General features: G+C 56.4%; 49 protein-coding genes, 1 other RNA gene, 1 pseudogene and 2 riboswitches. Of the genes and pseudogenes, 29 read left to right on the forward strand and 22 right to left on the reverse strand.

All coding sequences use genetic code 11. The features are described from left to right. The 20 genes and pseudogenes from VF639_RS25525 to VF639_RS23920 all read left to right on the forward strand — a co-directional run. A pseudogene (locus tag VF639_RS25525) lies at window positions 1-132 on the forward strand (IS701 family transposase); the annotation flags it as partial. Between the two features lie 29 nt (window positions 133-161). Beyond that, a complete protein-coding gene (locus VF639_RS23830; protein WP_331148465.1) occupies window positions 162-1,625 on the forward strand; it encodes a tail fiber domain-containing protein in 1,464 nt (487 codons plus the stop codon). 129 nt (window positions 1,626-1,754) lie between these two features. After that, window positions 1,755-2,375, forward strand: coding sequence for a pseudaminic acid biosynthesis-associated methylase (locus VF639_RS23835; RefSeq protein ID WP_331148466.1), 621 nt, complete (start codon window positions 1,755-1,757; stop codon window positions 2,373-2,375). A gap of 165 nt (window positions 2,376-2,540) precedes the next feature. Continuing rightward, window positions 2,541-4,136: a hypothetical protein gene (locus VF639_RS23840; RefSeq protein WP_331148467.1), complete on the forward strand. Its 1,596-nt coding sequence runs from the start codon at window positions 2,541-2,543 to the stop codon at window positions 4,134-4,136. 236 nt (window positions 4,137-4,372) lie between these two features. Then, entirely contained in the window at window positions 4,373-5,536 is a 1,164-nt protein-coding gene (pseC, locus tag VF639_RS23845) for a UDP-4-amino-4,6-dideoxy-N-acetyl-beta-L-altrosamine transaminase (protein WP_331148468.1), read from the forward strand. A 56-nt stretch (window positions 5,537-5,592) separates the two neighbouring features. Then, the gene (locus VF639_RS23850; RefSeq protein WP_331148469.1) at window positions 5,593-6,318 is read left to right on the forward strand and encodes a glycosyltransferase family protein; all 726 of its coding nucleotides are present in this window, start codon (window positions 5,593-5,595) and stop codon (window positions 6,316-6,318) included. A 1-nt stretch (window position 6,319) separates the two neighbouring features. Further along, window positions 6,320-7,804: a UDP-2,4-diacetamido-2,4,6-trideoxy-beta-L-altropyranose hydrolase gene (gene pseG / locus VF639_RS23855; protein WP_331148470.1), complete on the forward strand. Its 1,485-nt coding sequence runs from the start codon at window positions 6,320-6,322 to the stop codon at window positions 7,802-7,804. A 118-nt stretch (window positions 7,805-7,922) separates the two neighbouring features. Next, window positions 7,923-8,963 carry a pseudaminic acid synthase gene (gene pseI, locus VF639_RS23860; protein WP_331148471.1) on the forward strand — a complete coding sequence of 347 codons (1,041 nt, stop codon included), beginning with the start codon at window positions 7,923-7,925 and terminating at the stop codon, window positions 8,961-8,963. Between the two features lie 4 nt (window positions 8,964-8,967). Then, a complete protein-coding gene (locus tag VF639_RS23865; protein WP_331148472.1) occupies window positions 8,968-10,266 on the forward strand; it encodes a glycosyltransferase family protein in 1,299 nt (432 codons plus the stop codon). Window positions 10,267-10,320: 54 nt separating this feature from the next. Further along, window positions 10,321-11,700: a DUF7033 domain-containing protein gene (locus VF639_RS23870; RefSeq protein ID WP_331148473.1), complete on the forward strand. Its 1,380-nt coding sequence runs from the start codon at window positions 10,321-10,323 to the stop codon at window positions 11,698-11,700. A 93-nt stretch (window positions 11,701-11,793) separates the two neighbouring features. Next, window positions 11,794-13,263, forward strand: coding sequence for a lipopolysaccharide biosynthesis protein (locus VF639_RS23875; protein ID WP_331148474.1), 1,470 nt, complete (start codon window positions 11,794-11,796; stop codon window positions 13,261-13,263). Between the two features lie 199 nt (window positions 13,264-13,462). Then, a riboswitch (SAM riboswitch) is annotated at window positions 13,463-13,554 on the forward strand. Window positions 13,555-13,883: 329 nt separating this feature from the next. Continuing rightward, entirely contained in the window at window positions 13,884-14,675 is a 792-nt protein-coding gene (locus VF639_RS23880) for a phosphoadenylyl-sulfate reductase (RefSeq protein WP_331148475.1), read from the forward strand. 137 nt (window positions 14,676-14,812) lie between these two features. Beyond that, window positions 14,813-15,724: a sulfate adenylyltransferase subunit CysD gene (cysD, locus tag VF639_RS23885; protein WP_331148476.1), complete on the forward strand. Its 912-nt coding sequence runs from the start codon at window positions 14,813-14,815 to the stop codon at window positions 15,722-15,724. An 84-nt stretch (window positions 15,725-15,808) separates the two neighbouring features. Next, on the forward strand, window positions 15,809-17,098 hold the full coding sequence (locus VF639_RS23890) for a sulfate adenylyltransferase subunit 1 (protein WP_331148477.1): 1,290 nt from the start codon (window positions 15,809-15,811) through the stop codon (window positions 17,096-17,098). A gap of 211 nt (window positions 17,099-17,309) precedes the next feature. Further along, window positions 17,310-18,113 (forward strand): uroporphyrinogen-III C-methyltransferase, encoded by an 804-nt coding sequence (cobA, locus tag VF639_RS23895; protein ID WP_331148478.1) that lies wholly within the window; start codon window positions 17,310-17,312, stop codon window positions 18,111-18,113. Between the two features lie 113 nt (window positions 18,114-18,226). Then, entirely contained in the window at window positions 18,227-20,155 is a 1,929-nt protein-coding gene (locus VF639_RS23900; protein WP_331148479.1) for a diflavin oxidoreductase, read from the forward strand. Between the two features lie 188 nt (window positions 20,156-20,343). Beyond that, on the forward strand, window positions 20,344-23,256 hold the full coding sequence (locus VF639_RS23905) for a TonB-dependent receptor (protein WP_331148480.1): 2,913 nt from the start codon (window positions 20,344-20,346) through the stop codon (window positions 23,254-23,256). Between the two features lie 179 nt (window positions 23,257-23,435). Then, window positions 23,436-24,200, forward strand: coding sequence for a DUF2490 domain-containing protein (locus VF639_RS23910; RefSeq protein ID WP_331148481.1), 765 nt, complete (start codon window positions 23,436-23,438; stop codon window positions 24,198-24,200). Window positions 24,201-24,205: 5 nt separating this feature from the next. Then, complete coding sequence (locus tag VF639_RS23915; protein WP_331148482.1) at window positions 24,206-25,921, forward strand: NADPH-dependent assimilatory sulfite reductase hemoprotein subunit; 1,716 nt, start codon at window positions 24,206-24,208, stop codon at window positions 25,919-25,921. A gap of 171 nt (window positions 25,922-26,092) precedes the next feature. Then, a complete protein-coding gene (locus tag VF639_RS23920; RefSeq protein ID WP_331148483.1) occupies window positions 26,093-27,604 on the forward strand; it encodes a TSUP family transporter in 1,512 nt (503 codons plus the stop codon). A gap of 27 nt (window positions 27,605-27,631) precedes the next feature. Here VF639_RS23920 and VF639_RS23925 read toward each other — a convergent pair whose 3' ends face one another. Next, complete coding sequence (locus VF639_RS23925; RefSeq protein ID WP_331148484.1) at window positions 27,632-28,294, reverse strand: hypothetical protein; 663 nt, start codon at window positions 28,292-28,294, stop codon at window positions 27,632-27,634. A gap of 106 nt (window positions 28,295-28,400) precedes the next feature. Between VF639_RS23925 and VF639_RS23930 the strand changes: the two genes are divergently transcribed. Together VF639_RS23930 and VF639_RS23935 are read left to right on the forward strand one after the other, a co-directional pair. Further along, window positions 28,401-28,661 (forward strand): AbrB/MazE/SpoVT family DNA-binding domain-containing protein, encoded by a 261-nt coding sequence (locus VF639_RS23930; RefSeq protein ID WP_331148485.1) that lies wholly within the window; start codon window positions 28,401-28,403, stop codon window positions 28,659-28,661. After that, complete coding sequence (locus VF639_RS23935; protein WP_331148486.1) at window positions 28,649-28,981, forward strand: type II toxin-antitoxin system PemK/MazF family toxin; 333 nt, start codon at window positions 28,649-28,651, stop codon at window positions 28,979-28,981. The genes VF639_RS23930 and VF639_RS23935 overlap by 13 nt, the downstream gene beginning before the upstream one ends. 105 nt (window positions 28,982-29,086) lie before the next feature. Here the strand turns inward: VF639_RS23935 and VF639_RS23940 are convergent, their stop codons facing one another. Beyond that, window positions 29,087-30,541 carry an amino acid permease gene (locus tag VF639_RS23940; RefSeq protein WP_331148487.1) on the reverse strand — a complete coding sequence of 485 codons (1,455 nt, stop codon included), beginning with the start codon at window positions 30,539-30,541 and terminating at the stop codon, window positions 29,087-29,089. Between the two features lie 321 nt (window positions 30,542-30,862). Further along, a riboswitch (SAM riboswitch) is annotated at window positions 30,863-30,974 on the reverse strand. Between the two features lie 353 nt (window positions 30,975-31,327). Between VF639_RS23940 and VF639_RS23945 the strand changes: the two genes are divergently transcribed. From VF639_RS23945 to VF639_RS23955, 3 genes are all read left to right on the forward strand, one after another. Beyond that, a complete protein-coding gene (locus tag VF639_RS23945) occupies window positions 31,328-31,699 on the forward strand; it encodes a hypothetical protein (protein WP_331148488.1) in 372 nt (123 codons plus the stop codon). 10 nt (window positions 31,700-31,709) lie between these two features. Beyond that, complete coding sequence (locus tag VF639_RS23950) at window positions 31,710-32,285, forward strand: IS630 family transposase (RefSeq protein ID WP_331148489.1); 576 nt, start codon at window positions 31,710-31,712, stop codon at window positions 32,283-32,285. 163 nt (window positions 32,286-32,448) lie between these two features. Further along, window positions 32,449-32,865, forward strand: a complete 417-nt coding sequence (locus tag VF639_RS23955; protein ID WP_331148490.1) for a hypothetical protein — start codon at window positions 32,449-32,451, stop codon at window positions 32,863-32,865. A 239-nt stretch (window positions 32,866-33,104) separates the two neighbouring features. On the opposite strand, the gene VF639_RS23960 is transcribed toward VF639_RS23955, so the two are convergent. The 7 genes from VF639_RS23960 to VF639_RS23990 all read right to left on the reverse strand — a co-directional run bounded on the left by VF639_RS23960 (window position 33,105) and on the right by VF639_RS23990 (window position 39,214). Then, window positions 33,105-33,854, reverse strand: a complete 750-nt coding sequence (locus VF639_RS23960) for an EcsC family protein (protein ID WP_331148491.1) — start codon at window positions 33,852-33,854, stop codon at window positions 33,105-33,107. Window positions 33,855-33,922: 68 nt separating this feature from the next. Continuing rightward, window positions 33,923-34,336, reverse strand: coding sequence for a type II toxin-antitoxin system VapC family toxin (locus tag VF639_RS23965; RefSeq protein ID WP_331148492.1), 414 nt, complete (start codon window positions 34,334-34,336; stop codon window positions 33,923-33,925). Continuing rightward, window positions 34,329-34,535, reverse strand: coding sequence for a hypothetical protein (locus tag VF639_RS23970; RefSeq protein ID WP_331148493.1), 207 nt, complete (start codon window positions 34,533-34,535; stop codon window positions 34,329-34,331). Before VF639_RS23970 ends, VF639_RS23965 begins: the two co-directional genes overlap by 8 nt. A 230-nt stretch (window positions 34,536-34,765) precedes the next feature. Beyond that, window positions 34,766-35,590, reverse strand: coding sequence for a carboxylesterase family protein (locus VF639_RS23975; RefSeq protein ID WP_331148494.1), 825 nt, complete (start codon window positions 35,588-35,590; stop codon window positions 34,766-34,768). Between the two features lie 368 nt (window positions 35,591-35,958). After that, window positions 35,959-36,984: a Gfo/Idh/MocA family protein gene (locus VF639_RS23980; RefSeq protein ID WP_331148495.1), complete on the reverse strand. Its 1,026-nt coding sequence runs from the start codon at window positions 36,982-36,984 to the stop codon at window positions 35,959-35,961. Between the two features lie 153 nt (window positions 36,985-37,137). Next, window positions 37,138-37,944 (reverse strand): M48 family metalloprotease, encoded by an 807-nt coding sequence (locus VF639_RS23985; protein WP_331148496.1) that lies wholly within the window; start codon window positions 37,942-37,944, stop codon window positions 37,138-37,140. 97 nt (window positions 37,945-38,041) lie between these two features. Beyond that, the gene (locus VF639_RS23990; RefSeq protein WP_331148497.1) at window positions 38,042-39,214 is read right to left on the reverse strand and encodes a DegT/DnrJ/EryC1/StrS family aminotransferase; all 1,173 of its coding nucleotides are present in this window, start codon (window positions 39,212-39,214) and stop codon (window positions 38,042-38,044) included. 153 nt (window positions 39,215-39,367) lie between these two features. Between VF639_RS23990 and VF639_RS23995 the strand changes: the two genes are divergently transcribed. Beyond that, window positions 39,368-40,279 carry a hypothetical protein gene (locus VF639_RS23995; RefSeq protein WP_331148498.1) on the forward strand — a complete coding sequence of 304 codons (912 nt, stop codon included), beginning with the start codon at window positions 39,368-39,370 and terminating at the stop codon, window positions 40,277-40,279. A gap of 87 nt (window positions 40,280-40,366) precedes the next feature. Here the strand turns inward: VF639_RS23995 and VF639_RS24000 are convergent, their stop codons facing one another. The 6 genes from VF639_RS24000 to VF639_RS24025 all read right to left on the reverse strand — a co-directional run bounded on the left by VF639_RS24000 (window position 40,367) and on the right by VF639_RS24025 (window position 44,354). Then, on the reverse strand, window positions 40,367-41,260 hold the full coding sequence (locus VF639_RS24000) for a glycosyltransferase family 2 protein (RefSeq protein ID WP_331148499.1): 894 nt from the start codon (window positions 41,258-41,260) through the stop codon (window positions 40,367-40,369). Between the two features lie 165 nt (window positions 41,261-41,425). Then, window positions 41,426-42,118 (reverse strand): cell division ATP-binding protein FtsE, encoded by a 693-nt coding sequence (locus VF639_RS24005; protein ID WP_331148500.1) that lies wholly within the window; start codon window positions 42,116-42,118, stop codon window positions 41,426-41,428. A 120-nt stretch (window positions 42,119-42,238) separates the two neighbouring features. Next, on the reverse strand, window positions 42,239-42,442 hold the full coding sequence (locus VF639_RS24010) for a fructose-6-phosphate aldolase (protein WP_245124171.1): 204 nt from the start codon (window positions 42,440-42,442) through the stop codon (window positions 42,239-42,241). 105 nt (window positions 42,443-42,547) lie between these two features. After that, window positions 42,548-43,204 (reverse strand): fructose-6-phosphate aldolase, encoded by a 657-nt coding sequence (fsa, locus tag VF639_RS24015; RefSeq protein ID WP_331148501.1) that lies wholly within the window; start codon window positions 43,202-43,204, stop codon window positions 42,548-42,550. A gap of 216 nt (window positions 43,205-43,420) precedes the next feature. After that, an RNA gene (gene ffs / locus VF639_RS24020) (signal recognition particle sRNA small type) lies at window positions 43,421-43,517 on the reverse strand. 393 nt (window positions 43,518-43,910) lie between these two features. Next, entirely contained in the window at window positions 43,911-44,354 is a 444-nt protein-coding gene (locus VF639_RS24025; RefSeq protein ID WP_331148502.1) for a carboxypeptidase regulatory-like domain-containing protein, read from the reverse strand. A gap of 290 nt (window positions 44,355-44,644) precedes the next feature. Here VF639_RS24025 and guaA point away from each other — a divergent pair, with 290 nt between their 5' ends. Then, entirely contained in the window at window positions 44,645-46,177 is a 1,533-nt protein-coding gene (guaA, locus tag VF639_RS24030; protein WP_331148503.1) for a glutamine-hydrolyzing GMP synthase, read from the forward strand. Window positions 46,178-46,436: 259 nt separating this feature from the next. Here guaA and VF639_RS24035 read toward each other — a convergent pair whose 3' ends face one another. Continuing rightward, a complete protein-coding gene (locus VF639_RS24035; RefSeq protein ID WP_331148504.1) occupies window positions 46,437-46,757 on the reverse strand; it encodes a DUF6686 family protein in 321 nt (106 codons plus the stop codon). Between the two features lie 219 nt (window positions 46,758-46,976). Between VF639_RS24035 and VF639_RS24040 the strand changes: the two genes are divergently transcribed. Together VF639_RS24040 and VF639_RS24045 are read left to right on the forward strand one after the other, a co-directional pair. After that, window positions 46,977-50,264 (forward strand): AsmA-like C-terminal region-containing protein, encoded by a 3,288-nt coding sequence (locus VF639_RS24040; protein ID WP_331148505.1) that lies wholly within the window; start codon window positions 46,977-46,979, stop codon window positions 50,262-50,264. 111 nt (window positions 50,265-50,375) lie between these two features. Next, entirely contained in the window at window positions 50,376-51,089 is a 714-nt protein-coding gene (locus VF639_RS24045; RefSeq protein ID WP_331148506.1) for a GAF domain-containing protein, read from the forward strand. A 60-nt stretch (window positions 51,090-51,149) separates the two neighbouring features. Here VF639_RS24045 and dgt read toward each other — a convergent pair whose 3' ends face one another. The 6 genes from dgt to VF639_RS24075 form a co-directional block, all read right to left on the reverse strand. Next, window positions 51,150-52,568: a dGTP triphosphohydrolase gene (gene dgt, locus VF639_RS24050; RefSeq protein ID WP_331148507.1), complete on the reverse strand. Its 1,419-nt coding sequence runs from the start codon at window positions 52,566-52,568 to the stop codon at window positions 51,150-51,152. Between the two features lie 259 nt (window positions 52,569-52,827). Beyond that, a complete protein-coding gene (locus VF639_RS24055) occupies window positions 52,828-53,106 on the reverse strand; it encodes a hypothetical protein (protein WP_331148508.1) in 279 nt (92 codons plus the stop codon). A gap of 475 nt (window positions 53,107-53,581) precedes the next feature. Beyond that, on the reverse strand, window positions 53,582-54,271 hold the full coding sequence (locus VF639_RS24060; protein ID WP_331148509.1) for a DUF1361 domain-containing protein: 690 nt from the start codon (window positions 54,269-54,271) through the stop codon (window positions 53,582-53,584). A gap of 108 nt (window positions 54,272-54,379) precedes the next feature. Beyond that, window positions 54,380-54,517, reverse strand: a complete 138-nt coding sequence (locus VF639_RS24065; RefSeq protein WP_331148510.1) for a hypothetical protein — start codon at window positions 54,515-54,517, stop codon at window positions 54,380-54,382. A 188-nt stretch (window positions 54,518-54,705) separates the two neighbouring features. After that, window positions 54,706-56,190: a TolC family protein gene (locus VF639_RS24070; protein ID WP_331148511.1), complete on the reverse strand. Its 1,485-nt coding sequence runs from the start codon at window positions 56,188-56,190 to the stop codon at window positions 54,706-54,708. Window positions 56,191-56,216: 26 nt separating this feature from the next. Continuing rightward, on the reverse strand, window positions 56,217-57,614 hold the full coding sequence (locus VF639_RS24075; protein ID WP_331148512.1) for an HlyD family secretion protein: 1,398 nt from the start codon (window positions 57,612-57,614) through the stop codon (window positions 56,217-56,219). Window positions 57,615-57,671 lie beyond the last annotated feature (57 nt).

Consider the following 57,671-nt stretch of genomic DNA (forward strand, 5'->3'; position numbering starts at 1 on the left):
GCCGTACTGGCCTACACCAAGCTCGAAGTGCTCAAGGTCAAGTGCGGCATCGGCCATTTTCGCCTCAAAGCCCAACTCTACACCATCGGCCTCAAAGCCATGTATCAGCAACTCCGTCTACTTAGTGCGTAACATCAGTTACTAATACCCGCGCCAGCGCCGTGCTTCTCGTGTTTGGCCTTGCTGCTACTACTGCATCCGCCCAAGTGCTGACTCCCGGAGCAACCATTCAGGGAACCTCAACCAACGGTACTCCGGCCTCCGGGGCTACCGGCCCACTAGGGCAGATTCGGAGCGGCCTTTTCGGTCAATTCAGTTCCGGCGACAACTGGCTGGCCCTCGGAGAGTCACCTTTCGGAGTTGGCGGCGTGTTGCCCTACGGCCTGCGCCTGCAAAAAAGCTCGCAGTTTGGCTTATTCAACCAAGTAACGAATACCGGCACGGGGGCCGAGGACTTGATAGTAGGCTGGGGCGAAAACGCCAGCAGTCAGCTGCGGATGCGCTTTATCAGCAACCAATTCACCAACACGTTTACGGACGTGCTAAAGCTGCAAGGAGGCTCTCTAGCCCCGAGTGCAGAAATTACGGCCACCGCCCTTTCGGGCGGGGAAACGCCACTCCGAATCGGCGTGACTGATGCGCCCGGCAGCTTTCTTACAGTTGGCAACGCCACAGCTGTTGATGGACAATTTGCTCCTAGCATCACGGCTTCTCGCACCAATGACGTACGCGAAAGTTTATTCATTACAGGCTCAATTGATCCAGGCAACGACGTAGTAGATCAGTTTGGCATTGGGCGTCCAATTGTCTCCGTGCAAGGCCTTTTGTCTAATGGAGGTCAGGTAGGATTTCGACCTTTATTCGCTGTGAAGAATCTTAGCACATCTGTATTCGAAGTTCTTCCAAACGGGGCGGTCAATGCTGCCGGCACGGTAACCAGCAATACGTTCCTTGTCTCTTCCGACCAACGCTTCAAAGAAGATATCAAGCCGATAGAGAACAGCCTGGACCTTATCCGCAAAATGCGCGGCACGACGTACAATTTCAAAAAGTCGACGGAGTTTGCCGAACGCAACTTTCCGCAACAGCGACAGTACGGCTTTATTGCGCAGGAAATGGAGAAAGTACTGCCCGAAGCCGTGGCCAAGCAGCGCGATGGCTACTACGCGGTGAACTACAGCGAAGTGATTCCGGTGCTGGTGGAGGCCATGAAGCAGCTCGATACCAAACAAACCGAAACCACGCAGCTGCAACAACAAGTAACCGAGCTGAAGGCGCAGCTGGCGGAGCTACGGGTACTGGTAGAGAAGAGTACCGGCAAGGTATCCGGCGGCAAAGCCGCTGCCAGTCTCGACCTGAGCCAGGTAAAGCTCGAGCAGAATGCTCCTAATCCCTTCAGCGGCGTAACGCGCATCGAATATTCGCTGCCCGATGGCGCGACTGATGCCGTGCTGACAGTCAGTGATATGCAAGGCCGCACCATGAAAACTATTTCTGGACTACCTTCCGGCGGCCGGCAGGTAGTGGAACTGCAAGCAGGAACACTTCCCGTAGGCACTTATATTTATACCTTGAGTGTAGCCGGCAAGGAAGTTACAAGCAAGCGCATGGTTCTGACTCGCTAGGTTATACCCTGACACTTTCAAAAGAAAGCTCCGCATTAAACGCGGAGCTTTCTTTACTTTTACAAACTTTGCTTTGATAAGCATAAAGCCGACAAGGTATATTCTGAATTTTACAGATCGCAGAAACGTATGACTTTTAAAACTGAACAAGAGATTTTTTGGGCCGGCGAATTCGGTGACGAGTATATAGCTCGCAATAAAAGTCAAGAATATCTAGCGTCTAATCTGAATTTTTTCTCGCGGATATTCAACCGGGTAAGCAAGCCAGCTTCTTTGATTGAATTTGGCGCTAATATTGGCATGAATTTAAAAGCTATTCAGCTTTTATTCCCTGGAATCAACCTGTTTGGCATAGAGATAAATCAAAAAGCAGCCGAGGAATTAGCTGTTGCTGTTGGAACAGACAATGTATTCTCTGGTTCAATATTCGACTTCGAGCCAAGCAAACAATTTGAGGTGTCTCTAATAAAAGGAGTTCTGATTCATATTAATCCGGAACATCTTCCTCAGGTTTACGAAAAACTATACGAGGCAAGCAGTAAATACATTTTGATTTGTGAGTACTATAATCCTTCACCCGTCACAATTACTTATCGGGGCCACAACGACCGATTATTTAAGCGAGATTTTGCGGGTGAGATGCTCGAAAAGTATTCTGATCTGAAGTTATACGATTACGGTTTTTGCTATAAGCGGGACAGGGCATTTCCTCAAGACGATGTGACTTGGTTTTTACTGGAAAAAGCTTAGCCTCAATCTGTATCAGCCCATTAATTCCGACGACTACGGTACAGTGGCCGGCGAAACCCGCGCTGTAGATGAGTTGTTGCAACAGCACGGGCTTACGTTGCAAAAGCTCCCTTACACGCACACGCCTAGCTTTATTCGTAAGCTGGCGGCTCCTGGTCCTTCCCTATGAAAACCTACCACAAGCACCTAGAGTCCACGCTGGCTGCCGGCGAAACGGTTAGCCTGACGCGCCGCCCCGTCTTCCGGTCGTCGGCTATCTTTCCGGTGCAACACAATGTGCATTACTCCAGCCGGGTGCTGTTTATGGGGTATTGGTTGCTCAAGCGCCACATTCCGGAGGTGCAAATGTTGGTGACACTGCGCAGCCAAAACGGGACCATCTTGTTGCGTAAGAGTTTACTTATCACGGAACCTAAAGCCTTTGCGCTCCGGGTTGGCGACCTGTTGGCTGAAACTACTACCACTGATACAAGCGAGTTTGCCGGCTCACTGGAACTGGAAATCTTTGCCACCCGGGACTTGGTTTACCCCTACCCGGCCTTCGTGCTGAACTACTTCAGCGACACCTTCATGGCGACTGTACATACCACCGGCCGGGTGTACAACGACATCGAGGATCTACAGGAGAACGAGGACATTCAGGTGCCGGAATGCGGCTTCGACATCTTATCGGGAGCTGCGTATGCCCCATTTTTCGCCTTTGTGAATGGAGTTTACGCCTACGAGAAGCAGCTCGTCCGCTGGACCATAGTGGATGAGCATGACCACGCTACCCAAGGTGAGTTCGAGTTGCGCGACGTGCAGCCCTACGGCACGTACTTCATCAACCTGCGCGACTATATCGACCTAGACGCCATTCTGCAGGGCCAAAAAGGAACCATCAAGCTTCACCATAATTTCCGGGGCTTCTTCCCGCGTTTCGTCGCAGGCAACTTCGAGTTGGAGCGTCACGCCCTCAGCATCACCCACACCTACTACGACAGCTCGGCCGTCAGCGACGCCGGTGCCTATTGGGGCAACACCGACGAGCGGTTTCACGATAGCGCCGTATTTGCGCCCCTGTTTTTGGAAGAAGGCGAGTACACGCAACTGGTATTCTACCCCATCTACTCCCCTTCCGCCTTCGGCATCGATCTGGAATTCTACGACGCCCATGGCCAGCGCGTAGGCACTGTTCGTAACTGGCGCCACCTCGAAACCTCGCCGGATCAGTTCTTTACCCTGGATTTCAACGAGGTTATCCGCGAGAATTTTTCGCTGGAGCAGGCCCGTCAGCTACGTGGCGTTAACATTATCAAGCACTGGCCTAATCGGGAGCGTATCCCAACCCGCCTTAAGTTCGGGCTGAACGTGGGGCGCCATCAGCGCCCGATGAACCTGCCAACAAACGTGTGCTTCAACTCACAAGTAGCCAACGCCAAACTCCTAACCAAGCCCGGCACCTTTAAGTGGAGCCCCATCCTCGACGGCCAGCATTCGGTAGTAGTAATTCTGAATGGCTCCCCTGTGAAAGAGTATGCTACACCCGCTAACCTAAACCTAACCTTCTACCGCGAAGCCGACAACCAAACGCTTCACCGTACTGCCCAAGTAGCGCCTTTCGGTCAGCTCCGCATCGATATGAACACTGATCATGAGCTAGCAGCCTTTTTAGATGAGCAGCCTGGTTGGGTCACCATTCAAGCTGACAACCCATTCGTGACTTCCTGGTACTTCGATTTCAATGAGAGCGGAGCCGTTGGAGGCGACCACGCGTTTTAAACACGCTCACATCCTGTTGTTACCAGCGTTGCAGTGCACGTACCCGATGCGCTATAATTCATAGAGTTTCCAAACTTAATCATAGCAACAAGACGGGCACAAGGAGAAGCGCATAGCCTGGAAATTGCTACTGTCTATACTTTACCGCTTACTGCTACAAGTTAGCCTGAACAGGAATTCGCTTTAACTTTCAGCACTACTTCTTGCTTCAGTAGCAGTAGCTTTCAACTCTCTGCATGTCCTTTTATCCCGCTCACCCCATTGCCTACGGCCGCCAGCATATCACCGAGGCCGACGTTCAAGCCGTTGTGGAAACGTTGCACTCTGATTATCTGACGCAGGGGCCGAAAGTGGGCGAGTTTGAAGAGAAATTTGCTGCTTATATCGGGGCAAAATACGCTGTAGCAGTTAGCAATGGTACGGCGGCGCTGCACCTATGCGCGCTAGCACTAAAGGTGCAGCCGGGTCAGCGCGTTATTACTACGCCTATTACGTTTGCGGCTTCGGCCAATTGTGTACGCTACTGCGGCGGCGAGGTGTGTTTTGCCGACATTGATCCGGTTACTGCCTTGATCGACTTACGAGCGGTGCGGCAACTACTAGAAAGCCACCCGAGAGGCCACTTCCACGGATTGATTCCGGTGGATTTTGCTGGTTTGCCTGTTGACTTGGAAGAAGCTCGGGCGCTGGCTGATGAGTTTGGGCTTTGGATTATTGAGGATTCCTGCCACGCGCCGGGCGGCTTTTTCACCGATTCTAAAGGCCAGCCGCAATGCTGTGGCAACGGCCAGTTTGCCGATCTTGCTATCTTCAGCTTTCATCCCGTCAAGCACATTGCCACCGGTGAAGGCGGCATGATTACCACCAACCGGGAAGACCTATACCAGGAGCTATTGAAGCTGCGCACGCACGGCATCACCAAAGATCCAACTCAACTGCAGCGCCACGACGGCGGCTGGTACATGGAAATGCAGGAGTTGGGCTATAACTACCGCATGCCCGACATGCTTTGTGCCCTCGGCATCAGTCAGCTTGCGCGGGCCGATAAAGGTTTGGCTCGCCGCCGGCAGCTAGCAGCCCGTTACGACGATGCCTTTGCTGCTACGCCCGGCATAAAGCCTTTAGCTGGTGCTGCGGGCCATGCGTATCATCTCTATGTGATTGAAGTAGAAGACCGTAAAGGTTTATATGATGCTCTGCGCGCTAAGCAAGTATTTGCGCAAGTGCATTATATCCCGGTGCATACGATGCCTTACTACCAGCAGCTAGGCTGGAAGCCCGGCGACTTTCCGCTGGCCGAGAACTACTACGCGCATTGCCTTAGCATTCCGCTATTCCCTAGTCTCACCGACGAAGAGCAGGACTATGTAGTGGCCTGCATCCTAGATTTTGTGAGGTAATACCTCCGTTCAATATCGTATACTTCACTTGGTCTGTTTGTTTATCCATATATCCATTGAAAAAAGTTGGCATCATCTCGCAGGCGCGCATGACCAGCACCCGGCTACCGGGTAAGGTGCTGTTGCCCGTCGGAGGCCATCCGCTGCTACAGTACCATGTGGAACGGGTGCAGCAAAGTGGACTATCACTCTACCTAGCGACTACCACAAACGCCACTGACGATCTAATAGCCAACTTCGCTAGCGCCCGGCAGCTGCCTTGCACGCGTGGCGATGAGCACGACGTACTGGCGCGCTATCAGCAGTGTGCTGCTGCCCACGACTTGGACGTGATTGTGCGCGTAACATCAGATTGTCCGCTGCTTGATGGGAAGCTGATTGCGGGAAGCGTGCAAGCATACATCCAGGCAACTGACGAACGGTTGTACCTGTCCAATGTACTGGAACGTACATTTCCGCGAGGTTTAGATTTTGAGGTTTTCTCGCGCGAACTACTGGAAGAAGCTTTCCTGCACGCTACACTGCCCGCTGACCGGGAGCATGTGACGCCCTACATCCATCAGAACCGCTCGGGCCAGGTGCACTTTCAGCATATTATGCGCCGGGCTGACCGTAGTGCCTATCGCTTAACCGTAGACACAACGGAGGACTTCGAACTGATTAGGCGCTTGATAGAAGACTACGGAGCTGCTAATCTGACAACCGACGAGCTAATTGAATTGCTGAATCAGCATCCTGAATTGGTGGCGCTAAACGCGCACATCGAACAAAAGAAACTGTAAGATGCCGCTTCCCCGCTTGCTGCTGCGCGCCGATGGCAACTCCCGCATCGGGCTAGGACACGTAATGCGTCTGCTGGCCTTGGCAGAAATCCTGCGTGAGGAAGCAGCAACCTGTGTATTTCTGATACAGGAGCCCGAGCAGGAACTGCGGCGGCAATTAGAAGCGGCGAATTTTACTGTGGTGGAGCTACCCGTGCGGCCATTGGCGGAAGAAGCTGCATGGCTAGTGCGCCACGTGCTCTTTGCTACTGATGTATTGCTTCTGGATGGCTACTCTTTCACCTATAGCTACCAGCAAACAGTGCGGGGTAAAGCGGCGCATTTGATTTTCGTAGACGACTTGCACAGCTTCCCGCTGGCGGCCGATGTGGTGCTGAATCCGGCGGGCGGTGTTGTAATAAGTCAGTATGAGTTGCGTCAGCCCGGAGCCCGACTACTGGTAGGTCCGGCCTTTGCACCGTTGCGCGCCGCCTTTCGCAGTGCCGCCGCCCTTCCCGTTCCTGCCTCCACTCCTGATACTGTGCTGGTTTGCCTAGGTGGCGCCGACCCAACCCATCAAACACAGCAAGTAGTGGAATTGCTTCTGGCGCTAGCAACGGTACAGCAGGTGCATGCGGTAGTGGGCAGCGCCTATGCCAGATGGCACGAACTGCACGCTTGGGCCAGCCAACAGCCCCGGCTGCTACTACACCACAACCTACCAGCCACCAACCTGGTGGAGCTAATGCGCCAGTGTGGAGCAGCGGTATGCTCGCCGAGCACCATTAGCTACGAGTATTGTGCGGCGGGCGGTGGCTTGCTACTACTCCTTCCGGTGGCCGACAATCAACGTGACATCAACCACTTCCTGCTCTCAATTGGAGTTGGGCTACCTTACGTAAGCGCGGCCGATGTGCTTACGTCGCCAGAGGCAAACAAGCTTGCCGAAGAGTTTCGGCAAAAGCAGCGCCGAGTGTTCGATGGACTTGCGCCCGTGCGGCTGCGGCAGGAGTTTCGGGCACTTCAGCTGCCGCCGCCTCCTTTCTTCTTACGGCCAGCAACCCCTGCCGATTCCCACCAGTTGTTTGAGTGGACCAACGACCCGGCCGTTCGGCAATACTCTTTCCATCCTGAGTTGGTGCTGTGGCCCGAACACGAGCGTTGGTTTGCAGCCCGGCTTACTGACCCGGAGAGCTTGATACTCGTAGTCGAACAACCAGGCACAGGGTATCTTATGGGGCTCATCCGTTTTCAGGTAACCAACCAGCAAGCTACGCTCAGTTACTCGCTGGCGGCCGCCCACCGAGGCCAAGGTTTGGCGCCGCTGTTGCTGCTGGCAGGCACGCGCCAGATAACGCAGAAGTTTCCGGCGGTGCGGCAGGTGCTCGGGCACGTGCAACCCGAGAATTTAGCGTCCTGCAAGGCATTCGCGCGAGCCGGTTACCGTAAGCTGACCCCAAGCAATCCGGATTCCGTTACGTATGCGTGGGAAGCTGCCGGGCAATGAACGCCTTAGAAATTTTTGTGGCTTTTTTAAACTTTTGGCGGCGCCTTATGAGGTGGAGTTTTCCGTCCTTGAACGAGGAGCCGCACCGGCTTCCACGAGTACTTCGTTTCTTTGTGTCATGAATCTTTCTATCGGTTCTCGCCTTATTGGCCCCGACCAGCCGCCGCTCATCATCGCTGAACTCAGCGGCAACCACAATCAGGATTTAAACCGGGGCTTGGCCATTGTGGATGCTATGGCCGCCGCCGGCGCTCACGCCATTAAGCTCCAGACCTATACCGCCGATACCATGACGCTGCCCGGTGCCTACCGCATCGACGATCCAAAGTCGTTGTGGTATGGCCGGGAGCTGCACGAGCTGTACCAGGAGGCGCACACACCTTGGGAGTGGCACCAGCCACTATTTGAGCGGGCACGGCTGCACGGCATGCTGGCCTTCAGTTCGCCCTTCGATGAAACGGCAGTGGAATTTTTGGAAACACTCGACGTACCGGCTTACAAGATTGCCTCTTTTGAAAATACCGACTGGCCCCTGCTCCGCCGGGTAGCTGCCACTGGCAAACCCGTTATTATGAGCACGGGGGCCAGCACATTAGCGGAAGTAGCGGAAGCCGTGCAGGTATTGCGCGAAGCCGGCTGCCGTGATTTGGTGCTCTTGAAATGCACCAGCACCTACCCGGCCACGCCACTCAATACCAATCTGCGCACCATCCCGCACTTCCAACAGCTTTTTCCCGATTGCTTAGTGGGCCTCTCCGACCATACGGCCGGAGTAGGTGCCTCTGTGGCGGCAGTAGCTTTGGGCGCTTGCGTTATTGAAAAGCACGTAACCTTGCGCCGGGCTGATGGGGGCGTGGATTCCGCCTTTTCCCTAGAGCCCGAAGAGGTAGCAACTCTGGTTACGGAAACAGAGCGAGCGTGGCAGGCGTTGGGCCAGATACAGTATGGTGTGCAGCGCGCCGAGGAGAAGAGCCGCCTCTACAAACGCTCTATTTATGTTGCGCAGGAAATCAAGGCCGGCGAAGCTTTCACGAAGGAGAACTTGCGCGTAGTACGCCCCGGCGACGGATTACCGCCGCGTTATTTCGACCAATTGTTGGGTAAGCCAGCACGGCAGCACCTGTCAGCCGGCACGCCCCTTACGTGGGAAGCACTTTAGTTTCATGCCTGAGGTTCCACCCACGTTTACCGCACGCCTGCGCGACATTCTGCAGTTGCGCTTCACTCCTACCTTTGCTTCACTGCCCGCTCACACATTGAGTGGCATTTCCCCTGCCAACCCCTTCCGTCGCTTGGTAAAAATACTAGGTTACGCAGCGGCGCGGCTGCTTGGCAATATCCTTCAGCCCATCCGAAACCCGGACAAGCTGCATGGTGCGGTGTGGCTGTACGTGGTCAGCCAAAATAACTACGAGTCGCTGCAATTTGTACGGAAAGCTTTGCCTAATGCAGTTTTTATAGCAGGACAGAGCAAGCAAATTGGGCGCTACAACAGCGTAGTAAATCGAATTTCACTCCGGCGTAAGCTACTGTACTACTGGCAGTTCCCGATAGTCTTGGGGGGGCTATTGCGCACGGAAGGCAGGCTGGCCTGGCGGTTTTTCGATTTGATTTTCAATGCGGTTGGCTATTACGAAGTGTACTGCCGGGCGCTTCGGCACTACCGGCCGCAGGCTGTGGTTTTCGCCAACGACCACAACGACGACACGCGCGCCCTGCTACTGGCTTGCCGCCGCGAAGGTGTGCCGACGGCTTACATTCAGCATGCCAGTGTAAGCACCAGCTTTCCACCCTTAGGCTTCAACTTGAGCTTACTCGAAGGACAGGATGCCCTGGATAAGTATCGCCAATGTGGTCCTGTACATGGTGAAGTGCAACTAGTGGGCATGCCCAAAGCCGATGAGTTTTTAAGCTCTAAAAATCAGACACCTGCTGTGCAACGGGTCGGGGTGGCCTGCAATCTGCTCGATGAAACGGAAGCCCTGACGGCCGCAGTCCAGCACCTCACCACCAACTTTCCAGACTTTACCTTCACCTTCCGCGCTCATCCTAGCGACACCCGCGACTTTCGTTTTCTTCAGGCGCAACACCCGCTGCTGCTGTTTTCCAACGCCCGGCAGGAAAGTGTATTCGAATTTCTAACAAAACAAGACGCCCTAGTTGCCGCCGACACCAGCACCCACCTGGAAGCTACGTTGCTGAACGTAGTCAGTGTTTATTATCGGTTCAATACCCACGCCAATACCGACGACTACTACGGCTATGTGGCGCATAACCTGATAGAAAGAGCCAACACCTTGCCTGAGTTAGCCGCGTTGCTCGCCAAGTACAAACTCCACAAACCTGCTGACATCTACCGCCGCGCCACTTACTATAATGCTACGCTTGGCACTGCTGATGAGGGCCACAGCCGCGAACGGGCCGTACGGCTGTTGAATGAGTGGTTGCAAAATGTAGCATAAGCTTTAGCTTGTGCCACCTGCCAGGTTGAGCAAGTGAACTGGCATCGTTTTCCTATGCTTCCACCTTTACCAACAAGTACGTCTGTTTCCGCCGAAGCCCGGCTGACGTATGTGCTGCATCATTTTCGGCAGGCCTACGCAGAAGTACCAGAGGTTTCAATTGGCTATGCCGGCCAGCAGCCGCAGGTAGAAATAGTGGATGGGGCCGGCAGCTTTTTCACTGGTCAAGAACCTTATCCACCAACGCCAAACCAACGCCAATGGCAGGGTCGTCAGCTGCCTGTTTTCTTCGACCCACACCCGGAAAAGCCGTTGCTGGAACTACTGCCTAATAACCGAGCGTACATCCACGCCGACCTGATTGCGGCGGCTTTTTACCTGCTCAGCGGCTGGCAGGAGTACTTCTCCAATGAGCGGGACCAGCACGGTCGGTTTCCCTATGCAGCCAGTGTGCAGCAACGGTATGGGTTCGTGGCAGTGCCAGTCGTGAATTATTACTTTGATGTTTTAAAAACAGCCATCGAGCACGTAACCAGCCACCTGGTGCACCCACGCCGTTGGGCCAATGATGCACCTTTTGCCACGTTCGTTACGCACGACATCGACGAGTTGCGCAGCGCCTGGAAAGCACCTGCTAAAGCGGCTTTGCGTAGCGGCAACCTGCTGAAGTTCAGCCAACACATCTGGCAACATTTCACGCAGCCCGACGCCTGGGACAACCTGGAACTGGTGCAGCAAACGGTGGCCGGGTACGGCGCCAAAAGCACGTTTTTTTTCCTGCCCGAACATCAAAAGGCAGCTAACGGTACGCCCAATGCAGATTATAATATTCGACAGGAATGGCCAAAACTGACCGCAGCCGTTGGCGATTCAGAAATAGGGCTGCACGCTAGTTTGGGTACGGCCAGGCACGGCGGTCAGTTGAAGCAGGAAGAGCATTGGCTACAACATTTGCGCGACGGAGTGAAGGCATACGGTATACGGTTTCACTATCTACAATGGGAACCGCGCATTACTCCTACTCTCCTTGATGTGCTGCTCTACGAATACGATTCCACGCTAGGGTTTGCAGAACATTTTGGCTTTCGCAACTCCTACTGTCTGCCTTTTCATCCCTTTGATTTCACCCAAGGCAGAGTCTGTGACTTCCTCGAAATACCGCTCAATGTGATGGATGCCACGCTCCACCATCCCAATTACCTCCAGTTAGCATCCAATGAAATCCTACCGGCGCTGCGACCGATGTTCCAGGAAATCGAGCGGTTTGGCGGCGTCTGCACGCTGCTTTGGCACAACGACCACTTCGACCCCGCCAACGAAACCACCGGCCCCCGCCAGTTCGCCGAGCTGATGCAGTACCTTCGCAGCCGCAATACCGCATTCGTTAACGGCACGGATGTTTGCCGGAGAGTGAATGAGCGAATGAGTGAATGAGTGAAGTAGCCTACGTTTACAGACGTTTGCCTACTTCGCGCCATTCGCGCCAAAGGCTACTTCACTCATTCACCATTTCACTCATTCACTCTCTTGGGCATCGTTCAGCGGCAGGGCCTGCGCAATACCATTATTTCTTACGCGGGCTTGGGCCTAGGCTTCGTGAACACGGTGCTGGTGCTGCCGAAGGTGCTAGAGCCAAAACAGATAGGCTTAACCAGCGTGCTAATGGCGCTGGCTACTATGTTTGCGCAGGTATCAGCGTTTGGGTTTGGCAATATGGGGGTCCGGTTCTTCCCGTATTTCCGCAAGCCAGAAACTGGTCACCACGGGTTTCTGCCGTTTCTTCTAGGAGTGCCGCTGCTTGGATTCGTGCTGATAGCAGTAGTCTACTTCGTGGGCCGGCCGGTGGTCTTGGACTGGTACAAGGAAGATGCTGCCCTACTTGGCCAATACTACATTTGGGGGTTGGTGCTGACCCTGTTTGTCTTGCTGATAAATCTGCAGGACGCCTACCTTAAAGCGCTGTACCACACCGCATTTTCCTCTTTCTTGCAGGAAATAGTACTGCGGCTGCTCGTCACGGCCGGAGCCTTGCTGTTTGCGGGCAACTTCTTTGATTTTCGGGGTTATGTGCTGTGGTACGTAGGGGCTATCAGCATCATAGCTTTGTTGCTCACGGTGTATACAGCCTTCATTGGTGAGTTGCACTTGCAACCTACGGCCGCGGTACTGCGGGTGCGGCCGTTGCGTGAGATGCTGAGCTTCGGGGCGTTTGCATTGCTCGGCAACGTGTCGGGCGTGGTGATTTCCAGCATTGATTCGCTGATGGTGGGCGCCAAGGTGGATTTGGAGGGAGCAGGGATTTACAGCACGGCCTTTTTCATCAGCACGGCGCTGGTACTGCCGTTTCGGGCGCTGTACAAGATTGCCTTCCCGCTATTAGCCGATTACTGGAAAAACAACGACCTGCCACGCATGGCCGACTTCTACCAACGCACCACCCGCCTCAACACCGTGCTTGGCTGCTACCTGGCCCTTGGCATTGCGCTGAATCTGGATTTCATCTACGGCCAAATGAAACCGGCCTACGCCGCCGGCGCTACCGCCGTGCTTGTTCTGCTGGCCGGTCGGCTCTTCGATGGCATTACCGGCCTCAACGGCCTCATCGTCGTCACCTCCCCGCGCTACCGCTACGACCTGATTTTCAACGCTTCCCTGGCCTTGGCTACGGTGCTCATGAACCTGCTTCTGATTCCGCGTATGGGCCTGACGGGGGCAGCCGTGGCAGCGTCGGTGGCGCTGCTAGCCATCAATGTAGCCCGTACCTGGTTTGTGTGGCATAGCTTCGGCTTGCAGCCCTTCGACAGGCGCGTACCGCTTATTCTGCTGCTGGCGGCTGTGGCAGGCCTGGCTGCGTGGCTAGTGCCTTTCGTGCATTCTTTGCTGATTACCATGCTCTTGCGCTCCACGCTACTGACGTTGGTGTACGGCGGCCTGCTGCTGCTCACCAACGCTGAGCCGCAGGTGCGTGAGGTGCTGCAAAAGCTGCTTCGGCGGTGATAGTGCAGGTGTAATTTCTCGCAGTGTATCGGAGTGTAAAAGCGCAGTGTTTTCGCAGTGGCCTGTTGAACGACACCCCGATACACTGCGCTTTTACACCCCGATACACTGCGAGAAACCGCGCTTGCCCGAAATTAAATTTGCAAGTGTAAAATTTCAACCATTACCTTTACACTATCAATTCTCTAATAAAGGATTGTTTTTATACAGAGGCGTGGAGAGACAGGCTCGACGAAACGCCGGCAACCACCGCACACTGCGGAACGGTGCCAACTCCTGACCATATAAAAACAAGTTGCCGTGAAACGCTTCAACATCACTACCGCCTCTTCCGCCGCCTTCTCTGCTTTACAGCATGGGTGTTGTGGCATGGCTAGCCCCGTCTGTATGACCGTGGCTTTTGGTTGCTGTTGTTCGTAGTAGCGCTACCCTCCTCTTTGCTGGTTCGTGCGCTGATTTCGGTGAGCTAGTGCGTCTGCACGCGTAGCTCCGCACCGTTTCCGCACGTCCCGCTTGTTGCCTCCATCTGGTTTTTGCCGCGCCTTCGCGCCGCTAAGCTACCGAGGCCATCCTCCGGCCGGACCCTTGCCAACGCAGCAAACCTCCACTTTCATCTTGTCATGCCCGCAGCCTTTACCGCGTTGGCCGTTCCCGTGCTGGACGACCTACGCCTTCAGCTACCCTCTGCTTCTGCCCTAGAGCGGCTACGCCTCGTAGCTACGCACTTCCCCGAGAAGGCCGTCTTTTCCACTTCCTTTGGTTTGGAAGACCAGATTATCAGCCACTTAATATTCGAGCACCAGCTACCAATTCAGGTGTTCACGCTCGATACCGGCCGCAACTTCCAGGAAACGTATTCCACCTGGAACAAGACCTTGCTCAAATACGGCCAGCCAATAGCGGTGTTTTCGCCGCGCCAGGCAAGCGTGGAAGAACTGCTGCAGACCAAAGGCCCCAACAGTTTCTACGAAAGCATCGACAACCGCAAGGAGTGCTGCTACATCCGCAAGGTGGAGCCGCTGAACCGGGCGCTGGCGGGCCAGGCGGCGTGGGTAACGGGCATCCGGGCCGAACAGTCGCAGAACCGGCAAACTATGGACCCGGTGGAATGGGATGCGGCGCATAACCTCACCAAGATTCACCCGCTCTTCGACTGGACGTGGGAGCAAGCCGTGGACTTCGCCCAAGCCAATGGTATTCCGGTGAACCCGCTGCACCAGCAAGGCTTCGTGAGCATTGGATGCGCGCCGTGCACCCGGGCCATCAAACCCGGCGAAGATTTCCGCGCCGGCCGCTGGTGGTGGGAAGACCTTTCGGCCAAGGAATGCGGCCTGCATTCCACCGCCGCCACCCACCACGACGGCCCTGACCCGGTGGTAGAGCCGGTAATCCAGAGCCAAGCCATTCAATAAAAGAACGTCATGCTGAGCGAAGGCAGAGCCGAAGTCGAAGCATCTCTACCGCAATGGTAATTCAACGAAGCGGTAGAGATGCTTCGACTTCGGCTGCGCCTACGCTCAGCATGACAATACTATTGCAACATCCTCTTATGAGCACCTCCAAATTCGATTATCTCGACCGGCTGGAAGCCGAAGCTATTCACATCCTGCGGGAAGTAGCCGGCCAATTCGAGCGGCCCGCGCTGCTTTTCTCGGGCGGCAAAGACTCTATCGTTCTCACCCGGTTGGCGGAAAAGGCGTTTCGGCCGGGCCGCTTCCCGTTTCCGCTGGTGCACGTCGATACCGGTCATAATTTTCCGGAGGTGCTAGCCTATCGCGACGCGCTGGCCGCGGAGCTAGGCGAAAAGCTGCTAGTGCGCAAAGTGGAAGACACTATCAAGCGGCAGCACCTGCGCGAGCCGGGTGGCAAGTTTCCGAGCCGTAACCCGCTCCAGACCTACACGCTGCTAGAGGTAATCGAGGAGTTCGAATTTGACGCCTGCATTGGCGGTGCGCGCCGCGACGAGGAAAAAGCCCGCGCCAAGGAGCGCATCTTCTCGGTGCGCGACGAGTTCGGGCAGTGGGACCCCAAGCGCCAGCGGCCCGAGCTATGGAACGTGTACAACGGCCGCATCCAGAAAGGCGAAAACGTGCGCGTATTCCCGATTTCCAACTGGACCGAACTGGACGTGTGGCGCTACATCCAGCGCGAAAACATCAACCTGCCTGACATCTACTTCGGCCACGAGCGAACCTGCGTGGTATTGCCAAGCGGCCAACTTCTCGGCTTGTCGGAGCACCTGCAGCTTGACGAGGAAGACGAAATCGTAACCCGGCAAGTGCGCTTCCGCACCGTAGGCGACTCCACCTGCACGGCCGCCGTGGAAAGCGACGCCAGCACCGTGGAAGACATCATCCAGGATCTGCTGCTAGCCAAAGTAAGCGAGCGGGGCGCCACCCGCCTCGACGATAACATCTCGGAAGCCGGCATGGAAGACCGCAAACGCAACGGATACTTTTAGATAGGGAAGTTGTGAAAGGTGAAGTTGGGAATTGTTCCCACGCCTCACCAACACGACGAAGTCACAAATTCACAATTTTACCTCATGGATTTACTTCGATTTATCACGTGTGGCAGCGTCGACGACGGCAAAAGCACGCTAATTGGGCGTCTGCTCTACGACTCCGATTCGGTGTCGCTGGACGTGCTGGCGGCGCTGGAAAACCGGCCGACGGTGCAAGGCACCGTGGATTTGGCTTTGCTGACGGATGGCCTGCGGGCTGAGCGGGAACAGGGCATCACCATTGATGTCGCCTACAAGTATTTCACCACCCCGCGCCGCAAATTCATCATTACCGATGCGCCGGGCCACGTGCAGTACACCCGCAACATGGTAACGGGTGCCAGCAACGCCGACCTCGCCATTGTGCTGGTCGATGCCCGGCAGGGCGTGGTGGAGCAAACGCGCCGCCACACGCTGGTAGCCGCGCTGCTTGGCATTCGCAACTTCGTGCTGGCCGTGAACAAACTGGATTTGGTGGGCTTCGATCAGAACATCTTCGAGCAGATTGCCGCCGACTACGCCGCTCTCACCGACCATTTTCAACTGCCCGCCGCCACGGCCATTCCCCTTAGTGCCCTGCACGGCGACAACGTGGTAAAGCGCTCTACCCGCTTGCCCTGGTACACGGGGCCGAGCTTATTGGAACACCTAGAGAGCGTACCGGCCGCCGTAGAAGTGGCGAATGCTGCGCCGCGCTTTCAGGTGCAGTATGTTATCCGGCCCCAAACCGCCGAACTGCCTGACTACCGCGGCTATGCCGGCCAAATACAGAGCGGTCAGTACCGCCGCGGCGACCGGGTGAAGGTGCTGCCTTCGGGCCTGGAGACGGTGATTGAGGCCATTGAAGTGAATCAGCAGGAAGTGGAAGTTGCTGTGGCGCCGCAAGCCGTGGTGCTGCGCCTGCAAGACGATGTGGATATCAGCCGGGGCGACGCCATCATCCCGGTGGAGCACGTGCCCAACGTCACGCGCGAAATTGAGGCAACGGTTTGCTGGATGAGCGAGCAGCCGCTGTGGCCGGGACGCAAGCTGCTGTTGCAGCATCATGCGGCGGTGGTGAAAGCGGCCGTGCCCGCCATCCTGCACAAAGTAAACGTGCAAACCTTCGCCCGCGGCGCCGCCGACTCCGCTCAACTCAATGATATTGTGCGGCTACGCATCAAAACAGCCGTACCGCTGGCCGTCGACAACTACCACGAAAACCGCGTAACCGGCGCTTTTATTCTCATCGACGAACAAAGCGGCGACACCGTAGCCGCCGGCCTGATTGGCGCCGCCAACGCGGACTACTTCACCGCTCCTTTGGCGCCGCCGGTAGCCTTTTCTATTTGACTTGCCGCAAAAAGAACGTCATGCTCATCTGGCGTCCGCGAAGGCGGAGCCGTAGTCGAAGCATCTCGCTAGGGTGGTAAACTCAATAGCACCACAACGTCAGCACGCGAGATGCTTCGGTTCCTCAGCATGACAGAATTAGTTTGGCAATGTCAGCACGCGAGATGCTTCGGCTGCGCCTCTGCATGACGTTCTTTTTAACATTCACTCCATGTCACTCTCTAAAATTCCTCGTCTCACCGTACTCGGCGCCGGCCCCGGCGACCCGGAGCTACTCACCCTGAAAGGGGCGCGGGTGCTCGGCGAGGCCGACGTTATCCTCTACGATGCGCTGGCTAACAACGACTTGCTGGTCCATGCCCGGCCCGATGCCGTGCTTGTTTTCGTGGGCAAGCGGCGCGGCATGCGCAGCCATAGCCAAGACGAAATCAACGCGCTGATTGTGGACTATGCTCGCCAGTACGGCCACGTGGTGCGGCTGAAAGGCGGTGACCCCTTCGTGTTTGGGCGCGGGCGTGAGGAGATGCTTTACGCCGAGCAACACGGCCTGTTAACCGATTATATACCAGGCATTAGCAGCGCTGTTGCAGCGGCGGGCAGTGTCGGCATTCCGGTTACGCACCGCGGGGCCAGCGAAGGATTTCGGGTGATTACGGCCACCACTGCTACCGGCGAGCTGTCGGGAAGCGTGGCTGAGGCCGCCAGCACGCGCACCACCACCGTCATTCTGATGGGCTTGGGCGAGTTGGCGCGGATTGCGGCGCTGTACTGTCAGCAAGGGCAGGCCGATACACCGGCGGCCATTGTGCAGAATGGAACGTTGCCCCATGCCCGATTGGTAACGGGCACTGTGGCCGAACTGCCGGCGCGGGCTGCCGCCGCGGGCATTGGCGCGCCGGCCATCATCATCATCGGCGAAGTGGTACGGCTGGCTACTTCGCAATCGGAAGTGGCTGACCTCTTGCCTGGTCTGTCGTTTCCGGATTTCGCCGCTGCTTACGCGGAGGTGGCTTAAGTGAACTGTCATTCCGACGCAGGAGGAATCTGAGTTATCCTTCTGCCAATCTCCAGATTCCTCCTGCGTCGGAATGACAGTTCCGTAGCAACCAACGCTTCACTCTGTTACTCATGTCTACTTCCTCTTCTTCGCTACCTCTTGGGCTTGACGACAAGGCACTCAACGAACTGACGGCGAGTCTTTCCAGTCAGCAACTATTGTGGCTCAGCGGCTACCTCTACGGCCGCGCCACCGATGCCGCGCAGACCGGTGCCGTAGCCGGCGCGCAGATACCGGCCGCTGTAGCGACTCCGGTAGCCGCGCCAGTTGCCGCGCCCGCACCAGTTCCGTCGCGCCTTACTATTTTGTACGGCTCGCAGACTGGCAACAGCAAGAAAGTAGCGCTGCAAACCGCGGAAGCGGCCCGGCAGCGCGGGCTGGAGCCGACCGTGCGCGACATGAACGAGTATCCGACCCGCGCGCTGGCTTCGGAGCAGCAGCTATTGGTTATTACCAGCACGCAGGGCGAAGGCGACCCGCCTATTGCTGCCGAAGATTTGCACCAGTTCCTGCTCGGTCCGAGGGCCCCCAAGCTACCAGCGCTACGCTATTCGGTGCTAGCCCTCGGCGACAAAAGCTACCTGCAATTCTGCCAAACCGGTATCGAGTTCGACGAGCGGCTAGCGGCCTTGGGGGCGCAGCGCCTGACGGAGCGCGTCGACTGCGACGTGGAATTTCAGGAATCAGCGGCGCAGTGGGCCGACCGGGTGCTGGACGTGCTGGCGCAGGAAGTGGCCGCTGCTCAAACCAGTCCAAGCACGGGTGCTACCTTGGCGCAGGCCGCGGCTTCTGGTTCGCTTAATGGTGGTAGCCAGGCCGATATAGCCACTTTTCGGGTGGCGGGCAGTCCGGTTTTAACACCAGCACCGGCCGATAAGCCGCTGGTGCAGCACGAGGAAGTACAGCTTGATGCGCCGCTGTTGGAGAAGATTCAACTCAACGGCCGCGGCTCCGGCAAGGAAACTTACCACCTCGAATTCTCGCTCGAAAATTCCGGCCTGTACTACGAACCCGGCGATGCGCTGATGGTGCAGCCTACCAACCGGCCTGAACTGGTGGCAGACGTTATTCGGGCTGCCCGGCTCGATGCCACGGCGCCGGTGCAGCTGAAAGGCGTAGAACTGGATTTGGCAACGGCTCTCACCGAGCGGCTAGAGCTTTCGGTGCTAACGCGCGACGTGCTGGAACGCTACGCTGCCCTGGCGCCGCAATACCCGGCGCTACGTGGGGCACTGCTTGGTACCTCGCAGCTACAAGCCTTCCTGTATGGCCGCGACGTGGTGGATTTGCTTTCACAATTCCCTATCGACCTGTCGGCGCAGCATTTGGCGGCGGTGCTGCGGCCCTTGCCGGCGCGGGCCTACTCCATTGCCAGCAGCTTGCTGGCGCACCCCAACGAAGTACACCTGACCGTGGGCGCCGTGCGCTACGAAGCACACGGCCGCCAAAAGCACGGGGCTTGCTCGGTGTACCAGGCCGACCACCTCGCCATCGGCGACACAGCGCGGGTGTGGGTGGACCGCAACGAGTACTTCAAGCTGCCGCAGAATTCGGCTACTGACATTATCATGGTGGGTCCGGGGACGGGCGTGGCGCCGTTTCGCTCATTTGTGGCCGAGCGGGCTGAGTCGGGGGCTACGGGGCGCAACTGGCTGGTGTTTGGCAACCCCGAATTCACCACCGATTTCCTCTACCAAACCGAGTGGCAGCAACACCTCAAGCAAGGCACCCTGCACCGCCTGGATTTGGCCTTCTCCCGCGACCAAGCCGAGAAAGTCTACGTGCAGCACCGCCTACTGGAGCAAGCGCCGCAGGTATTCAAGTGGCTGGAAGACGGCGCTTACTTCTACGTCTGCGGCGACAAAACCCGCATGGCCGCCGATGTGCGCAAGGCCCTGCTGACCATCATCGAGCAGCAAAGCGGCCAGGATGCAGAATATGCCGCTGACTATTTGAAGCAGCTGAAAAAGCAGCGCCGCTACCTAGAAGACGTGTATTGAGCCGGTAGCGCGGAAATCCGTTCCGCGACGAGCGGAGCGAGTTCCTACGCGGTAGCGCAAATGGCGCGGTTTAGCATACTCGCTCCGCTCGTCGCGGAACGGAAGCCACAGGATTTCCGCGCTACAGCCGCGCTACGGACTACCCTACTTCCACTTTACCTCTCTTTCCAATCCACACTAACCTTAACATGAAAGCACACTACGCTTCTTACTTAATCGTGCCGGCTCTGGCTTTCGGCAGCGCAACCCCGGCCCGTGCCCAAACCGAGCTGATTGCCATTAGCGGGGAGGTGCGCGAGAAGAGCACCAACGAGCCGTTGCCGGGCGTGAGCGTGAATGTGAAAGGCGGCACTGTGGGCACCCAAACGGATGCCACCGGTAAGTTTGAGTTGCAAGCCAAGCTGCAATACCCGTTCGTGCTCGTGTTCAACGCGCTTGGGCACGATAAGCGCGAAATTGAAATTGCCCGCGGCAGCCGGCGCATTGCCGTGTCGCTGGACTCGCGCGAAATCATCACCAACGAAGTGGTGGTGTCGGCGTCGCGGGTGGAGGAAAGCCGGTTGAAGTCGCCGGTGGCTATTGAGAAGCTGGACATCCGGGCTATAAAGGAAACGCCGGCGCCGAGCTTTTATGATGCGCTGGAGAATGTGAAGGGCGTGCAGATGACGACGTCGAGCCTCACGTTTAAAGTGCCCAACACGCGCGGCTTCAATATTCCCAACAACTTCCGCTTCATGCAGCTCGTGGACGGCGTAGACATGCAGGCCGCCACCTTAGGCGTGCCGCTCGGCAACGCCATCGGCCCGACGGAACTCGATATTGCCAGCGTGGAAATCACGCCCGGCGCGGCCTCGGCGCTGTACGGCATGAACGCCATCAACGGCATGGCCAACCTTACCACTAAGAGTCCCTTCACCTACCAGGGCCTCAGCGTATACCAGAAAGTGGGCGTCAACCATGTGGATGGCATTGACCGGGACCCGAGCGTGCTGACGGAAACGGCGGTTCGGTACGCACAGGCGTTCAACAACAAGTTTGCCTTTAAGGTGAACCTCGACTTTATGCGCGGCACTGACTGGCTGGCCAATACCCAAAACGACCAGAACCCGCAGAACTTGAGCTCGGCCAACCCGCGCTTCCCCGAGCTGAGCGGCGCCAACAACCCCGCCGCCGACCTCTGGAACCGCTACGGCGACGACAACGCCGGCAACGTGGCCATCACTATCCCCTACAACGGCCGCAACGAAACCTTCAACGTGCGCCGCACCGGCTACTACGAGCGGGACCTGACCAACCCTATCGTGCGCAACATCAAGGCCGATGCCAGTTTGCACTACAAGCTCACCGATAAGCTGGAACTGAGCTACGGCTACCGGTTTGGGCTGATGGATGGCGTGTTTCAGCGCGGCAACAAGATTCAGCTCGACGGCGTGACGGTGCAAAACCACAAAGTGGAATTGAAAAGCCAGGATTTCACGGCCCGCGCCTACATGCTGATCGAGGACACGGGTGATTCGTTTAACCTTAATCCGCTGGCGCTCAACCTCGACCTGCAAAACGGGGCCACCGGTATCACGCAGGCGGGCACGAGTTGGGGCGACAAGTTTCGGCGGGAGATGCTGAGCCAGGTGAACGGCGGGGCCGCGCTGCCGGTGGCTATGCAGCAGGCCCGCGTGGTAGCCGATGCCGGCCGCGCCATTCCTGGTACGGCGGCCTTCAACGACCTGAAAAACACCATCATCCACACCAACAATTGGGATAGTGGCGTGAACGTGCCGGGGGCGCCCATTCCGGGCGGCGCGGCCCTCACGCAGCGCAGCCACACCTACCACGGCGAAACGCTCTGGAACGTGGGCCAGCGCATCCGATTTGCCGATGTGCTGGTGGGTGCCGATGCCCGCGTGTACGAGGTGATTCCAGATGGCAACAACTTCGTGGATTTCAGCCGCCCGCTGGCCGACCGGATTCAGCCGGGCGGTAACAACCAGTACTACAAGAAGTTCGGGGGCTTCGTGCAGGCCACCAAGCTGCTGCTGCAAGACCGCCTGAAGCTGACCGCCTCGCTGCGCGCCGATTACAACCCCGAGTTCGACCCCAAGCTGAACCCGCGGGTGGCCGCCGTGTACACGCTGGCCGAGAAACACAACTTTCGGGCTTCCTACCAGAACGGCTGGCGTTTCCCGTCGCTGTTCGAGGCCTTGTCGTTTGTGAACAACGGCAACGTGCGCCGCGTGGGCGGTCTGGCCCGCGTGAACGAAGGCCTCAACTACCTTGACAACTCTTACACGCTGGCGTCTATTTCCACTTTCAACGCCGCCGTGAATGCCTACGTAGCCGCCAACGGGGGCACGGCTCCGCAGGCGGCGGTACGGCCCGAAATCCGGGAGTTGCTGCAAGTCGGCAACCTGCCCACCGAGCAGCCCGAACAAATCAACGCCTACGAGGTGGGCTACCGCAGCGTATTGTTCGACAACCGCTTATCCATTGATGCCGACGCGTACTACAACATCTACTCCGGCTTCTTAGGCCAGGTGGAAGTAAGCGTGCCCAAAAACGCCAGCGGCCAGCAAGTGCAAGTCGGCTCGGATGATGCCGTGCTGGCAGCCCTGGCCACCAACCGCTCGGCCCGCCAGGACCGGTACCGCGTCTACACCAACGCCCTCAACGACTACCATAGCTACGGCTCCACCTTGGGTTTGACTTACAATTTCTACCAGAAATTCACCGTCGGCGGCAACGTCAACTACAACAATATCTCCGCCAACGACCAGTCCGACATCTTCGTGACGGGCTTCAACACCCCCAAGTGGGCCACCAACCTGAGCTTCGGCAACCGCGAAGTGGTGCGCAACCTCGGTTTCAACGTGGTGTGGCGCCGCCAGAGCAGCTTCTATTGGGAAAGTCCGCTGGCCAACGGCCGGGTGCCGGCCTACCAAACCGTGGACGCCCAAGTGAACCTGCGGGTGCCTGCCCTGAAAACCACCATCAAGCTCGGCGGCGCTAACCTGCTCAACAACCGCTACATCCAATACGCCGCCGGCCCAACCATCGGCGGGTTGTACTATGTAGCCTTGACTTTCGATAACACGGTAATCCGCTAGTTGCCTCACCCCCTAACCCCCTCTCCGAAAAGGAGAGGGGGAACTAGTTCTAGAAACCGCCTTTAGATAGCTACAACTAGAGCCCCTCTCCTTTTCATTCCGCGCATCAAGCGGCGTAGGGGTTGGGGTGAGGCGACTAGAGCTAGCAACCCATAGGATTTGAATTCACTACCCGAACAATGAAACGCCTCTTCTTCCTGCTTCCTTTCTTCCTAATCGCGCTGCCGTTGCGGGCACAGAAGCAGTATGTGCGGGAGCAGCAGACGTGGGTGGGGTATTTCAACCAAACCCGGTTTACGCCGCGGTGGGGCACCTGGACCGATTTGCAACTGCGCCTGCACGAGAGGTTTGTGCAAGACCTGTTTCAGGGCGTGGCGCGGGTAGGGCTGACGTATTATCTGACCGATGATGTACGGCTGACGGGTGGCTACGCCTACGTGCACCACTTTCCGGACGGGGCGCGCACCGTGGGCCAGCCCGAGCACCGGCCGTGGCAGCAGGTGCAGTGGTTTACGCGCTTCCCGAAGGCCCGCCTGATGCAATGGGTGCGACTGGAACAACGGTTTCGCAACACCATCCGCGAAAACCAACAAACCTCCGACTACGATTTCAACTGGCGGACCCGCTACAATGCGGCGCTGTTCCTGCCGCTCACCAAGCGTGGTTTCGACCCCGGTGGGGTGCAATTTCTGCTCAACAACGAGGTGATGATGAATTTCGGCAAGGAGATTCGCTACAACTACTTCGACCAGAACCGCCTGTTTGCCGGGCTGGTGTACCAGGCCAGCAAGCACGGACAACTGCACGCCGGCTATATGCATCTGTTTCAGCAGCTTCCGGCGGGCAGTACCTACCGCAACCAGCACACCATCCGGGTGTTCTACTTTCATACCCTCGACCTGCGGCCGACCCCGCCGCCGGCTCCACTTCCCGCTTCGCACTAACGATTATGGCTGATACTCCGCTTAAACTCTCCGAAGTCGAACACGTCAAGGACGGCAGCAACTACCTGCGCGGCACCCTGGCCGACAGCCTCGTCAACCCGATTACGGGCGCGCTGAACCCGGACGATACCCACCTCATCAAGTTCCACGGCTCCTACCAGCAAACCGACCGGGACCTGGATTCCGAGCGCAAGCGCCAGAAGCTGGAGCCGCTCTACTCGCTCATGATTCGGGTGCGGGTGCCGGGCGGCATTGCCACATCGGCGCAGTGGCGGCGCATGGACGAGCTATCGAAGCAATACGGCAACGACACGCTCAAGCTCACCACCCGCCAGACGTTTCAGCTGCACGGCGTGCTCAAGCGCAACCTCAAAAAAACCATTCACGGCTTCAACCAAGCCCTGATGGACAGCATTGCGGGCTGCGGCGACGTGAACCGCAACGTGATGTGCAACCCCAACCCCTACCAATCCAAGGTGCACGCCGAGGTGTACGAGGTATCGCGCCAGATTAGTGACCGCCTCACGCCGCGTACCTCGGCGTATTGGGAGCTGTGGCTCGATGGCGAGCAGCAGCACATCAGCGCGCCCAATGAGGGCGAGGAAGACGCCGAACCGATTTACGGCAAAACCTACCTGCCGCGCAAGTTCAAGATTGCGCTGGCCGTGCCCCCGCACAACGACACCGACATTTTCTCCAACGACGTCGGCCTGATTGCCATCGAGAAGAAGGGCCAGCTGCTCGGCTTCAACGTGGCCATTGGCGGCGGCATGGGCATGACCTTCGGCATGCCCGACACCTACCCGCGCCTGGCCGACGTCATCGGTTTCGTGCCCGCCGATAAGGTGGTAGACGTGTGCGAGAAAATTCTGACCATTCAGCGAGATTGGGGCAACCGGGAAAACCGCAAGTTTTCGCGGTTGAAGTACACCCTCGACCGAGTAGGATTAGACGTGTTCCGGGAAGAGCTAAACAAACGCCTAGGCTTCGACTTGGAACTCGGCCGCGCTTACAAGTTCGAAAGCTCCGGCGACGCCTTCGGCTGGAGCACCGGCTCCGATGGCGCGCAGCACCTCACGCTGTTCATCGAAGGTGGCCGCGTGGCCGATCGGCCCGGTCATACCCTCAAAACCGCCTTGCGCGAAATAGCCGCCTTCCATACCGGCGACTTCCGCCTCACCGGCAACCAAAACCTGATTCTGGCCAACGTGGCGCCCGAGCACAAGCTCACCATCCAGGCCCTGCTCACCGAGCACGGCGTGGTAGTGACCGGCAACAACCTGTCGGGGCTGCGGCGCGGGGCGCTGGCGTGCGTGGCCCTGAACACCTGCTCGCTGGCTTTTGCGGAGGCCGAGCGCTATCTTCCGCAACTTCTTGACCGATTGGAAGATATTCTGAAAACCTATAACTTAACCGAAGATGATATTTTGCTGCGGATGACGGGGTGCCCCAACGGCTGCGCCCGCCCCTACTTAGGGGAAATAGGGTTGGTGGGGAAATCGGTAGGACGCTACAACTTGTATTTAGGAGCCGCTTTCAACGGCAACCGACTCAACAAACTCTACAAGGAAATGCTGGATGAAGACGGTATCGTGCAGGAGCTGACGCCCTTATTCGCCGACTACGCCGAAAACCGCCAGCCCCTGGAGCGGTTCGGTGATTTCACTGTCCGCCGCGGCTACGTGCAAGCCACCACGCACGGCTTGAACTTTCACCAGTAGCGCCTCACCCCCTAGCCCCCTCTCCGGAAAGGAGAACTAGCTCTAAAGGATAAATTTCAACTTGAACAGCTAGACTAGAACACTAGAGCTAGTTCCCCCTCTCCCCTAGGAGAGGGGGCTAGGGGGTGAGGCCCCCGCCCGCGCCGTAACCAAAGCACCAAGCACTAAAAAATGCCCTCTTCCAACAACCCCGTGACACAGCCCCGCTCCGAACCGCCACCAACGGGAGCGAACCGACTGTTTCCCATCTTTCTGAAGCTGGAGCAGCTGCACGTGCTGCTGGTAGGCGGCGGCAATGTGGGCCTGGAAAAGCTGGCCGCCCTACTTAGCAATAGCCCGGCCGCCGCCGTAACGGTGGTAGCCACCCGCTTTCTGCCCGAAGTGCAGGAACTGGCCGCCCGCCACCCGGCCGTGTTGCTGCGCGAAGGACCGTACCAGATTACCGACCTCGTCGGCCACGACCTGGTGATTGTCGCCACCGATGACAAGGCTCTGAATCTGACCATCAAGGCCGATGCCACCCGGCAGCGCCTGCTCTGCAACGTGGCCGACACGCCCGATGCCTGCGACTTCTACCTCGGCTCCATCGTGCAGAAAGGCGACCTCAAAATAGCCATCAGCACCAACGGCAAGTCGCCGACCATTGCCAAGCGGCTGCGCGAAATGCTGAGCACCGCCCTCCCCGACGAGCTGAATGAGGTGCTCCAACGCATGTCCTCGATCCGGGAGCAAGTGGGCGGCGACTTCGCCAACAAGGTGAAGTCGCTGAACGCCGTAACGGCCGAGCTAACCGGCGGCCCCGCGTATGAGTCGCCGGCGGCGCGGATGTGGCGGCGGCGGGCTACCATGTCGCTGCTGGCGTTTATGGGCATCATCCTGCTCAACATCGTCTCCTACTATGTCACCTGGCAGCAGGCGTGGGAGGTAGCCAGCAACGCCGACACGTTCTATATTTTCGTGGCTATCGGCTTCGGGGCGCAGCTTGTTGACGGCCTCTTGGGCATGGGCTACGGGGTGATTACAGCTATTAGCTTGATGAGTTTGAATATTGCGCCGGCAGCAGTTAGTGCCAGTATTCACACGGCCGAAATGTTTGCCAGCGGCGCCTCCGGCTACCACCACTACCGGTTCGGCAACGTCAACAAGAAGCTGTTCAAGGTATTGCTGATTCCGGGCGTATTGGGAGCCATCACGGGCGCGTATCTGCTCTCCAAGTTCGGGGAGGAATATGCGGGGTACGTGAAGCCCCTGCTGGCGGTGTACCTGCTGCTGCTCGGCACCCGCATCTTGGTCAAAGCGTTCCGCAAAGCCGGGCCGCGCAAGAAACACAAGAAGCTCGGGTTGCTGGCCGCAGCCGGCGGCTTCCTCGATTCGTTTGGCGGTGGTGGTTGGGGTCCGTTGGTGACCAGCACACTTATTTCGGGCGGCCGCACGCCGCAGTACGTTATTGGTTCGGTGAGCGTCACCGAGTTTTTCGTCACGTTTGCCAGCGCCGTCACGTTTTTCGCCACCCTCGGTATTTCGCACTGGCAGATTATCCTTGGCCTAATTGTAGGTGGCATTGCCGCCGCACCTTTCGCAGCCCGCCTCGCCGGCCGCATTCCGGTGCGCTGGATGTTTGTAGGCGTGGGCTTAATGGTGATTGTGTGGAGCCTGTGGGCACTGCGGAAGGTGTTTGTGTAGCGTGGGCTCGTTTTGATGAAGGCCTTCTTATTTGCTCTGTGTCCAGTAGTGGGTAATAAGGTCGTGGTAACGTCCAGCAAAATCGTCTTGGCCGTTATGCATGAATTCTTCCGCGACGCGCAGAACGCTCGGATACAGGGGTTCAAAATCGTGGGCATCTAGTCGGGTGTCAAACCACGGCCGAAGCGGACTCATGTCCATCAAGGCCACCATGGCCCAGTATCTCACTGACGCTTCGGTGTCCTCCAACAAGTAAGTAAATAGGGAAAGTACCAGCGTTGCCTGCGTGTGGACATGTTTGTTTTTGCCCAATGCAAACATATACGCCGTTCGGTGGTCCGAGCTTGGCGCCTGCTCGATGGCTTCGCGTAGCGCCGGGACCGTCGCAGGACCTGTGACGCTCAAGGCCCAGGTGGCGCGATCCGAAATCGGAGGAGATTGGTTCAGGAGTTTGCTCAGTAGCAAGGGAAACAGCCGGGGCGCATCTGCCGGCAGCAAACTATGAAACTGCTTAATTAAAGCGTCCAGACACCAGAAAGTAATTTGGTCGTCGCTTGTGCTTGCCAGAGTGTCTACTACTAATTGGTAGGCGATAGGATTGCCTGCTACCGCCGCTAATTCAGCAAATGCCTGTGTTCGTTCATCACCGTTCGCATGAGCAACCCGCTCCAGCACTTCATAAGTTATCATAAGCAACAGGGGGAATAAAAGAGCCGCTCACGAACGTACTGCTTTCAGGAAGATAAAACCATCAATGCCGCGCAAATGTAAGTACATTGTACTTACATTTGCGTTCATGAACACGCGCCTGATTCGGGTGGGCAATTCTCAGGGGATTGTGCTGCCCAAGAAATTACTGCAACAATACCACCTCGTTGGCGAGGTCGACCTGCAGCCCACGCCCGAGGGCTTGCTCATCAAGCCAGTCAGTAAGCCCCGACGCGAGGGCTGGAACGAGCGTTTTCAGTTGGCTGTTGCCAAGGGCCAGACCCCGGAGGGCGAGCTGCTAGAGGGCTTTGCCGATGATGCCTTTGAGGAAACGGAATGGCAGTGGTAGCCGTACAGCGCTTCGAAGTGTGGCTGGTGAACCTCGACCCGACACAGGGCAGCGAAATCAACAAGACCCGCCCCTGCTTGGTGCTCTCGCCCGACGAGATGAATCGCCATCTGCGCACGGCCACCATTGCGGCCCTGACCAGCACCCGGCGCGACTATCCCTCCCGGGTGGAGTGTACCTTTCAGGGCAAAGAGGGCCAGGTAGCCCTCGACCACATTCGGTCAGTAGACAAAACCCGCCTGGTGCGCCGCTTGGGCGTGCTGCCCAAAGCCACGGCGCAAGCAGTATGTAACCTCCTGCAAGAGATATTCCAACATTAAGCAGGACATATTAACAAACTTTAAATCAGTGTAAACCACAACGCCCTGGCCTTAGATGACCGGGGCGTTGTGGTTTCCGCCAGGCAGCAACAGCTGAAGCTTATGCTATTGATTGTTGCCTTCCTGCGCCTGCCGCAGCTTGCTGTGTTTCTTGCCGTAGCCGTAGTAGATGGCCAGGCCGATAGCCAGCCACACCGCCAGCCGCAGCCAGGTTTCCCACGGCAACGACACCATCATTACCAGGCAGGTCAGGATGCCGAGGATGGGCACTACGGGCACCCACGGCGTGCGGAACCCACGTGGGGCGTTCGGCTCTTTTTTGCGCATGATGAGGATGCCGAGGCACACCATCACGAAGGCCAGCAGCGTACCGATACTGGTCATTTCGCCGACCACCGAAATGGGCACGAAGCCGGCAAACAGGGCAATGAACAAGCCGAGCAGCAAGTTGGATTGCAGCGGCGTGCGGAATTTGGGGTGAATCTGGCTGAAAACCGGCGGCAGCAAACCGTCTTTGGCCATCGAGAAAAACACCCGACTTTGGCCCAACAGATCCACCAGAATAACCGAGGTGTACCCAATGATAATGGCCAGAATGACGGCCGCCGACAACCAGGCATACGGCGTTTTCTCGATGGCAATGGCCACGGGCGCGGCGCTGTTCTTGAACTCGGTGTAGTTGGCTAACCCCGTCAAGACGTGGCCAAACAGCACGAACAGCACGGTGCAAATCAGCAGGGAGCCGATGATGCCGATGGGCATGTTGCGCTGCGGATTCTTGGTTTCCTGCGCCATGGTGGCCACGATGTCGAAGCCGATGAACACGAAAAAGATAACGCCGGCCCCGCGCAGAATTCCGCTCCACCCAAACTCCCCGAAGGTGCCGGTATTGGCTGGAATGTAGGGTTGGTAGTTAGCCGGGTCAATGTACTGCCAGCCCAGGGCAATGAACACCAGCACCACCGATACTTTCAGCGTGACTACCAGCGTGTTGAACCAGGCCGAACCCTCGGTGCCCCGGACAATAATGGCCGTTATAGCCAGCACAATCAGCATGGCCGGCACATTCACGAAACCGTGCACGGTGGTGCCATCCACCAGCGTAGTGGTTTCAAATGGCGACATAACGAGCTGCGCCGGAATGTGCAGGTTGTACTTGCCAAGAAACTTCACCAGATACTGCGACCAGCTAATGGCCACCGTAGCCGCCCCCACCGAATACTCCAGCACCAAATCCCACCCGATAATCCAGGCAAACAGCTCGCCCATGGTGGCGTAGGCATAGGTATACGCCGACCCCGACACCGGCACCATGGAGGCAAACTCGGCGTAGCACAGCGCCGAAAACGCGCAGCCAATAGCTGCCACCACAAAGGAAAGCGTAACGGCTGGCCCGGTGTTGTTGGCGGCAGCAATACCGGTGAGCGAGAACAGGCCCGCCCCGATAATGACCCCAATGCCGATGGTAATCAGGTTGAAGCCGTTCAGGCTTCGTTTCAGCGTGTGAGAACCGGTTTCGGCAGCTTCCAGCCGCAGCAGTTCCAAGGATTTTTTAAGCATAAAAAGAAGTAACGCGAAGCTCCGCTTCGCGAGGTGTTGAACAGTGGCTCTGACTTAGGCGAAACGCAGCATTCCAAGCCCGAAAGACTTTTCGATACCAGAGTCCGGCAGCACCAGAACAAAAAACGTGTACGTGAAAAGCCGTTTGTGGCGCTGTGCTCCATCCCTATGGAAGCAGCCAACGGCTGTTTTTCCAGTGTAAACCGTTGTTCAGCAACAACAACCCGCGTTACAACAAGCCCATTGCAGGCCCGCTGGCCCGGCCAATGTAGCAGCAACAATAGAAAGCGGGGTGGTCAGTGAATGAGGCACGGCAACTTGTTTTTATAGAGCCAGAGAGTGAATCCGCTGGCCTTCGGTTGGCACCGTTCCGGTTGTTCCGGGGGTTGCCGGCGCGTCTTAGAGCCTGTCTCTCAGCGCCTCTGTATAAAAACAATCCTTCGTCGGTAAAGAATTGGTGCCGCAAAGGTAAGTCCACCCGCCGCGTATTCACAAGCCAGCATCTATATCGTAACCATCAGACCGCAGCAGGGGCCGCATTAAGTCAGGAACCGAAGTACGTAGCGTGCTGGCGTTGTGACACTAACCATCATGCTGAACGAAGTGCAAAAAAGCCCAAGCATCTCAATAGGCCTCCAACGGGATGAAAGCCCGTGAAATTCTTCTCCGCTATCAATAGTGCGGCCCGATGTTACTGCACCCTAGAGGTTAAATGGCAGGATTGACTTTTTATAGCGGTTTCGCGAACCGTTTAGCTGTTTGGTGAGGCTGTTCGTATAGGCACAGATGCAACCTTACTCGCTTGATCTGCGCACGCGCGTGGCGGCGGCCTGCCACGAACCCGGTGCTCGTAAAGCAGCGGTAGCCCAGCGTTTTGGTGTCAGCCGCGCCTTTATCACCCTGTTGCTGCGCCAGCAGCGGGAGACCGGCTCCTTGGCCCCCAAGCCGGCCAACGGCGGGCCCGCGCGCCTGCTCTCGGCCGACGACCAGGCCTGGCTGGTGGACTACGTGGGCCAGCACGCCGACGCCACGTTGGCTGAGTTGAACGACGCCTGGCGGGCCCACTCGGGCCGGCCCGTGGGCCGGACCTGTCTCTGGAACGTGCTCCGGGAGCACGGCCTACGCCGCAAAAAAAAGCCTGCACGCCACCGAGCGTGAGACACCCCGTGTGGTGGCGGCGCGGGCGGCGCACGTCGAAACCGTCTGCTCCCGCCCCGACGTGGCCCGCTTCCATTTTCTCGACGAGACAGCTCTACGCCTGGATTACACCCGCCGCTATGCCTGGGCTGGCGGGGGCCAGCGCGTAGGCGGAGCCGTGCCGCTCACCCGTGGCCAGTCATTGACGGTGATGGGGGCGCTGTCGGTGGACGGGCTCGGGGCCGTGCAAGTGCTCGAAGGGGCCCTGACCCAGCAGCGCTTTGCCTGGTATCTGACCGCGTGCCTGGCCCCGACCCTGCGGCGGGGCGATGTGCTGGTGCTCGACAACGCCTCGGCCCATAAGCTCGACGGAGTAAAGCAGTGGCTGGCTGAGCGGGGTGTGGAGTTGCTGTTTCTGCCCCCCTACTCGCCCGATCTGACGCCCATTGAGCAGGCTTGGAGCAAGCTGAAAACCAAGCTGCGAGCGGCCCAGGCCCGCACCCGCCAAGCGCTGGAGTTGGCCTTACAGGAGGCCATTGACTGGATTAGCAGCCTAGATGCGCGCGCCTGGTTTAACCACTGCGGCTACCACATCAACAAGAACTAGAAACTAAATCAATGGTTCGCGAAACTGCTATAATTTTCCTGATAATTATCTCCTGCATGAATATTGGCATCTGAGTTGTCTACACTCTTATAAGAAGCTAAAACTCCGCTTCACATATTCTTCAGCTGTCTCTCTGAAATTCGATAATTCAACTATGACTCCCATGAAAAAGACTTTTGTTCTGCTCGCTGCTTTCTTGTTTTCCGCTGGTGTTGCCTCGGCCCAAACTGCGCCAGCTAAAGCGAAATCCAAAACCGAGCAATCGGCCAAGACCAAGAAAACACCCGAGCAAAAAGCGCAGCACACCGCGCAGAAAATGGCTGCAACGCTCAGTTTGAGCGCCGCCCAAACCGAGCAGATCCGCCAACTAGACCTGGCCCGCCAGAAAGAAATGCAAGCCAAACAAGCTACGCTGGCCACCGCCGACAAAGCCAAACAGCACGAGGCAAAGCGCGCCAGCAAAGAGCAGTATGAGGCTCAGCTCAAGAAAATTTTAAGCACCGAGCAGTATGCCAAATACACGCAGCTGCGCGCCGAAAAAGCCAATAAGCAGAAGGCCAACGGCAAAATGAAAAGCTAGCCTGTTATCAGGTACTGAGACGTTAGTATTGAGTAACTGGATGCTACAACCAAATAGAACGTCATGGAGAGGCGTAGCCGAAGCATTGTACTAGTGTAGTAATTACCGTTACAACCTCAACATGCGAGATGCTACGGCTCTGTATGACGCCCTATTCGGATAGACTCTTAATTGATTAAGAAAACGCCTCCCCAATTCATTGGGGAGGCGTTTTTATGTAGTGTGAAGTCTAGGCTTTATCAAGAGGGCAGCGGTATTATTTCGCTGCCCTCAACTGCAAAGTGCCGCATGCGGTAGCAGTTCATGGCCGTTTCGCCAAGCTGCACCAGCAGGCGGTAGTTGGCCACCGCTCCTACTGCCGCTCCAATAATGGGCAGCAACTGCGCCAGTTTGGCCAGGTCGATATAGTCGCGGTACTCTTGCTGAAACGTGCGCCAGTCGAAGGCATTGACGTCGGTGGGGAGGGTCTGGCGGTAGGTTTCCCAATCGGCAAGGCGGCGGTACACCTCGTTGCGGGTGTGCTGGCTGCTGAACGTCAGTTGGAAGATGTGCAGGATGTAGAGCCGCTCCGGATATTCTTTTACGTCGTAACCGTAGAGGGCCGCTATATCAAAGAGTAGCTTGAGCTTGATACCAAGCAACAAGGGAAAATCGGCGAGGCCAAGGAAAAAACCAGCGGCTCCCGTCACGGCTCCTTCGGCGGCGGCCGTATTGCGGTAGTAGCGGATGCGGGTCCGTATGCTCGTTTCGCGCGCCGCCAAAGGCATTGCCACTACTGGTTGACGCGTACTATACATCGAGCCGAACAAAACAGCTCGCACCATCTGTTTGATGGTGGCCGTAATTGCTTTATGCACTCGCTCGGGCAGCAGCGCGTTGAGGCGCGCTTGCACCCGCCGCGCTAGGCGGTTGAACATGGAGGGCGGTTGCTGCATCTGCTTTTGCCACGCAAGTAGCTCAGCGTAAGCCAGTTTTTCGTCGGGCGTCATATCAAAAGCTTACGCGTAGTGCGCCACCTAGGCTGCCTTAATACCCGCTAGTCTCCCTGAAACGACTGCTACAGTTCCGCCACTACCACTACTTGTATTTCGCGGACGTTCTTGAGCTCTTTGTCGTTGGTCAGAAACACGTCGCAGCCTGATTCGACGGCCGTGGCTATTTGCATGGCGTCAATACCCTTGAGGCCGGCGTATCGGGCTTGCAGCTGGTACGCCAGCGTGGCCGCTCCAAGCGTTATTTCGCGCATTTGAAAATCGAAGTCCCGCAGCAGATCGTCGAAGTCCAGCAACAAATCAGGGCGGCCGAGCTGCTCGGGTTTGGCGCAGAACTCGGTGTACGTCAGTACACTGGTTTCCAATAAGGCATTATCGGTCAGCGACTGAGTTAAATAGTCTGCTACTTTTTGATAATAGCCCGCGTGGTTTTCAACTAGATAAATGAAGGGTGCCGTGTCGAAGAATATTCTAGCCACGGGTGCTCTGCCGTAACTGCTGCACATACTCCTGCGCGTCCATCGACCAAATTCCCTGGCCTTTGCCACGGTACTTCTCTAAAATTTTGGTAGCACGGCTGATATGGCTCATGCGCTTGGCTACTTCTTGATAAACAACTTGTAGCTCGGTGGGCGGCAGCAAGTCAATTTCCCGAATGATCTGTTGGGTTGGGCTCATACTTTAAACGTTATCTAGGATGAGTTTTGCTTCGAAATTTTGTTCGGATGCAGCTCAACTATAGCGCAAGATAGTGATCTTACCAATATCCTGTTCATTCATTGGTTACTGCAAAAAATAAATAAAGGTTAATTAAACCTATGCTTATCACAATATAATTTGATTTTTGTTATGAAATAGTTGAATTATTGCGGTTGAAGTGCAAGAACACATTATTTATTTTAAATTTTTTACTTTTTCGTGACGACGCCACTACTAGTGACCTGTTGGCTGAACATCCACTGTGCCAAGGTGGCCTGATCGTAAGCTTTGGTCCAGGAGTCGTGGTCTACACCAGGGTATTCTGTGTATTGCACGGTGCCACCCGCTGCTTGCAAGGCCTCTACTAGTTGTCGCGTTTCGGTCACGGGTACCACCGAATCGTTACCGCCGTGGAAGGTCCAGACGGGCGCACTGCTACCGATGCCTTGGGCAATTGTTGTGTAAAGGCCTGGCGGCTGTGCTAGAAACTGCTTGGCCCGGTGAGCCGGCAGATACGCGCCGCCACAAATAGGCACCACGGCCGCAAACATGCCCGGATGTTGCGAAGCCATCAACCAGGTGCCGTAGCCGCCCATTGACAGCCCAGTGAGGTACACCCGCGTCGGATCAGGATGAAATTTTCTTTGTTCTTCCGCCAGGGCAGCTAGTGCCATAGTCTGCATAGCAGGCTCGGTCCAGTAGCGCTCCGCCGGGCACTGCGGCATCACTACAATAGCCGGCCAGCGCTCTACATGCTGCCGAATGCTGGCAGGCAGGCCGACTTGCGTGTGCAGCAACCCATCGGAGCCCCGCTCGCCCGCGCCGTGCAGAAACAAAATAATCGGCCACTTCTGCCCCTTCTTCACATAGAAATCAGTTGGCACATATACCTGATACCGATAGGTAGTTCCCGCCACCGTCAGCGTGCGATTCAAGAAACCTGTCGGATTAGGTTTGGCTACAGCGGTGCCGCTGGCGGCCAGCACCAACAAAACCCAAAGCCACAAGCGCACTGTTGTATTTGCTATCATCATGAAGCTATTTAGGTAGTTGGTTGAACGTCGTGCTGACGAGAAGAAGCATCTCGCTCATGTGGTAAACTCAGCCTCAGCACGCGAGATGCTTCGGCTGCGCCTCTGCAGGACAGTCTGGAAGAGCTTAGCTGCCTTGCTGAACAGCATCCATGTCTCAATAGGTTATAAAACGGAATTGCTAGGCACGAGCAGTAAGCGGAAGTAATAAGTCGTTCTGTTTCACTCTCTGCACGTCCTAGAACAACAGAACGAGCCGTCGGCAACTGTGGCTACACCTTGCTTACATACAATCAGCCAAGAGTAGCGTCTCGCTGTGAGGTCTCACGCAGTAAGACACCCTTCCCGGGTAGTCGAAACGCAGTGCGGGTCTATTTCAGACTGTATATCCGCTCGATGATTTCCACCACTTTCATCCCTTCCAACGCGTTGGTGGTGGCGAAGCTGCGCTGCTGCACGGTGTCTACCACGTTTTCAATAACCTGTACGTGGTTGGCGGCGCTTCCCTGGTAGGGGCCGTAGTCGTTGGCGGGGTTGGTGGGGGGCAGTTCCGGGAGGGTGTAGTTGCGCAGATGGCAGTACTCTACTTTGTTGATGTACTGGCCGCCGAGGCGCAGGCTGCCGTGTTCGGCTACCACGGTGAGGCTGCTTTCCAGGTTCCGGTCCCACACGGCGGTGCTGTACTGCAGGGTGCCGCTGCCGCCCCGCACTAAATCAAAAGTTACTAAGCCGCTGTCTTCAAACTCGGTAAGGCCAGCGTGGTTGAAGTCGCGGAAACGGGCCGAGATGTTGGTGATGTCGCCGAACACCCAATACAGCAGGTCCACGAAGTGGCTGAACTGCGTGAAAAGCGTGCCGCCATCCTGCGCTTGCGTGCCTTTCCAACTACCGGTCTTGTAGTAGCGGGCGTCACGGTTCCAGAAGCAATTGAATTGCACCAAGTATATTTCACCTAATCGGCCTTCGTCATAGACCTGCTTCAGCCAGGACGCGGGCGGTGAATACCGGTTCTGCATCACGCCAAACACCAGCCGCCCGGTTTGCAGCGCCGTGTGCACTATGGCTTCCGCATCTACTTTGCGCAGCGCAATCGGCTTCTCGATAACTATATGCAAACCCTGCTGTAAACCAGCTATAGCTTGGGAGGCGTGCTGGTAATTTGGTGTAGCTATAGTTAGTACATCCGCCTTCGGGCCTTGCGCTAGGTACTGGTCTAAAGAAGAGAAAAAGGGCACTCCCGGATACTCTGAGGCCAATTCGGGAGCCAGTTCCGAGCGTGTATCAACGAGAGCTACTAGCTGAGCGCTGGGGTGGCGGGTAACCAGTGCGGCATGGCGCTGGCCAATATGACCAACACCACAAACTACAAAGCGGACAGCGGGAAGAAAATCGGCCAACGGGGTCAGGATACAGAGGAGCAGTAAAGAGCGGCAAGCTGCGAAAAAACTGGGTTCTTTTCTCTGTTTCTCTCCAAACGAAAACAGCGTGGGAGAAAGCGGGCTGTTGCCTGCCTTCCCCCACGCTGTTTGTCGCGCTGCTTTGCCGCTGCGCTACAGCAGCCGCTTCAACTCCTCGAAATTGTTGTTGTTTACGTTGCGTCCGGTGCAGCCCAATTGCTGCGCGCTCTTCTGGATATTCGCAATGCGCCCGCCGGGGTTGGGGTGCGTGCTCAGAAACTCCGGCGTACCACCACCGCCCTGTTTTTCGGCTTTGATGAAGAAGCCAGCGGCACCGTCGCAGGAATAGTAGCGGGTGCCGTTGAGGTAGATAGTGGAGTACTTATCGGCTTCGGTTTCGTAGGCGCGGCTGAATTTGAGTTGGCCTAGGCCAGACGCAATCTGCACGAGCTGGTTGGGGTTGTTGCCTAATACCACGCCCGTCAGCAAGCTGATGCCGTATTGTTTCTGGAGCAGTTGGGTGCTGTGCCGCCGGTCGGCGTGGGCTATTTCGTGGCCGAGCACGCCAGCTAGTTGGTTTTCATTGTCAAGAAATTTGATCAGGCCCGAAAACACGTAGATGTGTCCACCAGGAGTGGCAAAAGCGTTTTGAATCTGGTCGTCCTTAATGATTTGCACGTCCCACGGGAATTGGGTGCGGTATTTCAGGTTGCCATTATCGAGCACCCGTTTCACTACCCCGTCGAGCAGCTGATAAGCGCGGGCGTTGCTGGACCGCGCCAGCAGCTGGCCCTTGGCCTGGTACAGCGAATCGGTTTGCTTGGCTACCTGCGCCCCGAGCTCGATATCCTGCTGCACAGAAAAGATATTAAAGCCTTGGTTGGGCTTGGTAATGGCGGCAGTGGTAAGAGCGGCTACTCCGGCTAACGGGAGCAGCAGCGTAAGAAAAGAACGGCGCATAAAGAGGAGCTAAATTTTAAAACAAGTAATAAGGCAGCAAGAAAAAACAGTGCCAACCTGACCTATATGCTACTCCAGCGCCGCCTGCAATGCCTGCTTATTGAACGGCTGCCCAGGTACGCACCGCCGCTACAACAACATCTACTTGCGCGTTGGTGAGCATCGGGTGGATGGGCAACGACAGCACGGTGCGGCCCAGGCCCTCGGCCACCGGAAACTGGCCCGGCTGGTAGCCTAAGTAGCTGTAAGCAGGCTGCAAATGGGTAGGCAAAGGATAGTAAACCACGCTCGGAATGCCGTGCTGCTGTAAATGTACCTGCAACTGGTCGCGGCGGTTAGACGCGTCAGGGCTTCCTTCTTCTACCACCACCGTATATTGATGAAAGACGTGCGTGCTGCGCGGGTCGCGGAACGGTACGCGCAAACCAGCAATATCCGCTAGGGCCGCATCGTAGCGTGCTGCTAGCTGCTGGCGAGCAGTGGTCCACTGCGGGAGGTGGCGCAGCTTCACGCGCAACAGGGCTGCTTGCAAGGTATCGAGGCGGGAGTTGAGGCCGATGTGCTCGTGGTGGTACTTGCGGGTCTGGCCGTGGTTAGCTAGCTGGCGGAGGTAAGTAGCACGGGCCGGGTTGCGGGTGAACAAGGCCCCGCCGTCGCCGAGGGCGCCGAGGTTTTTGCTGGGAAAGAACGAAGTGGTACCCACCTCCCCCACCGTGCCCGCCATGCAGCTCAAGCCAGCCTCGGTAGTGAACGTGGCGCCAATAGCCTGCGCATTGTCTTCGATTAGGGCAACGCCGTGCTTCTGGGCCAGGAGTTGCAGCGCCGCCAGGTCGGCGCACTGCCCGAACAGATGCACCGCTATAATAGCGCCGGTGCGCGCCGTGAGGGCAGCTTCTACGGCTGCGGGGTCGAGGTGGAAGGTGTCGGGTTGAACGTCGACGGGAACGGGTAGTAGCCCAAGTACGGCGGCAGCTTCGAGGGTGGCTACGTAGGTAAAGGCCGGCACAATAATTTCGGCGCCAACAGGCAGCTGCAAGCTCATTAGGGCCAGTTGCAGAGCATCGGTGCCGTTGGCGCAGGGTATCACACAAGGGCCATCCAGGTAGGCACTTAACTCTTCGGCAAACTGTGCTACAGCCGGGCCCTGAATGAAGGCGGCTTCCTCTAGGGTCTGCTGTAGCGCGACATCCAGCTCACTTTGTATGGAGGCGTGCTGAGCGCGCAGGTCAAGCATTTGAATGGGCGCGCAGGGCAAGGAGAAGGTAGGCACAGATAAGAGGTAGCAAACAAGCGAGCCCAAAGATAGAAGGACGCTTGAAACGACGCGTAACCCGCGCAACCTGAGGTGCAAAGCTTGCGTTATCGGGCCACAAAGCCAGCCTGGCTACCCGATAAAGACGCTGCGCTCTAATACCCCTATGCCATGCTCAGGAAAAGCCTCACTGCAAACGCCCTCGCCTCTTTGCTGCTGCTTGGTGGGGCCTTCGGCTACACCAGTTGCTCGCCAACCGACAAGAAAGAAGTGTCGGCGGAGAGTGATCAAGCTTACCAGGATTTTCAGACGTTCGTTTCCGATGCCGAAGCCAAGGCCAACAATGTAGCAGAAGTAGCAGAAGCCGACCACGAACAGGAAACCAATCAACTCAAAACCGACTTCGACGCCAAAGTAGCGGCCATTGACCGATACGCCGACCAGTACGACGATGCCCGGCGCCAAGAAGTGGAAGCCTTACGCACCCGCTACACCGAGGCTTTCGACAAGCGCGAAGCCGCCTGGAACAACCGGGACAAGAATAAAGCCACAGCCCAAGAAACTGCTGACGCTGATGTTGACGCTTCTGCTACCGGTGGCACGCCTAAAATGGGCAAGTACTACAAACCAAGCAGCCCGGCCGCCAAAATAACGGCAGCCAACGCCCGCGCCACCTACGAGGCATTTGTAAAGAACATCAAACAAAACGAAGACCAATACGACCTCGACGACTGGCGCAACATCAACACCGAATGGCGAGCCCTCGATGAAGCCTACGACAAAGTGAAAGGTGACATTCCGGCGCGCGACTTAGCGGAAATTCAAAAGGAAAAACTAAAGTACGCTGCCTTCAAATCGGTCGATAAAGCTGAAGCCCGCGCTTCGCAGGGCGCGGCTGCCGTAAGCAACGAAGCGAAAGACGTAAAAGAGGGCACCGCCGACGAGCCGAGCAAAGTAGGCCAAGCCACCAGCAATACCGCCTCCGACGTGAAGAAAGCCGGTAAAGACCTTGGAAAAGGTGCCGCCAAGGTTGGCAAGAAAGTAGGCGGCGCCGTGAAAGACGTATTCGACGGCAAGAATTAAATAAGAGCTGCAAGCCGCAAGCTAATGCATTGATGAAACGCCACCTGCTTGTAGCAGCACATCAGCTTGTGGCTAACGGCTTGCAGCTTATTTAGCCAGTTCCGTCAACATCCAGTACAGCTTCAGTGCGTCGAGCTGACGCAGGCTGGGGCGCACAGAAAGCAGATTGCGCCGTACTTGGGTTTGCCGCAGTTTGAAAGCTGCCCGCACAGCTTCGCCCAACCCCCAACGGTGCAGTTGCAGAGCCGCTTTCAGAAGCTTGGTGTCACTGCCTAGCCCTTCGGCCCGATAGAGTAGGGCTAGGTTCCGGACGGCTTCGTGGCTTTTCTGCAAAAACATGGTGGCAGGTTCCAGCCCGTCGTGCAACACTGGATTGTCGAGGTGCTGGACCTTAATGCCGGCCTGGCGCAGTAGCCATCCAAACTTGGTGTCTTCGTGGCCGTAGCGGGTTAGCTGCTCATCTAAACCAAAGCGGCGAAACAGCTTGGTTTCGATCAACATATTATTGAGCGTAAGCTGGCCGTGCGGTGCCCGCTGCCGCACGGCCGCCGGCCGGGCTTCCCGCAACCGCCCGTACAGCCAGCGCAATGTTAACTCCGAGGTTGGTGGGGCGGTATGCTCGTAGGTGGTCCCTCCTACCAATACGGGCGCCTGAGTTCGGGCCGTGGCATACCGGGCCAGAAACTGGGAGTCGGGCAGCAGACTATCGTTGTCGAGGAGTAGCAACCACTCGTGACGGGCAGCACTGGCCAACCGGTTGCGGATAGCAGCTCGCCCAATATTGTGCGGCAACTCTTCGTAGCGGACGCCGGCCAGCTTCGTTAGCAGCTGGTTGGGTTGCCGTTGCATTTCCTGAGACCCATCGTCAAGGCACAAGATTTCCACGGGCCCGTCCCAATCTCCGCTCTGGGCTTGCAACGCGTACACCAAAGGCGTCACGTCGCGGTTGAAAACCGGAATCAATACGGAGAGACCGGGCATGGATTACAGGGAGAGGTTAGAGCCCAAAGCAAGGTTAGTGACGAGTAGGTGCGTCAAATGTACAATCAAGCCAACACATTAAATCAACCCGTTGCTGCCCTGAGGGTGAGCGTACCAACAGGCGTTGGCAGCAGGCCCCAACGTAGTGATGCCGGGTTGCTGAAACTAGTTTTTCAACTGAAAAGGCGACACCGCCGAATCTATCAGTTGGCCTTGTTCGCACTTAAGCACCCGTTTCGGATACTGCTGAATAATCTGGTAGTTGTGCGTGGCCATGAGCACGGCCGTACCCGAGTTGTTGATTTCCACGAACAGGCGCATAATACTGTCGGCCACGTCGGGGTCGAGGTTGCCGGTCGGCTCGTCGGCTAGCAGCAGCAACGGCTCGTTGAGCAGGGCGCGGGCAATGACGACGCGCTGCTGCTCACCGCCCGAAAGTTGGTGCGGCATCTTGCTTGCTACGTTGGCCAAGCCCACGCGCATCAGCACCTCCGAAATACGCTGCTGCTTACGGGCCTTGCCGCTCCAACCCGTTGCGTTAAGCACGAAAAGCAGATTTTCGGCCACCGTTCGGTCGAAGAGCAATTGAAAATCCTGAAAAATGATGCCCAACTTACGGCGCAGGTAGGGCACTTTGCTGCTGTTGCTGATTTTGGGTAATGCAAAGCCCGCCACGGTTCCCGAGCCTGCTCCCAACCCCAAATCGGCGTACAGCGTCTTCAGCAAGGAACTCTTACCAGAACCCGTCCGGCCCACCAGATAAGCAAATTCCCCTTTCTCCAGCGTAAACGTGACCTTCTGCAAGATGGTGTTTACATCCTGCATGATATACGCATCGTGCAGCTCGACAACAGACATAAGTTAGTGCTTAGTTGGTAGTGCTTCGTGCTTAGGTTGTTCTATCACTATTTAGTCGTTCTATGTAGTAGTGTATCAGAACAACCTAAGCGCTAGGCACCAAGCACGAAGCACTAATAATCAGATTTCCAGTTTTTGCAGCTTCCCGAAAGCCAGGCCATCGATAACAGCCGCTAAGGCAGTTTCCTTGTTCTCCAACCCATAACGGTGCAGATCCTTTAGAGGCCGGTCGGCGCGGAAATAAGCAATGAGCACGAACTCTTCGTCGCGCAGCTGGATGTAGTCTGGAATCTTAGCTTTGCCTTTGACTTTGATGATATACATGGCGCAAGTAATTATGAATTATAAATTCTGAATTCTGAATTACGTGGATGAGCCTATCGGCCAATTCATAGTTCACAACTCATAATTCATAATTCTCATTCACAACTAAGCATTTACGCGCTGGTGGTCGGCCAGGAAAGTAGCCAGGCCTTTGTCGGTGAGCGGATGATGGAGCAGCCCGGTAATAACGTTGAGCGGGCAGGTTACGACATCGGCCCCAAGCTCAGCGCACTGAATCAGGTGCGGAATGTGGCGCACCGAAGCAGCCAGCACTTGCGTAGGATACCCGTAGTTCGAGAATATATCCACGATTTGCTGGATCAGCAGCATGCCATCCGCCCCAATATCGTCGAGGCGGCCCACAAACGGCGATACGTAGGTGGCACCCGCTTTGGCGGCTAGCAAGGCTTGTCCGGCCGAGAAGATAAGGGTGCAGTTGGTTTTGATGCCTTTGTCGGCGAAGTAGCGAATGGCTTTCACGCCGTCCCGGATCATCGGTACTTTCACCACAATGTTGGGGTGCAGCTCTGCCAAGGCTTCCCCTTCCCGCACGATGCCTTCATAGTCGGTGGCAATTACCTCGGCCGATACGTCGCCGTCCACCAGCTCGCAGATTCGCTTGTAGTGGGCCATAACAGCATCGGTGCCTTTGATGCCTTCTTTGGCCATAAGCGAAGGATTGGTGGTTACGCCATCGAGCACCCCGAGCTCCACAGCTTCCTGAATGTCTTTAAGGTTGGCGGTATCAATGAAAAATTTCATGTGGCAGGCAGAATCAGATGAAAACAACAAGTCCTCAAAGCTACTCACGGATTTAGCCGGATTGGTCGGATGACACGGATTTTTACTGTTCTGATTACGACATGACCACAACCTGAACCTACTGAAATGCAAAAGAGCGACGCAATGCGCCGCTCTTAAAGCAAATAAAGCCAACTGAATCCGTGTAATCCGACCAATCCGGCTAAATCCGTGATAAAAAAAGCGAGCCAAAATCGCACCGCTCAACCACTTACCCTTGCTACCTTCCGGTCCTGGGGGAGTTCAGCAGGAGCTGGTCGTTCTGACTCGCCGGGTGCAAAGATAGCAACGAATCAAACGGTTTATGCTACAGCCGCTTCTTTTTTATGTTTTCAAGTACCTACTGCCAGAAAATCAGGAGCTTTCTTTTTAAAGACCTCTGCCTTGCTTGATAATGAATAGTAGTCACTGCGTAGCTTCAAGCATAAAAGCGCTGCCTTACCAAACACTGTCCAAGTCTAGAAGTAGACTTAGCCGGTGTGTGAATAAAGCAGCGCTTTATAAGAATAGAATAGGTTAGTGATAGGTGGTCTTCAGTTTATGGCTACTCAACAATAAAGGAACTGTATAGCAAACAACTGATAGTAAAATCCTGCTATAAAATTTATTCTCTGCTGGTCCTCAAGAGATACAAGGAACACCAAGCAGTAGCCGTTTTTGGCATGGGCTATTTGTGCCAAGCCTTCTCGGCGGCTTTCGCTTTCTTTTTCAGTTGGCGCTCGTAATTATCAACGGGCTCAAGCTGAAAGGTGATGGGATGCGCATATGTAGCTTGCTGCTGCACATCCTGATAGCCAGCGTAACTCACTAGTAGCATGGGTGCTGCGTTGGTGGTTTGCAGCAGGTACTCCCCTTCGGCATTCGTTGTAGTGGTAATGCTGTACTGGTTCTTACCGGATATTATTGATACAACCACACCAGCTAAAGGCTCGCCCATCTCATCAACTACTGCTCCTTTGAAAGCTTTAACTTCCAATGGGGCAGCTTCCACTACTGGCGCTGATGAAGGAGTGAGAGCGGGTGTGCTGCTCATGGCAATGGCCGTTTTTGGCAATGTCCGGGCATTCGAGGTGGTGCTAGTAGCACGCTGCGCTATGGCAGTTGTCGACAAGAAAAGACTTGTTACACTAAAAATGAAATGTACAAATGACTTCATACAACAGGTGTGGGAGGTAAAAGAACGGGTAGAGAGGTAGGACTTCAGCTAGTATTTGTTGCAAGCCAGCCTTTGTTGATGCAAGTATACACATCATATTTATAATATCAATGTATAAGACAATTTATTTTTTAACTAATACTATTTGATTGTACAATACTTATATTATTCGAAGGTTAACTAGGGAATATTGATTGGGAGAGGGTGGAATTTTGTGCTCCCCCTGTCCCTGCTTACCTTTGTTCATGCCTCAACAGATTCTGATTCTCGACTTTGGGTCGCAGTACACGCAGCTTATTGCCCGACGCATTCGGGAGCTAAATGTTTACTGCGAGATTCACCCTTATACGCACGCCCCGGACCTCACTGAGGATATCCGGGGCGTTGTGCTTTCTGGCTCCCCCTGCTCGGTGCGCGACGCCGAATCGCCTAACCCCGACCTTTCCAGCTACTTAGGCCGCATACCCGTGCTCGGCGTATGCTACGGCGCGCAGTTGCTGGCCCACCAGCAGGGTGGCGAAGTAACGCCTGCCACCATCCGCGAGTACGGCCGGGCCCGCCTGGCGCACGTCAACCACGAGAGCCCGTTGCTGCATGGCGTGCCAACCGAATCGCAGGTGTGGATGTCGCACGGCGATACCATCAAGCACCTGCCGGCGGGCTTCGAGATTATTGCCAGCACGCCGGAAGTTGACGTGGCCGCTTTTCATATCGAAGGCCAACCCACGTATGGTATCCAGTTTCACCCGGAAGTAACGCACAGCGCCGACGGCAAAACCTTGCTCCAGAACTTTGTGGTGAACATCTGCGGCCTCGACCAAAGCTGGACCCCCGAGCACTTCGTGGACTCGATGGTGGATACGCTGCAACGCACCATTGGCGAGCAGGATCAGGTGATTCTGGGCCTTTCGGGCGGTGTGGATTCCAGCGTGGCGGCCTTGCTGCTGCACCGCGCCGTTGGGAGCCGGTTGCACGGCATCTTTGTGAACAACGGCCTGCTGCGCAAAGACGAGTACGAAGAAGTACTACATTCTTACAAAGACCTGGGCCTGAACGTACGAGGCGTCGATGCCTCAGCCGAGTTTTATGCGGCACTAATAGGCCTTACCGACCCCGAATTGAAACGTAAAGCCATTGGCCGCACTTTTATTGAGGTATTCGACCGGGAAGCGCAGAAGGTAGACGGTGCTCGTTGGCTAGCCCAAGGCACCATTTACCCCGACGTTATTGAGTCGGTGTCGGTGAAAGGGCCGGCCGTGACCATCAAGAGTCACCACAACGTGGGGGGCCTGCCCGCTAAGATGAATTTGCGGGTGGTGGAGCCGCTGCGCGCTTTATTTAAAGATGAAGTACGCGAAGTGGGCCATACCCTAGGGTTGCCCACCAACATTCTGCACCGCCACCCCTTCCCCGGTCCCGGGTTAGGCATTCGCATCCTTGGTGATATCACCCCCGCTAAAGTAGACTTGCTTCAGCGCGCCGATGCCATCTTCATCAACGGCCTGAAAGCCCACGGCCTCTACGACCAAACCTGGCAGGCCGGCGTGATGCTACTTCCCATTCAAAGCGTGGGAGTGATGGGCGACGAGCGGACGTACGAGCAAGTAGTAGCGCTGCGCGCCGTAACCAGCGTAGACGGCATGACAGCCGACTGGGCGCACCTACCCTACGAGTTCCTGGCTGAAATCAGCAACAAAATCATCAACCAGGTGCGCGGCATCAACCGCGTGGTATACGATATTTCCAGCAAGCCACCAGCTACCATCGAGTGGGAGTAAAGAGTAACGGAGTAGTGCAGCAACTGTGTAGGCCGCTGGCGTTGTGTTAGCGGCCTTTTTTGTGAAGTGGTATGGCTTCTTTCTCTTAACAGAAGCTGTTTAGAAAGTCTGTAGGCTGTTTTAAGCTTCATAATTAGACGTCTAAACTATGTTTCTATAGAAGACCAGAACAGACTTAAGACTCGATGCTTTTAAATGGACATATAAAATGTCTGTAGAGCATTCCACTGAGGTGCTTCCTTCTACTTGAGTATTACGCTCAGGCTTTCGGGGTAAGCAACTCTTCTACTTCCAGCAGCAAAGCCGTATTCTCTAGAATATCGCGTAGCTGCGTCAATTCAACCAGAGAGAAAACCAGCGCCAAATGCGGAGCCGGTGTGCGCAGCGCTATACAACGGGCTTCGGGGTCGGAGGTGCGGAGGCAGTGATGCTGCCACGTATCCGCGACGACCTGACGGAACTCGGCAAATTCGGGCGGAGTTGCCGCTAAAGCGACGTTGCCGAAGCATAAGTGCAGATGGCAGGTACGGGGGCAGCGGGCACAATAGCCATAATCGTTGTGGTGAAAGAATTGGGCCATGGGGAACGATGGAAAGTGAATTGAGTTCAAATGTATCACTATTTAGAAAATGTCTAAATAAATTCTTTCTCCGATTTCTGCTTTCGCTTTACCTTGTTGACTTCTTCTCTGCTATTGTGGTCTAGCCGCGCTAGTCCGTATTGTACCACAACAGTGGTTTCTGCGTAGAAATGCTACCCTCTTTCCTGCTCCTGCTCTCATGCCGCCTTCTCCCCTTCTATGAAACGCCCCTCCTTCCGCCAGCTGCTGGGCTTTTCGTTGCTGGGTTTCCTGCTCGCTATTTTGGTTGGGGCAGTGCTGCTAGGATCGAATTGGGGGAAAAGGCGGGTCGAGCAGTTGGTGCGGGAGCGGCTGGCCCGCAACTCCGACTTGGTGCTGGCGCCTTTTGAAGTGAATTTTTCCCTGCTGCGCCACTTTCCGAATTTCACGGTCTCCCTGCGTCATTTTCACCTCACCGATACTACGGCCCGGGCAGCAGTGCCCGTATTACGCATTGGTCGGGCCGATGCGCGGTTGCAACTCAGCCAGCTGCTGCGGGGCCGAGTGCACGTGCATCACCTTACCCTTTACGATACGGAGTTCCACCAGCTCACCGACTCAACGGGCCACGACTGGGGCTTGCATGGTAAAGGGCCGCGCAAAACTACTGCCTCAGCCCCACCTGATTTCGATCTAGATTCGCTTACACTGGTCAACTTCCACATTACAGACCGCAACAACTTGCAGGGCAGTGGCTTTGAAGCTGTGGTACACCAGGCCCGGCTGTGGGCGCACGGGCGCGCGGGCACGGCGCAGGTGCGGGGCACGCTAGATGGGCGGCTCGTGTACTTGCGAAGTGGGCGCGGCAATTTGTTTGTGCAAGAGCCGGTGCGGGCTTGGGTAAGCTATCAGTACAACTTCGAGCAGCGCAAAGGCACATTTTTACGCACCCACGCCACCCTCAACGGCGACACAGTACTTATCAGAGGCACGCACCAGGCCCCGCCGCCAGGGCAGCCACGCGGCACCCGACTCGACCTGCGCATGGTAGGCTCGCAGCCGTTGCTGGAAGTGTTGCACGTGGCCCTTCCGAACAACATGCAACGGTACTTGCAGGGAGCCCGCAGTACCAGCCATGCCCGTATTTGGTACACTATCAAAGGGTTGAGTGGTCCTACTACCCGGCCGCGCACTATTCTGCATTTTCAACTGCGCAATGCGCAGCTCCAATGGGCCGACTCTTTGCGGCGAATCAGGCGGTGGGATGCCCGCGGCACTTTCGACAACGGCCCCGCGCACTCCCCCCAAACCACTTCCCTCACCTTCGACCAATGTCGCCTGTACTCCTCGGCCGGGGAGCTGGACGCGGCCATCACCGCGCGCGACTTTACCCGCCCTATCCTGAGCGGCCGGGTGCGGGGCCGCACAGAACTTGAAACGCTGGCGGCGGTGGTAGCCCCGGGCTTATGGCAGGCCCGGCATGGCAACGCCGCCCTAAACCTAACGCTGAACGGGCCCCTGCCCGAAATACCCACCAGGGCCACGCGACGGGCCAACCGAGCCGGCAAAGTTCCTACTTCTGGTTCAGTGCCCCTGGCCGTCCGTGGCAGCATCACCTTGGAAAACGCTTCCTTCCTGATACCTAGCCGCGGCGCCGATATGTCGGGGTTGAATGTGCGGCTAGGGTTGCGCGACAGTTTGTGGCTGCTGGAAAACCTTTCCGGCCGCCTCAACGGCATGAATGTACGCGCCAATGCTACCACCACGTATCTGCTGTCGTACTTCAACGGGCAACACCCTACTACTACCGTCAAGGGCAGCTTTGTGGTGGATGAACTACGGCTTGACCGCCTGCGCGGTTTGTTGGCGGCGCCCGTCGGACGGCCGCGCCATGTTCCTCGATCTTGGCGCCCTGGTCGGCCACGCCATCAAGAGCTTGCGGCCCGGGCCATGAACCTGCTGCCACCGGGCCTGCATCTTGACATTAGGTTACAGTGCGGCCGACTTGTGCTGCCCGCCGATACGCTACAGCACTTAGCGGCTACCGTGCGCCACAATGGCCGCTATGTGCAACTCAGCAATTTGCAAACCAGCGTATGGGGCGGCCGGGTAAGTGGCGCGGTTAGCTGGCCTACCGATACGCTGCAGATGCGCCCCGTGAAGGCGCAGTTGGCGTTGCGCTTCAATACCCTGGAGTACCGGCGCCTGCTGGCCCTGCTTGATCGGCCGGCGCGCGCAACTCCCGCCTCGGCCGCTACGCCCGATCCGAGCTTGCGCGACCTGATGCTCAGCGCCAATGGGCAGGTGGTGGCGGCCATCCAAACCCTGCGCCTACCCGGCGGTGAAAACCTCACTAACCTTCGGCTCCGCATCAATAAAGCCGGTTTGAATTTTCAGGTTCCGTACTTGAACTTTAGCACCAGCGCCGGAGGACGAGGCCGCGTTAGCGCCAGTGCCCGAATAGCTGAAGGTCAATTGGCGGCAGCTCATGCCGAGATAGATCTGCGCTACGGCACCCTCAATGTGCAACGGCTGCTACGGTTGCTAACCGTTCTGACACCGCCTTCTTCAGCAAAACGCCAGTTCGCTAACACCACCCGCTTGCGGCCCACTTCGTCCTCGTCTCCTTTCCTCGATGGCACTGTCACGGCGCAAGTTCGGGTATTGGCCGACGAAGTACAATATGCCATATTGCGGGGCCGTGACTTTCGTTTGATCAGTTACCTCGAGCCTGGTGCGGCACGATTGGAAAGCTGCTCGTTGCGTGCCTTTGGTGGTTTTGTTTCCTTGCAAGGACGCATGGAAACCGATGTGGACGCCGAACATTACCCCTTACGGGCGCAGGTGCGCCTCGAAGATGTAGAGCTACCGGCCCTGTTCCGAGCAGCCGAAGCATTACGCTTTGAACTGCTGCGGCCCGACAACGTGCGGGGCTCTATGCAGTGCGAAGCCGATGTGCATACCGACCTAAACGCTGATTTCTTGCCCGACCTGGCGAAAACATACGCTTATTTAAAAACCGACCTGCGCGACCTGGAACTGCTGGATGTAGAAGCGCTGGCCCAAGCCTTGAAGTTCCTGCGCGACAAGCGTACAAATCATTTGTATTTTGAACCCGTTAGCCCCCGGTTTGTGCTTGATGGCAACCGGGTCATCGTACCAAGCTTGCACCTCAACAGCAACCTTACCGATATGGCGGTAAGCGGAGAATATCATCTCAACGGCCAAGCCAACCTATACGTGGGCCTAAGTCCGATGCAAGCCTTGTTTGGCAACAATGAAAAGCGCGTAGCCCGCATCAAAAGTGGCGAAGCCGCCATCCGCCCTAGCCGGGGGCTGGTTTACGTAAACCTAAAGCGCCAGCCGGGTAGCCGCTATAAAGTTCGTCCTTTTCAGAAGCAGGAGCAGCGCCGGCAACAGGAACAGCTACACCAACAGTACCAAGAACTCATTCGGGTGCAACACCTCGATACCACTTTGCGACGGCTGCAACGTACAGAAACGAGAAAGGATCTGAACAATTATTAGAAAAAATAGAGGTCTATAAAGAAATACTTGATCTAGCTTTTATCTTATCTAATAAAGCATCAAATTGCTTTACAGGATATTCTTTTTATTTCATTATCACCCGATTATCTCATGTCCCTAATTTCCCAAATACTCATTCCTGCTGACGAAACGCGACGCCTTCGATCAATCCATCAATACGATGTTATGCACTCGTTGCAGGAGTCTGTTTTTGGCGAGTTTGTAGCACTTGCGGCACGTATTTTCAATCTACCGATTTCTTTGATTGCTCTGGTGGATGAAAAGCAGGTTTTATATAAGGCAAATTATGGTCTCCCAAACGTATCAACTCAACCACGAGAGGAAGCTCTTTGCTCAACGGCAATTTTAAATAATCGAGCCGTAGTCTACGCTGATTTAATCAACGAAACATCACCATTTATTACAGTTCAAGCGGCCGAGGCAGCTCGAAATAAAAAACTCCGCTTCTACGCTGCTGCTCCCTTGCTAACGCCCGATGAGAGCCGCATCGGTGCTATATGCATCATCGACTTTGAACCGCGCTATCTAAGCGACGGTGAACAAGAGCTTCTAGAAAAGATAGCCAACCTAATAAGCCAGATGGTAGCCGTTCGGCATTGCTGCCTGCAAAGCCCGGCGCTAGGCGAATACCACTGGCTATTCATTCGAAATCAAGTGCAGGAAGAAATGCAAGGTTTGCTGGCCCTGGTACGCTACTTGGCCACCCGGCACGGCAGCCCCATTCCGATTCCCGATGATATTCTAAATCTCATCGGTCGCCGCTTGAACGACCTCCACGAAGTGCTCGACGAGTACGAGAGCTAACCTTGCCTCAAGGGGTTGCTGCTGCCTGCAAACCTGATTTATGTTTGATCTGGTTGGGTTTTAGAAAAACTTCGGCAAATCAATACCGCGAATGGTGCGGTACAAACTCAAAGCATTTTGGTCGGTAAGACCGCCGATATAATCGGTTAATAAGATAATTTGCTCGTAAGCCGAAACTCCTTCCTGAGAGCCGTTGGCACGGAACTGCGCAGGCAATAGCTGCTGGAGTTTACGGGAGCGAGGCCCTGTGTGAGGATCGAAGGTGGCGTGCAGAAAAGCATCGAGTAGGCCAGCCATAACGTCGAAACCAGCGGCTTCTATTTCCAGCACGGGGCGGCTATGATAAAGATGCTCTACGGTAAGCGCGTGCATCTGCTGCAACTGCTCCCAACAGTCGAGTTGCTGGATTAAGGGTTCGTCGGCGCGGCCGTGGAGGAACGCGGGGGCACGGTCGGCAAAAAGGCGAGCCGTTTGCTGCACAAGCCGGTTGATGAGGCGGGCGCGCAGGTAGCCTAGTTCTTCGCGCCAATCGTGCCATTCCACAGAACGCTGACGATTAGGAGCATCGCCGAGCATCTCGCGGAGCAAGCGCAGGCCCGTTTCGCAGGGAATCAGATTCAGTTTCAGTCCGTCTTCGAAATCAATGATGCGGTAGCAAATGTCATCGGCGGCTTCCACGAGGAAAGCCAGCGGGTGACGGTGGTAGAACCCGGCCGCCGAGCCAGGCGGCTTGGGCAGTAAGCCAAGTTCCTGCGCTATTTCCTGAAAACGAACCGCTTCCGTTTGAAAGTAACCGTGCCGCTTCTCGCTGGTCCCACGGGTACTAGCTTCTTCCTCAAGCACCGAAGGACGCGGGTACTTGGTGAAAGCCCCTAATGTAGCATACGTCAGCCCTAGGCCGGCCGAGCCGCTGCTGTGCGCTGCATACGTGTGCGTAAGCGTCCGAAATCCCGCAGCATTGCCCTCAAAACGCTGAAGGTCGGCGCGCTGCGCAGCGTTGAGCACCCGCACGAAGGGCTCGGCGGCTGGACTGCGGAAGTAGGTGGAGATGGCATCTTCGCCGGAATGGCCAAAGGGTGGATTACCGATGTCGTGGGCCAGACAAGCGGCCGCTACTATATCGCCGAAATCGGAATCTAGGTGCGGCAGTGTTTTGGTTAGGTTGTCGGTTTCTTCGAGTAGTAGCCGGCCGCCGAGGCGGCCGAGGGAACGGCCCACGCAGGCGGTTTCCAACGAATGCGTGAGGCGAGTGTGCACAAAATCGGTTTCAGGTAGCGGCATTACCTGCGTCTTGCGCTGCATCCGCCGAAACGCTGAACTGAACACCACTCGGTCGTAGTCGGCTACGAAAGCCCCACGCACGGGCGGCGCATCCGTGACGACGTGCAATTGGGGCTGTTCGGGGTAGCGGCGACGGCTCAACAGCCGCTCCCAAGTCATGGTCGGCGTATTGGAAAAATCGGTCTGGAGATGCATCATCAGGCCACCAAGGTACGGCAAAGGGCATATATCTGAACTCTACTGCCTCGTTTAAGAACTGTTGCCGTCTAAAAACCAACTACACCATCAGTCCTGGTTGCCAGTTAGCTTGACTGGCAGGGTCATCCCTCGATCCTTTTCAACCAAACAGCAGTCATCACTTCACAACACGCAGACTCCATCCTCCCCACTCTCAGTCAGTAAAGCTACTAATTGCTGCTCTGAGTCTATCACCAACAGACCTTCCAGTACTTTACGGTTAGTTTGGGCGCACCTGTGTGAGGGGTACTTCCTGCCATTTAGCGAAGGTCATCCACTGCCGACACCAATAGCTGTAGTCGCCTAACACACATATTACCCGGTCGCCTTTAAAGTAAATACGGGTCTTCACTTCCTGGTTTCTCCAGTTGATAGCTCCCGCCTCATCGGGTTCCATGTCCTCCACGTTCTGCCAAAGGAATGAGCGAGGAGTTTCGTGTTCTTGGCCTAGCATATCTTGCCAAAGCCGCATAGCATGCGCAATCGGGGAAGGAAACATGAGGTTGACAACAAAGCAATAAATAGGAAATAGCCAGCACGGCGCAGACTGAACGATAAAGCAAGATAATTTTATTTCTGTCATTTCATACCTCACGTTTAAAAAAAATAAAAATTATGGTAGCTCAACTACTCAATCACTCAGAGGAACCCTTAGTTGTGGCTAGCAACAGGATTATAATATAACTTTATAAATAAACACTAACTGCAACCTTACTCACCTTACGGACAATGCTCTTAGTATAGTTATACTACATAGCTCTGTTTGTTTTGTTGTTGCGGCAACGTATGCCAGCGTTTAATTTCCAGGCGAGTTGTACTTGTCCTACTATATCCTTTCTTGATAAAGAAAAGCCTGCTTAAACCAGCTTCTGCACGTGCAAAAGCTGGTTTAAGCAGGCTTTTCGTCTCTAAAGAAGAGGTACTTTGGAAAGTGTATGCAGATGAAGCAGAAGCTTCTTGCAACCCAAACCGTCTTACAAAGGCTCCTCCCCCATTCGGCCTAACAATCGCACAGTCGCGTAGCCTAGCACCAGAAATACACCGTAGAGCAAGGTTACGCCCCAGGTGCTAGGATGAGCAAAGGGGTGCAAGAGGCGGCTTACAATATCAAAAAACAGCGTCAGCGGGTTGGTAACGATGTCCCAGGAGTTGAAACGCAAATAGCGGCCCAAGTAGATGCCGAACGAACTAAGCAACAGTGCCACCGTAGCAAATGCCCAGCTCATGCCGATGCCTAGCCGGCGCGCTACTAGAGCCTGCATATCGGTGAGGGAGGCGTAGGCTAGCATCAGGCCGTTCCAGGCGCAGCTCAGAATTAGGGCGAGGTCGTACCAGTAGGGCACGCCCAGGCGCCGTTCGAGGTGAAATAGGTCGGTGAGAATGTAGGGGGCGTTGGGGAAAAACAGCAGCCACACGCCGCCAACGGGAAGCAACACCCGCGCCTTAAGGCGTCCTGCTGAAAGACCAAGCATGGTGCTCAGACCGAAAGGAATGAAGGCTAAAAACAGATTCCAGAGCAGGAATACGAACGTGAAATGGTGCGTGAAAAACACCCGTATCACAATCAGCAGCACACTCAAGGCGAGTGAGGCACCCAAAACCAAAATTAAATTGAGGCGTTGCCGGATCTGGGGCAGGGCAAGCGGAGCATTTAAAAGCGACATAAGCGTAGGTATCGGCGTTTCATCCGCAGACTGCAACGAATCAGGCGGCGGTAAATTGGCTCAGCACTGAAAGTTACAACGCGTTAACTGAAAAGCAGGCATTCCTACTTAGTTGTAGAACAAGGAGTAAGCCAGCCACAGCACAGCAATAATTGCCATAATATACCAGCCCCACTTGGTGGGGTCACGCTGGTTTTCGTCGCTATACGTTCGGGGACGGCGTTTTAAGCCAGGTAGCAATGCCATAAGTCCGTGCTATTTACGTGCAGGTTTATTGTCCGTTAAACAACGAATAACTTTTACATTCCGTTGCAGCACGAGCAAATCCTAGAGGCCTGATTCAAAGCTTTGTATTCTTGATGGGTGGCGCATTAGCTTCTATTTATTGCCTTTGCTTGGATAAGAAGACAATGGCGGAGTGCGACTACCGCATCTTATTCTGCTCCGCCAGCGGCCCAGCGCAGCGTGGCCTGCGTTTGGGCATATTTGGCTTGCAGTTCGGCTAGCTTTACGCGGGCCGTAACCAGAGTGGCTTCCCGCGAGTTGAGCAGAAACACCGAGCTTTCCCCGTTTTCAAACCGGATTTGCTCGCCATTGCGCAGGCGCTCCGCGTTTTGCACTACTTGTTCCTGTAGGCGCAGTTGCTCGCGCAAAGCTTCCCAGTCGTTGGCCACGGTGCGCACACCAGTCTGAATCTCGCGGCTGTCTTGTTGGAGGTCTAGCTCGGTTTCGCGCAGCTTGAGGCGGTTGAGCTGCAGTTTGGCGCGCTCCTGGCGAAGCAGCAGCGGATAAGCGAAGCTCACACCTAGCTTGTAGTTATTTTCGAGGTAGCTACCGCTGAGGCGGGCACTGGTTTCGGGGCTGAAGGGCTGGCCGGCTTGCAGCAGGTTGTAGTCGAGGTTGAGCTTGGGCAGCAGCTTGTTGGCGAGCAGGCGACGCTCTAGGCTTAGCTGACTGAGCTTGGCCCGGCTTTTCTGCAACTCCGGATGAATTTGCAACGCTAACTCGGCCAGCGCGGCTACCGAGTCGGGGGGCAGGGGGCGCCAGGCAGCGGGAGCGGGCAGCAACTGCGGACGCACTTGGGCAGGTAGCTCGCGGGGTTGCTGCTGCTCGTCCCAGAGGTAATTACCAAGTAAGAGCGTGGCGTTTTGCCACTGCACCTGGGCCTGCACCAGCGTGGCCTGGCGGTTTTGCAGTTCGGTGAGGGCTTCCACTGAATCGATGGCCGCCAAGTCGCCTTGGCGCACCCGCTCCCGCACGGCCCGAAAGCGTACGTCGGCCAGGGTGGTGTTGCGGCGGAGCAGCGCCAGCCGCTGGTAGTGCAGGCTCCAGTCCCAGTAGTCTTTGGCGGCTTGCAGCACCAGCTTGTTGAGGGCGCCGCGCCGCTCGGCTTCGGCCAGGCCCTGCAAAGCTTGTGCCTGGCGCACAGCGGCCCGGCGCTCGTCCATGAGCAGCCCCTGGGCTATGGGTACGGATAGGCCTATATAACTCAGCCCGGCCAGCGGAGTGGCATTCTCGGGATTCACGTAGGTGCCCACGCCCCGTTCGAAACCGGCTTTTACGTCGGCGCCAAACCAGAGCGGCACGCGCAGCTGGGTGTCCCAATCATGAAAGTACTCTTTGCCGCCGAAGGTCTTCCCGTAGTACTTGCTGCTAGCCGACGGATCGAACAGACCACGGGCATAACGCACTTCTTGGCGGGCGCGCTCGGGCTGCAGCCCGGCTTGGCGGGCTATGGGGTGGCGCTGCGTTACGTACGTCAGCAAGTCGGCGAGGCTGAATATCGTACTTGTATCTGGCAGTTCCAGTGGTTGGACCACCCGCAACACTCGCCCGGTGCCGGGTGCCAGGGCGGAAGGCTGTTGAATGATTTGCCCTGCTGCCCCAGGCGCCGACAAACCGAGTACGGTGGTCAGCATTGCTGCTGCGATAATGCACAAGGCTTTCATTTAGCTTCCTCCTCCCCGGCCTCGGTGTCGGCCTTGTCGGTTTTCTTGGCGGCCTTGGCAGCGTAGGCTGTAGTGGGCTTGCCCACGAAGTTGGGCGGGAAGCCGTTGAGTTGCCGCCATAGCTCGTACCAGATCGGCACATCATCAAGCAAAGCCCAGCCGTAAACTCCGGAGCCCACGCGCAGCGGCCTGGGCCACGACTCCTGCTCCGGGTCGGGGGTGACGAGCACGCGGTACTGCCCCTGCGAGTCGATGTTGTCGATAACGGCCACCACGCCCCCGAAGGTGCCGAAGCTGGTACCAGGCCAGCCGCTGAACACCAGCGCCGGCCAGCCATCAAACTGCAGGCGCACCCGGCGGCCCACGCTCAGCAGCGGAATATCCATGGGTCGCACGTACAGCTCGGCGGCCAGCTGCGGGGCGTCGGGCATCACCGTCACCACCGCCTCACCTTCTTTCACGATGTCGCCGAGGCCGGTTTTGAGAGCCCGCACCACGTAGCCATCCTGCGGGGCCCGAATGTGATAGAAGCCCGAGCGGATGCGCAAGTTGGCCAGCTCGTTGCGCATTTTGGCAATCTGCCCTTCCGTATCGAACTGATAGGCAGTCACCGAACGGCGGTCCGACTCTGATTTGGCTAGCTTGTCCTGGTACTCGGCGGCCAACGAAGCCAGCTCCAGCTCGGCATTCACCAGCTCTTGGCGGCTGGCGCCCAGCTTGTTTTCCACGGCCTGGCGCTTGGCCGTGCTTTCCTGGAACTTCAGACGCCGCTGTTCCAGTTCGGTCAACGACTTCAGGCCTTGCTTGTAAAGCGTTTCCTGCCGTCCGAGCTGCTGGCGCGCAATGTCGAAGTCGTTGTTGGCGGCCCGCAGCTCGGCCGCGTCGGAATCTACTTTGAGGCGGGTTTGGGTTACTTTGTTGCGGGCTTTGTCGAGGCTGACGCGCAGGCCGCTGCGCAGCGCTACTTGCTGGCTGCCGATAGCCGTACCCTTGGCCCGGTTTTCCTGCAACGAGGCAATTTTGGCTTCCAACTGCTCCCTGGTGCGAGCCAGCAGTTCGGGGTCGAAGTACTTGTCTTTGATTTCGGTGATGACCATCAGCGTGTCGCCCTTGCGCACGCGCTGGCCTTCGCGCACCTGCCACTGGTCGATGCGCCCGCCTATGGTGCTCGGCACAATTTGTGGGCGGTCCTGGGGGCGCAGTGTAGTGAGCGTGCCGGTAGAGCGGATGTTCTGCGTCCAGGGCATAAACCCGGCTACCAGCACCAGCAGGCCAAGTCCCGAGGCCCAGCGTGCCAGCATGCGGCCCGCCCGCGGCGTCTGTACATGCCGGAACGCGCGGAAACTGGCCACCGTCGGGTTGGTTTCATCAAGCGGATTTTCGGCGAAAGGCATAAAGTGGTGAATGAGTGATTGAGTAAATGAGAGAATGAGTGAATGAGTGAAGTAGCC

This window comes from Hymenobacter sp. (assembly GCF_036387835.1).
GTDB lineage: Bacteria > Bacteroidota > Bacteroidia > Cytophagales > Hymenobacteraceae > Hymenobacter.

Excerpts from the sequence above, each read along its gene's own strand:
- VF639_RS23835 (WP_331148466.1), top strand. The coding sequence starts at position 1,755 with ATGACTTTTAAAACTGAACAAGAGATTTTTTGGGCCGGCGAATTCGGT.
- VF639_RS23840 (WP_331148467.1), top strand. The coding sequence starts at position 2,541 with ATGAAAACCTACCACAAGCACCTAGAGTCCACGCTGGCTGCCGGCGAA.
- pseC (WP_331148468.1), top strand. The coding sequence starts at position 4,373 with ATGTCCTTTTATCCCGCTCACCCCATTGCCTACGGCCGCCAGCATATC.
- pseG (WP_331148470.1), top strand. The coding sequence starts at position 6,320 with ATGCCGCTTCCCCGCTTGCTGCTGCGCGCCGATGGCAACTCCCGCATC.
- pseI (WP_331148471.1), top strand. The coding sequence starts at position 7,923 with ATGAATCTTTCTATCGGTTCTCGCCTTATTGGCCCCGACCAGCCGCCG.
- VF639_RS23865 (WP_331148472.1), top strand. The coding sequence starts at position 8,968 with ATGCCTGAGGTTCCACCCACGTTTACCGCACGCCTGCGCGACATTCTG.
- VF639_RS23870 (WP_331148473.1), top strand. The coding sequence starts at position 10,321 with ATGCTTCCACCTTTACCAACAAGTACGTCTGTTTCCGCCGAAGCCCGG.
- VF639_RS23880 (WP_331148475.1), top strand. The coding sequence starts at position 13,884 with ATGCCCGCAGCCTTTACCGCGTTGGCCGTTCCCGTGCTGGACGACCTA.
- cysD (WP_331148476.1), top strand. The coding sequence starts at position 14,813 with ATGAGCACCTCCAAATTCGATTATCTCGACCGGCTGGAAGCCGAAGCT.
- VF639_RS23890 (WP_331148477.1), top strand. The coding sequence starts at position 15,809 with ATGGATTTACTTCGATTTATCACGTGTGGCAGCGTCGACGACGGCAAA.
- cobA (WP_331148478.1), top strand. The coding sequence starts at position 17,310 with ATGTCACTCTCTAAAATTCCTCGTCTCACCGTACTCGGCGCCGGCCCC.
- VF639_RS23900 (WP_331148479.1), top strand. The coding sequence starts at position 18,227 with ATGTCTACTTCCTCTTCTTCGCTACCTCTTGGGCTTGACGACAAGGCA.
- VF639_RS23905 (WP_331148480.1), top strand. The coding sequence starts at position 20,344 with ATGAAAGCACACTACGCTTCTTACTTAATCGTGCCGGCTCTGGCTTTC.
- VF639_RS23910 (WP_331148481.1), top strand. The coding sequence starts at position 23,436 with ATGAAACGCCTCTTCTTCCTGCTTCCTTTCTTCCTAATCGCGCTGCCG.
- VF639_RS23915 (WP_331148482.1), top strand. The coding sequence starts at position 24,206 with ATGGCTGATACTCCGCTTAAACTCTCCGAAGTCGAACACGTCAAGGAC.
- VF639_RS23920 (WP_331148483.1), top strand. The coding sequence starts at position 26,093 with ATGCCCTCTTCCAACAACCCCGTGACACAGCCCCGCTCCGAACCGCCA.
- VF639_RS23925 (WP_331148484.1), bottom strand. The coding sequence starts at position 28,294 with ATGATAACTTATGAAGTGCTGGAGCGGGTTGCTCATGCGAACGGTGAT.
- VF639_RS23930 (WP_331148485.1), top strand. The coding sequence starts at position 28,401 with ATGAACACGCGCCTGATTCGGGTGGGCAATTCTCAGGGGATTGTGCTG.
- VF639_RS23935 (WP_331148486.1), top strand. The coding sequence starts at position 28,649 with ATGGCAGTGGTAGCCGTACAGCGCTTCGAAGTGTGGCTGGTGAACCTC.
- VF639_RS23940 (WP_331148487.1), bottom strand. The coding sequence starts at position 30,541 with ATGCTTAAAAAATCCTTGGAACTGCTGCGGCTGGAAGCTGCCGAAACC.
- VF639_RS23945 (WP_331148488.1), top strand. The coding sequence starts at position 31,328 with ATGCAACCTTACTCGCTTGATCTGCGCACGCGCGTGGCGGCGGCCTGC.
- VF639_RS23955 (WP_331148490.1), top strand. The coding sequence starts at position 32,449 with ATGAAAAAGACTTTTGTTCTGCTCGCTGCTTTCTTGTTTTCCGCTGGT.
- VF639_RS23960 (WP_331148491.1), bottom strand. The coding sequence starts at position 33,854 with ATGACGCCCGACGAAAAACTGGCTTACGCTGAGCTACTTGCGTGGCAA.
- VF639_RS23970 (WP_331148493.1), bottom strand. The coding sequence starts at position 34,535 with ATGAGCCCAACCCAACAGATCATTCGGGAAATTGACTTGCTGCCGCCC.
- VF639_RS23975 (WP_331148494.1), bottom strand. The coding sequence starts at position 35,590 with ATGATGATAGCAAATACAACAGTGCGCTTGTGGCTTTGGGTTTTGTTG.
- VF639_RS23985 (WP_331148496.1), bottom strand. The coding sequence starts at position 37,944 with ATGCGCCGTTCTTTTCTTACGCTGCTGCTCCCGTTAGCCGGAGTAGCC.
- VF639_RS23995 (WP_331148498.1), top strand. The coding sequence starts at position 39,368 with ATGCTCAGGAAAAGCCTCACTGCAAACGCCCTCGCCTCTTTGCTGCTG.
- VF639_RS24000 (WP_331148499.1), bottom strand. The coding sequence starts at position 41,260 with ATGCCCGGTCTCTCCGTATTGATTCCGGTTTTCAACCGCGACGTGACG.
- VF639_RS24005 (WP_331148500.1), bottom strand. The coding sequence starts at position 42,118 with ATGTCTGTTGTCGAGCTGCACGATGCGTATATCATGCAGGATGTAAAC.
- VF639_RS24010 (WP_245124171.1), bottom strand. The coding sequence starts at position 42,442 with ATGTATATCATCAAAGTCAAAGGCAAAGCTAAGATTCCAGACTACATC.
- fsa (WP_331148501.1), bottom strand. The coding sequence starts at position 43,204 with ATGAAATTTTTCATTGATACCGCCAACCTTAAAGACATTCAGGAAGCT.
- guaA (WP_331148503.1), top strand. The coding sequence starts at position 44,645 with ATGCCTCAACAGATTCTGATTCTCGACTTTGGGTCGCAGTACACGCAG.
- VF639_RS24035 (WP_331148504.1), bottom strand. The coding sequence starts at position 46,757 with ATGGCCCAATTCTTTCACCACAACGATTATGGCTATTGTGCCCGCTGC.
- VF639_RS24040 (WP_331148505.1), top strand. The coding sequence starts at position 46,977 with ATGAAACGCCCCTCCTTCCGCCAGCTGCTGGGCTTTTCGTTGCTGGGT.
- VF639_RS24045 (WP_331148506.1), top strand. The coding sequence starts at position 50,376 with ATGTCCCTAATTTCCCAAATACTCATTCCTGCTGACGAAACGCGACGC.
- dgt (WP_331148507.1), bottom strand. The coding sequence starts at position 52,568 with ATGATGCATCTCCAGACCGATTTTTCCAATACGCCGACCATGACTTGG.
- VF639_RS24055 (WP_331148508.1), bottom strand. The coding sequence starts at position 53,106 with ATGTTTCCTTCCCCGATTGCGCATGCTATGCGGCTTTGGCAAGATATG.
- VF639_RS24060 (WP_331148509.1), bottom strand. The coding sequence starts at position 54,271 with ATGTCGCTTTTAAATGCTCCGCTTGCCCTGCCCCAGATCCGGCAACGC.
- VF639_RS24065 (WP_331148510.1), bottom strand. The coding sequence starts at position 54,517 with ATGGCATTGCTACCTGGCTTAAAACGCCGTCCCCGAACGTATAGCGAC.
- VF639_RS24070 (WP_331148511.1), bottom strand. The coding sequence starts at position 56,190 with ATGCTGACCACCGTACTCGGTTTGTCGGCGCCTGGGGCAGCAGGGCAA.
- VF639_RS24075 (WP_331148512.1), bottom strand. The coding sequence starts at position 57,614 with ATGCCTTTCGCCGAAAATCCGCTTGATGAAACCAACCCGACGGTGGCC.